Below are 47,794 nucleotides of genomic sequence, written 5' to 3'. Positions count from 1 at the left end.
CCCGACCTCGGCCTCGGCCTCGGCCAGCTCCTGGAGAACGGCCGCAACAACATCGACCTGCCCGGCGTGTTCCTCGCGATCATCCTCATCCTCGTGGTCGGCATCGCCATCGACCTGCTGATCTTCAGCCCCGTCGAGCGCTACGTCCTGCGCAGCCGCGGCCTGCTGGTGAAGAGCTGACCGGCATGTCCCCTGTCCTGCTGGTCATAGCCCACGGCAGCCGCGACCCGCGGCACGCGGCGACCGTGCACGCCCTCACCCGGCGGGTGCGGGCGCTGCGGCCCGGGCTGCGGGTGGAGACGGCGTTCCTGGACTTCGACACCCCGACGGTGGCGCAGGTGACCTCCGCCCTGTACCGGTCCGGCGTACGGGAGGTCGTGGCCCTCCCGCTGCTCCTGACCCGGGCGTTCCACGCGAAGTCCGACATACCCGCGGTGCTGGCCGAGGCCACGTCCCGCCTGCCGGACCTCTCGGTCCGGATCGCGGACGTCCTCGGCCCGTCCCCGCTGCTGGTCGGCGCCCTGGAGCGCCGCCTCGCGGAAGCGGGCCTCACCCCGGCGGACCGCGCCACCACCGGTGTGGTGCTCGCGTCCGCCGGTTCCTCCGACCCGGAGGCGATCGCAGTGATCGCTGAAATCGCGCGGGAGTGGCGGCACACCGGTTGGTGCGCCGTGCGGCCTGCGTTCGCCTCCGCTGCTCTGCCCCGTACGGAGGATGCCGTACGGGCCCTGCGCGCCGAGGGCGTCCGCCGGGTGGCGGTGGCCCCGTACGTCATCGCCCCCGGGCGCCTGCCGGACCGTATCGCGGCGGGCGCGGAAGCCGCCGGGGCGGATCTGGTGTCCGGCGTCCTCGGCGCGGCCCCCGAACTGGCCCGCCTGCTCCTGCGCCGCTACGACACGGCGCCGCGCAGCGTGCCGCTCCTGGCCGCGGCCTGATTCTCGTTCGAGTGAATCAAGGGCTCGGGCCAGTGGATCATGGGTAGTCCAGCCGCGAGGTTCCGTGCATCACACAACGGAATCGATCGTCCTGGCCGCCCCTGGAGGGCAGATGTCCATGTCACGCCGTACGCGCAAGCCCCTCACCACGTCCGCCGCCGCCCTGATCCTGTCCGTCGCGGGGGTCCGGAAACACCGTGGGGACCCTGCAGGAGGGCGCCGTCACCGGGAACGACATCTACTTCGTCGTCCAGTGGAACCACGGGCCCAGGGGCCGGTACACCGGCACCCGCGGCGCGGACGGCCGGCTCTCCGGCCTCACCGTCGACCTGAACAACCCGTCCAGCCAGTCCACCTGGCGCAGCGACCGCACGTTCTGACGCACGTGCCTAGCTAGCCCCTGGCCGCCGCCTCGTCGGCCAGGGCCGTCAGGTCCTCGATGGACATCGCGCCCGGCGGGAGGCCCTCGCGGGCGAAGATGTTCGCCGCGTGGCGCAGGGTGTCGTTCACCGGGGTCGGGATCCCGTGCAGGCGCCCCAGCAGCGTGATCTCGCCGTTCAGGTAGTCCGCCTCGATCGAGCCCGTGCCGCGTCGCAGCGACTGCCAGGAGGAGCCGCCCCGCATCCCCGGCGGCTGGTCGACCTTGCCGTCACGGGCCGCCGACTGCTCCGCGTCCGCGGCGTACGCGATCCCGGCCGCCTCGAGCGCCGCCCGGCCCTCCCGCTGCGCCCGCTGCAGCAGCGCCGCCTTCGACGGGTCGGGCTCCGGCCCGGTCGTCGCCTGGATCGCGTTGCCCAGGTTGCCCAGCAGCTTCGCGTACTTCCACCGCATCACGTCCTCGACGACCGGCGCCTCGAAGCCGCACTTCTCCAGGTCGGCCGCGATCCGCCGGGCCCGCGTATCCGCGCCCCCGGCGGCCAGTCCGATGTGCAGGATGCCCGTCAGCGGCGCACACAGCGCGGACACCACCCCCGGCTCCAGGAACGTGGCGGGCAGCCATACGCAGACCCCGTACACGCGCGCGAAGCGGCGCAGCGCCAGCCGCTCGCTCTCCACCCCGTTCTGCGCGCACAGCACCGGCAGCCGCTGCGCCGCCGTACCGCCGCCCGCCACCTCCGCATCGCCCCACGCATCGAGCGCGGCGATCGTGTCCTGGGTCTTCACGGTGAGCAGCAGTACGTCGTCCGGCCGCAGTTCACCCAGCTCCGCCGGACCCGTGACCACGGGGATCCGGTGCACCCGGGCCCCGTCCGCCGTCGTGAGCCGCAGCCCGTCCGCCGTGAGGGCCTCCGCGTGGGCGCCGCGCGCGACGAGCACGACCTCCGCGCCGGCTTCCGCCAGCCGTCCGCCGATGGTCGCGCCGATCGCGCCGGCGCCGATGATGATGTAACGCATGGCCAGGAGCCTGGCACATCCTGAGCCCTGAGTTACCGTCGGGGCATGGCGGACGACATGTTCCTTCTCGGCGGCGATCTCCCCGTACGGCGGCTCGGCCTCGGCACGGGCGGTCTGGTCGGGCCCGGCTACTGGGGCCCGCGCGGCAGCCGCGCAGAGGCCCGGGCCCTGCTGCACACCGCCGTCGACCGCGGTGTCACCTTCCTCGACACCGCCGACAACTACGGCCCCGACCTGGCCGAGGAGCTGATCGCCGAGGCCCTCCACCCGTACGGGGAGCAGCTCGTCATCGCCACGAAGGGCGGGGTGGTGCGCACCGGCCCCGACCGGTGGCATCTCGCCGGGCGTCCCGAGCAGCTGCGGGAGATGTGCGAGGCGAGCCTGCGGCGGCTGCGGGTGGAGTGCATCGACCTCTACCAGCTGCACCGCTTCGATCCGTCGGTCCCGATGGCCGAACAGCTGGGCGCGCTCGCCGGGTTGCGGGAGGAGGGCAAGATCCGGCACATCGGGCTGGACACGGTCACCGCCGAACAGCTGCGCCAGGCGCTGGAGCTGGTCCCGGTCGCCGCCGTCCAGAACCCGTACAACCTGCTGGACCGGTCCTCGGCAGAGGTGCTCGCCCTGTGCGAGGCGCGGGGGATCGCCTTCCTCCCGTACTACCCCCTGGGCAGTGGCGCCCTGACCCGCGAGAGCGCGGCCGCGGTGACCGCCGTGGCCACCGGGCACCGCGCGGGCCCGGGGCAGATCGCGCTGGCCTGGCTGCTGCACCGGTCGCCGGTGCTGTGCCCCATGCCGGGCACAGGATCCCCCGTCCACCTGGCCGAAAACATTGACGCGGCAACCATCCACCTGACGCCCCAGGAGCTGGCCGTCCTCGACGCGCTCGGCCGGTAACCCGGCCGTAGGCTGGAAGTACACGCACGGAGCGGGGAGCCCCGGTCTGTCTGCGTCGGTTTCAACCATCTCGGGGGCCGGAATCTTCTCGGCGGGGCTTCTCTCGCCTGAACTCCTTGCCTGAAGGGAGCCCCTGATGGCTGTCAAGAAGCGCACGTCCGCCAAGCCCACGACCGCCGGCTCCGCCCGCTCTGCCGGAGCGGCCGGTTCGGCCCGTTCGGCTGGTTCGGCTCGTTCGGCTGGTTCGGCTCGTTCGACTCGTTCGGCGAACGGCCAGGACAAACTGATCACCTCGCTCAAGCAATTCATCCGTGCCCGCGGGTCGAGCTACCTCAGCGACCCGAACGTGTCCTCGATCGGCATCGGCTACAAGGAGAAGAACGGGAAGCGGAGCAAGGAACTGGCACTGCAGTTCACGGTGGACAAGAAGGTCCGGCCGGAGGGCGTACGCAACGTGGGCAGCGTCGAGATACCGGCGGTCATCGACATAGGCGGCGGCGTCGAGGTGCCGACCGATGTCGTGCAGCGCAGCTACAAACCGCATTTCCTGGTGGTGCCCGAGGCCCAGACGCCCGAGCGCCAGAAGCGCGTCGACCCGGTCCGTCCCGGGGTGAGCGTCGGCAACGTCAAGGTGAGCGCCGGCACCCTCGGCTGCATCGTCTTCGACAAGAACGACGGCTCGACCTGTGTCCTGAGCAACTGGCATGTGCTGAACGGCCGGAAGGGCGTACCCGGCGACGAGGTCGTCCAGCCGGGGGCCGCCGACGACAGCCGCATCGCCCTGAACCGGCTCGGCACGCTCAAGCGCTCCCACCTCGGCCAGGTCGGCGACTGCGCCGTCGCCGGCATCACGGAACGCGACTTCGACACGGCCATCCTCGACCTCGGGGTCACGCCGACGAAGCTGGGCGAGCCGCAGATCGACGACAAGGTCGTCAAGAGCGGGCGGACCACCGGTGTCACGCACGGGGTGGTGACGCGGCCGTTCGCCAAGGTGAGCATCGACTACGGACCGCCGGTCGGGGTGCGCGAGATCGAGTGCTTCGAGATAGGCCCCGACCCCGGCCATCCGGCGGACGGCGACGAGATCAGCCTGCCCGGCGACTCCGGTTCGGCCTGGCTGTTCAAGGCGCGCACCGGCAGGCCGACCGACGTCCTGGCCGGTCTCCACTTCGGCGGCGAGAGCGACGCGGACCCCGAGGACCGGGCGCTGGCCTGCTTCCCCCACGCGGTCTTCGAGGAACTGAAGATCACCCTCCAGCCGCCGGCCCGCGATTCGCTGGAGGCCGTGGCCGGGTACGACCCGGGCTTCCTCACGGTGCCGATACCCGCCCCGCAGCTGGCTGCGGCCGTCAAGGCGGATGCCGTGCAGCTCTCCGGGACCGAGGTCATCCCGTACACCCACTTCTCGCTGGCGCTGAACGGGAAGCGGCGATTCGCGTTCTGGGTGGCCTGGAACATCGACGGCGGCGCCATCAAGAAGATCGACCGCAGCGGGATCGAGTTCAAGAAGGATCCGCGGCTGCCGGCCGACGTCCAGGTCGGCAATGAGATCTACAAGGGCAACCGGCTCGACCGGGGCCACATAGCGCGCCGCGCCGACCTGATCTGGGGGCCCATGCCCGAGGCGGACCGCGCCAACACCGACTCGTTCTTCTACACCAACATCACCCCGCAGATGGACGACTTCAACCAGAGTGCGAAGGCCGGGATCTGGGGTGAGCTGGAGAACGCCCTCTACGAGGAGATCGAGGTCGAGGGCCTGAGGGTCAGCGTGTTCGGCGGGCCGGTGTTCCAGGACGACGACCGCGCCTTCCGGGGCGTGCAGCTTCCGCGCGAGTTCTGGAAGGTGCTCGTGTACTCCGAGAACGGCACCCTCAAGGCCAAGGCGTTCCTGCTGACCCAGAACCTGGTCCTGGCGGAGGTCCTGGAGCTGGACGAGTTCCGGGTCTTCCAGATCAAGCTGGGCGAGGTCCAGAAGCGGACCGGCCTCAAGTTCCCCGCCACGCTGGTCCAGGCGGACACGCTGGTGGTCCCGGAGGCCCTGGAGGACCGGAGTCCGCTGGAGAGCGTGGCCGACATCGACTGGGGCTAAGCGCGGGCTAAGCGGCCTTGGTGAAGTGGGGTGCGTTGCCGCGTCGTCCGGTGCGGTGCATCGCAAGGCGGAGCGGCACGCTTGTACTGAACGTACCAGGGTGCTGCGACAACGCGGCGAGGCGCCGAGCCGGGCGGCGCGGGGGCGTGCCCCACTTCCCCGAGACCGCTTAGGGGGTGCCTTCCGTCAGCTCGACGAGCTTGGCGACGGTGTTCCAGTTGCGGCTCGTCGCGTCGATGCCCTTGAACACGGCGGGCTTGGCGAGGGCCTCGCCCAGTTTGGAGCGGCCCAGCCCGTCCGGCGCGTAGAGGTAGACGACCCGGTCGCCGATCCGGTACTCCTCCGGGAGGTACGCGGGCCCGTCGATCGAGGCGAACCTCTCCTCGGCCGGCTGCTCGGAGAGGAAGGTGGCGTGCAGCTGCCTGCCCTCCAGCTCGGCGGCCGGGAAGGGGCAGGCCTCGGCGACGGCGCGCAGGTAGGGCCCGTCGACCACCAGGCAGCGCACCGCGAAGCCGAAGTGGGCCTCGATGGCCCGCTCGAGCTCGCGGGCCAGGGCGGCCGTGTCCTTCTCCGTGCTGGCGAAGACGGCGTTGCCGCTCTGCAGGTAGGTCTGCACGCCGGTGTGGCCGAGACCCGTCAGGAGCTCGCGCAGCTCGGCCATCGGGACCTTCTTGGCCCCGCCGACATTGATTCCGCGCAGCAGGGCCGCGTACTTCTTCGTGGTCTTCGTGGTCTTCGTGGTCATGACCGAACGATAGGACGGGGCACCGACAGCGCGGGCAGTTCGGCCTCGACGAGGTCGGCGGCCCGTCCCGTACCGCCCTCGGAGGCCATCTGCGCGCGGACGGCCTCGGCGCGGGCCGCGACCTCGGGATCCGCGAGGAGCGCGCGGACGGCCTCCCGCAGGGTCGGGGCGTCGGCCTCCTCCATCGGAATGTGCCGGGCGACGCCGAGTCCCTGGAGCATGTCGGCGTTGGCGAACTGGTCGACGGCCTGCGGAACGGCGACCATCGGGGTGCCGGTGGCGAGGCCTTCCTGGCTGCCGCCGGCGCCCGCGTGGGTGATGAAGGCGTCGGCCCGGCGCAGGATGTCCAGCTGGGGAACCCAGCGGTGGACCTCGACGTTGGCGGGGACGGCGCCCAGTTCGGCCTCGTCGGTGAACTTGCCGATCTGGAGGACGACATGCCAGTCGGGCAGGTCGCCGAAGGCCTCGATGCAGGCGCGGTAGAAGGCGGGCTGCTTGGTGAAGGTGGAGCCGAGGGAGACCAGCAGCACCTTCTTCCCCTCTGCTGCGGCCGGGCGCTCCCAGGTGCCCTGGTCGGCGCTGCGGTCGCCCTGGCAGGCGCCGACGAAGGTGTAGACGGACTCGTCGACGCGGTCGGCCTGCGGCTGGAGGGCGCGCGGGATGAGCACGATGCTGCGGCGCGGCCGGCCGACGAAGCGGTCGCTGTCCTCGTCGATGCCGTTCTCGTCGAGCCAGGAGCGGAAGCGGGCGTAGTACGCCTGCCCGCGCTGGGAGGCGCGCAGCTCAGCGGTCATCGGCGCGGCGACCTCCTCCTCGTAGCCGGTCCAGGCGACCAGGTTCGGGGAGAGCGAGACGGCCGGGACGCCCCAGCGGTGGGCGAGGACGGGCGCCGGGTAGGAGGTGATGTCGTGGATGACCAGGTCGGGCTCGTCGCCTTCGAAGGCGGCCGCGAGCTGCGGAAGGGCCTGGACGGCGTCGTTCAGGAACGGCTCGATGTTGTCGATGAGCTCGGTGCCCCAGGCCTCGGGCTCGTCGTCCGTGGGGAGGGTGGAGTTCCAGATCACCGGTGTGGCGCCGGCCTCCGCGATCTTCTCGGCGAAGGAGGCGGGGATGGCGTAGCTGACGCGGTGGCCACGGGCGACGAGTTCCCGGATCAATTCGATGCTCGGGTTCACGTGCCCGTGGGCGGCGATGGAGAACATGGCGATGTGTGCGGGCTGGGCTGAGGTCATGTCACGAGCCTAACGAGACGATACGTCTCGTGCAACGGAGATATCCGGCCGCCGGAGCGGGAGCCGGCGAGGGCGGATGCGGGGGGACGAAGCCGTGGAAATGCAAGACTTGGCGGGTTCGCGGTGATCCGGATGTGGAGCGGTGGCATGGACGAGGCGCAGGCCAGGGGTGTGCTGGTGGCGGCGGGGCTCACGGGCCCGGCCGAGCTGCTGGCGCTGGGCGAGAACGCGGTCTTCGCGGCCGGCGATCTGGTGGTGAAGGTCGGCCGGGAGGCGGCGCTGCTGGAGCGGGCCGAGCGGGAGCTCGCCGTGGCGGGCTGGCTCGAGGAGGCCGGGATCCCGGCGGTCCGCGCGGCCGAGCCGAAGCCGCGGCTGGTGGCGGGGCACCCGGTGACTCTGTGGCACCGCCTCGCGGATGCGGTCCGGCCCGCCGGTCCCGAGGACCTGGCGGTGCTGTTGCGGCAGATCCACGCCCTCCCGGCGGCGCCGTTCGCGCTTCCCGCGCGGGACCTGCTGGGCGGGGTCGAGCGCTGGCTGCGGCTGGCGGGCGAGGCCGTCGACCCGGCCGACGCGGCGTACCTGCGGGCCCGGCGCGATGCGTACGCCGGCGAGGTCGCCGCGCTCACCCCGCACCTGCCGCCCGGCCCGATCCACGGCGACGCCCTCCCCCGCAACGTCCACGTGGGCCCGGGCGGGCCGGTCCTGGTGGACCTGGAGACCGTCTCCGCCGACATGCGCGAGCACGACCTGGTGGTGATGGCCCTCTCCCGCGACCGGTACGGGCTGCCGCCGGAGTCGTACGAGGCCTTCGTGGCGGCGTACGGATGGGACGTGCGCGACTGGGCGGGCTGCGCGGTGCTGCGGGGCGCCCGCGAGACGGCCAGCTGCGCCTGGGTCGCCCAGCACGCCCCGACCAACCCGAAGGCGCTGGCCGAATTCCGCCGCCGGGTGGCCTCCCTGCGCGACGGCGACCCCGAAATGCGGTGGCACTCCTTTTAGCCGTGCCGTATCCAGGACCGCATATGAGACTGCACACCACGATCCACACCGCCCGCCTGGGCGCGACGGAGTTCAAGGTCATCCGCCCGGCCCGAACCCCGGCGCGCGCGGTGCTCTTCGACGACCCCTGGTACCTGAACGGATGGTTCGACCAGGAGGCCGCGCAGATCACCGCGGGGCTGTGGGCCCTCGCGGCCACCTCTCCACGGTCGCTGGTCCACCTGCCGCTCCGGGCCAACGCGGCGGGCGGAGCGGACACGGCCATCGGCACGCGGCGCCCGCTCGACCTCGTCCTGCTGCACCACTCCCTGCAGTTCGCCCCATCCCGGTGGAAGGAGCTCCGGGGTCGGCTGGGCCCCGGGCGCCCGCGCACCGTGGACCTGCCCGCCCCCGACCAGGATGCGGAGTCCGGCGCATCCGACCGGCACCACCGGGAGAACCGGGACCGGTTCCGCCAGGACATCCACAGCGAGACGCTGTTCATGACCGGCAGCGCCCGGACGTTCCGGGAGGCTGCCGGGCAGTTCGCCGACCTCGCCCGCATGGGCCCCGGCCAGGCGTTCAACCACGGGGGCAGGCACTGCTGCCGCAGCGTGGACTGCGATCCCGCCGACCGCGACCTGCACATCGAGTACTGCGAGGAGTGGCCGGCGTGACCGCGTGGCCGGCGTAGCCCTCAGGCCGGCGCCGGCAGCAGACTCCGCAGCGGCCACGCCGTGTCGATCACCGCGTCCGGGGTGCCCTGCCGGCGCAGGTACGACTGGAAGTCGCGGGCCCAGCGCTCGTGCCAGCCGCCCTGGCGGGTGTGCAGGTCGGCCGGGGTGAGCGCCGCCACCTCCGGGTGGCGGGCGGCTATCGCGCGGGCCACCTGCACCGCGGCCAGCGCGTCCGCGCCCGCGTCGTGCGCGGCGTCCAGGGTCACCCCGTACACCCCGCACACCGCCTCCAGGGTCCGCTTGCCGCGCCGGTAGCGGTCCACGGCCCGGTCGATGGTCAGCGGGTCCACCACCGGCCCGGTCTGCTGCTCCCCGCCCAGCCGGTCGGCCAGCGAGGGCAGCCCGTGCCGGGCCATTTCGGCCGTCAGCAGGGTCAGGTCGAAGGCCGCGTTGTACGCGACGACCACCGCGCCCCGCCGCCAGTGCTCGACCAGCACCTGCGCGACCTCGTCGGCGACCTCCCGCGCCGGGCGGCCCTCCGCCACCGCGCGCTCCGTGCTGATCCCGTGGATCGCCGAGGCGCCGTCGGGGATCGGTATCCCCGGGTCCGCGAGCCAGCCGCGCCGTTCGCGCACCTCGCCTGCCCGCACCTCGACCACCGCCGCCGTCACGATCCGCGACTCCCCCGGCTCCGTGCCGGTCGTCTCCAGGTCGAATCCGATCAGCACACCGCCGTGCCAGTCCCCCATGCCGCGCCAGTTCTCCACCCCGTGCCCCTCCCCCGTACTCCCCGTGCACCCCGTGCACCCCGTGCACCCCGTACACCTTCGGTCAACGACTTTCAGCCTGCCACGGGGCACTGACAGTCATGACACCGGGCGGGAGTCCTGCCAGATCGACTCGAATTCCTCCCGGTACGTCGGGAACAGCCCCTGCTCCGCGTCACGTGAGGAACCGCGGGCTCCGCCGCCCCGCAGCACCAGCACGGGCGCCTCCATGCCGCGCGCCCGGCGCAGGTACGACTGCACGACGGCGATGCCCGAGGACTCCCCCTCCACCAGGTAGGCGGTGAAGCGGGGCGTCTCGTCGAAGACGTGAATCTCGAACCGCGAGGGATCCCGCAGCCCCGCCCGCACCCGGCGCACGTGCAGGATGTTCATCTCCACCGAGCGGCTCAGCTCGCCCTTGCGCAGGCCGAGCTCCCGCTCGCGCCGCTTCACGGCGCTGCTGGCCGGGTTCAGGAACAGCAGCCGGACCCGGCAGCCGGCCTCGGTGAGGCGCACGAGTCTTCGGCCCGAGAAGTTCTGCACCAGCAGGTTGAGCCCTATGCCGATGGCGTCGAGCCGCCGCGCCCCGCCGAACAGGTCCTCCGCCGGGAGCTGGCGCTGCAGCCGTACCCGGTCCGGGTGGACCGAGATGACGTCCGCGTACCGGTCGCCCACCAGGTCCTCGACGGCGTCGATCGGCAGCCGGTCCGCCGCCGGGGAGCCCGCGCCGCCGCCCAGCACCTCCAGCAGCCGGGCCGAGGCGCGCTCCGCCTGCTCCAGCACCGCCCGCGACAGCGCCCGGTTGCGGGAGACCACGTTGCGGGTGACCTCCAGCTCGTCGAGCGCGAGCTCGATCTCCCGCCGGTCGTCGAAGTACGGCTCGAAGCACGGCCAGTGCTGGACCATGAGCTCCCGCAGCTGCGGGAGCGTCAGGAAGCTCAGTACGTTGTCGTCGGCCGGGTCCAGCAGGTAGCCCTTGCGCCGGCTGACCTCGCGGACCGCAACCGCCCGCTGTACCCACTCCTGGCCGGCGGGTCCGGCGGCCGCGACCACCCAGTCGTCCCCGCCGTGCACGGGCTCGTAGATCGGCCGCAGCACCGCGCCGACGACGGCGCGCAGCCGCTGCTCGATCAGGTTCAGCCAGATGTACGCACGCCCGGCGCGCTGCGCCCGGGTGCGGACCTCGCTCCACGCGTCCGCGCCCCAGTCCAGCTCGGCGCCGGCCCGCACACTCCCGGCCGCCGTAGGGGCCAGCGACACCGCCCCGGCCGGCACCCCCGCGGGAACGCCGCCCGACACGCCGCCCGACACCCCGCCGGGCGCACCACCGGGTGCACCTCCTGGGGCGTCCGCCGGGCCGCCCTCGTGACCGCTGTCACCAGGGGGCAGCTCCAGACCTCCCGAGCTCACCCGTGCACCGCCTTCTGCGTCTGGACGCCCGTCTCCAGTGATCACGGAAGGGTACTCCGAGCGCGGCGCCCGATGCAGCCCGATGGCCCCTACACCGGTGGTCCGTTGACCCATTATCCGATGCCCGCATAGTCCGCTGACCCGCATATCAGCTCTCCGGGTCACCCGGGAGGAGCATCCCAAGTCCCCGCGTGCGGGCCCACTTTCGGGGAAGATCTGCAGGGACGTGGTCCACGCCGGATCAGCCCGAACCATCAGCCCGACAGCCGGGGGAACGAGGGGAAGAGTCGTATCCATGCAGGTCTGGCCGGGACAGGCGTATCCGCTCGGCGCCACGTACGACGGCGCCGGCACCAATTTCGCGGTCTACTCCGAGGCCGCCCGACGCATCGAACTGTGCCTGCTCCACGAGGACGGCTCGGAGACCGCCGTCGAACTGCGCGAGACGGATGCCTTCGTGCGCCACGCCTACCTGCCCGGGGTGATGCCGGGGCAGCGCTACGGCTTCCGCGTGCACGGCCCGTACGAGCCCGAGCGCGGGCAGCGCTGCAACGCGGCCAAGCTGCTGCTGGACCCGTACGCACGGGCCGTCGCGGGCAGTGTCGACTGGGGTGAGGAGGTGTACGGCTACCACTTCGGCCGGCCGGATTCGCGCAACGACCTCGACTCGGCTCCGCACACGATGAGTTCGGTCGTCGTCAATCCGTACTTCGACTGGGCGAACGACCGCCCGCCGCGCCACGAGTACCACCACACCGTGCTGTACGAGGCGCACGTCAAGGGTCTGACCATGCGTCACCCTGATCTGCCCGAGGAGCTGCGCGGCACGTACGGGGCCCTCGCTCACCCGGCGGTCATCGGGCACCTCAGCAAGCTCGGGGTGACGGCGCTGGAGCTGATGCCGGTGCACCAGTACGTGAACGACCACCGGCTGGTCGACGACGGGCTGAGCAACTACTGGGGCTACAACACGATCGGCTTCTTCGCCCCGCACAACGGCTACGCCTCCGGTGACCGGGGGCAGCAGGTGCTGGAGTTCAAGTCGGCGGTGCGGGCCCTGCACGAGGCCGGGATCGAGGTGATCCTCGACGTGGTCTACAACCACACCGCCGAGGGCAACCACCTGGGCCCGACGCTGTCCTTCCGGGGGCTCGACAACGCTTCGTACTACCGCCTCGCGGACGATCCCCGGCACTACATGGACACGACCGGGACCGGGAACTCACTGCTCATGCGCTCGCCGCACGTGCTCCAGCTGATCATGGACTCGCTGCGGTACTGGGTCACCGAGATGCATGTGGACGGGTTCCGCTTCGACCTCGCCGCGACGCTCGCCCGGCAGTTCCACGAGGTGGACCGGCTGTCCTCGTTCTTCGACCTGGTCCAGCAGGATCCGGTGGTCAGCCAGGTGAAGCTGATCGCGGAGCCCTGGGACCTGGGCGAGGGCGGCTACCAGGTGGGGAACTTCCCGCCGCTGTGGACCGAGTGGAACGGCAAGTACCGGGACACCGTGCGGGACTTGTGGCGCGGGCAGCCGCGAACGCTCGCGGAGTTCGCGGGGCGGCTGACCGGCTCCTCGGACCTCTACCAGGACGACGGCCGCCGCCCGCTGGCGTCCATCAACTTCACCACCTGCCACGACGGTTTCACCCTGAACGACCTCGTCTCGTACGACGAGAAGCACAACGAGGGAAACCGCGAGGGCAATCGGGACGGGGAGACCCACAACCGGTCCTGGAACTGCGGGGTCGAGGGGCCGACGGAGGACCCGGAGGTCCAGGAGCTGCGCGAGCGCCAGATGCGCAACTTCACGGCCACCCTGATGCTCTCGCAGGGCGTGCCGATGCTCAGCCACGGCGACGAGTTCGCGCGCTCGCAGGGCGGCAACAACAACGCCTACTGCCAGGACAACGAGCTGTCGTGGGTCAACTGGCCCGAGCCGGGCAAGCCGGCGCCCTCCCTGCTGGAGTTCACCCGGCGGATGGTGTGGCTGCGGCGCGACCACCCGGTGTTCCGGCGGCGCCGGTTCTTCCACGGGCGGCCGGTGGAGGGGACCAACGACGAGCTCTCCGACATCGCCTGGTTCACCCCGCACGGGGAGCCGATGCGGGCCCGCGACTGGCAGGCGCAGCACGCGCGCTCGCTGACGGTGTTCCTCAACGGGGAGGCGATCTCCGAGCCGGGCGCGCGCGGGGAGCGGATCACGGACGACTCGTTCCTGCTGATGTTCAACGCGGGCGCCGATCCACAGGACTTCACCGTCCCGGCCGGGCACGGGGCGCAGTGGCGGCTGGTCGTGGACACGGCGCGGCCGGACGTACTGCCACCCGGCACCGGACCGCAATATGCGGCCGGGGACCGGGTGGCGCTGACAGGGCGGTGTCTGGTGGTGCTTCAGCGCCCGGCGTAGGAGGAACCGGACGGGCCCGACGGGCTCCCGGTCACGTTCGGGGAGGCGGTCTGCTGCGCCGGGATGAAGACCTTCGGCGCGGCGGGGTGCGTACGGGCGGCCGGCACCCGGGTGACCAGGGCGAGGAGCAGGGACAGTGCGGCCGCCCCGACGGCCACGGCGAAGGCCCCGGCGGGCCCGTACGACTCGGCGAGCCGTCCGGAGGCGGCGAGCGCGGCGGCCTGCCCGGCCACGAGCGAGCTGGCGGCGAAGGCCGTGGCCTCGGCGAGCCGGGCCGGCTCCACGACCCGCTCGGTCAGCGCGAACGCGGTGATCAGGTGGGGGGCGTAGGCGGCCCCGAGCACGGTGACGACCGCATACAGGGGCCACAGGGTGTCGGTGAAGAGCAGCGGTACGGAGAGCACCAGCGCGGCGGCGGTGGCCGCCCGCCAGCGCAGCCTCAGCCCGATTCGGGCGGGCAGCGCCCCGAGGGCGAGGCCCACGGCGGCGCTGACGACGCCCATGGCGGCGTAGACGATGCCTGCCTGGCCGGGGACGCCCAAACGAGCGGTGAGGGCGGCGATTCCGGCCTGGCAGGCGCCGAACATGGCGCCCTGGAGCAGTAGGGAGCCCCGTACGGCGTACACGACACGCGGCTGCCGACTGCGGCGCTCGACGCCGGCAGGGGCATCGGCGTCACCTCCTGGGGCGCCCCGCCCCCGCGGGGCGCGCCCCTTCGCTCCCGCCCCGGCCGTGACGGCGGCGGTCGGGTGCAGGGCGAAGGCGGTGCCGAAGACGGCGATGAGGGCGGCGGCCCCGCCGAGGGCGATCGCGGGGTGCGCGACGAGCGCGGCGAGTCCGACGAGGGCCGGTCCGAAGACGAAGGAGACCTCGTCGAGGGTGCCTTCGAGCGAATGGACGGCGCCCACCACGCCCTCGTCGGCCTCGGCACGGTGGGCGAGGGCCACGGAGCGGGTCCGGGCGAGTGGTCCGATCAGCGGTACGGAGGCTCCGGTGACGGCGCCGATCGCGGCGAGCGGGGCGGTGGCGAGGCCCCCGAGGGCCCCGGCGACCAGGGCGCCGGTGGCGACCGCGTTGACCGCGGCGGCGGTCAGGACCACGGCCCGCTGCCCGTACCGGTCGGCGAGCCGGCCCAGGACGGGCCCGAAGACCACCTGTCCGGCGGAGAGGGTGCCGCCGACGATGCCGGCGGTGGCGAGGGAGCCGCTGGTCTCGGCGACCAGCAGCACGCTCCCGAACTGGGACATCGCAACGGGGAGTCGCGCGAGGAAGGAGAGGAGCGGGAGTAGGGGCCCGGTGAGGGCGATGACTCTTCGATAGGTGTTGACGGTTCCGGCCACTTGATCGACCCTAACGCGGTGCAGTCACCCGGATGCATTGGGTCATGGCACGGAATCCTGGAAGGTGGGTACGTACGTTCTCATGAGCCAGCCGTACCCGCGCAGCCAAACGGAATCTGATGTTCTGGCAGCCGTCACTCCGGCGCCACCTGCGGCCCCATCAGCTGCGGTGCCGTCGTCGACGTACCGCCTTCAACTGCGACCGGAGTTCCCCTTCGCGGCGGCCGAGGCAGCCGTACCGTACCTCGCCTCGCTCGGCGTGTCGCACCTGCACCTCTCGCCGGTGCTGGAGGCGGTCCCCGGCTCGGCGCACGGGTACGACGTCACCGACCACTCCGTGGTGCGGGCCGAGCTCGGCGGCGAGCCGGGGCTGCGGGCGCTGGCCGCGGCCGCCCGGGGGCACGGGCTCGGTCTGGTGCTGGACATCGTGCCCAACCACATGGCGGTGCCGTCCCCGCTGCGGCTGAACCGGCCCCTGTGGGAGGTGCTGCGGGAGGGGCCGCAGTCGCCGTACGCGCGCTGGTTCGACATCGACTGGGAGGCGGGCGGCGGCCAGGTACTGCTGCCGGTGCTCCCGGGGCCGCCCGAGCCCGGCGCGTTCACGGTCGACCGGGACGGCGGGGTGCTGCGCCACGGGGAGCTGGAGTTTCCGCTGCGGGAGGGCACGGACGGGCTCGCCGCGCCGGAGCTGCTGGCCGCGCAGTGGTACCGGCCGGCTTGGTGGCGGGAGGCCCGGACGGGCCTCAACTACCGGCGGTTCTTCACCATCTCGGAGCTGATCGGGGTCCGGGTGGAGGACCCGGAGGTGTTCGCGGCGACGCACGCCAAGGTGCTGGAGCTGGTGCGGGACGGGGTGGCCGGGGGACTGCGGATCGACCACGTGGACGGGCTGGCGGATCCGGAGGGGTACCTGCGGCGGCTGCGGGCGGCCGTGGGCGGGGACTGCTGGGTGGTGGTGGAGAAGATCCTGGCCCGGCAGGAGCGGCTGCCGCCCGGCTGGCCGGTGGCGGGGACCACCGGGTACGACGCGCTGCGCCGGGTGGACGGGGTGTTCACCGACCCGGCGGGCGCCCCGGAACTGACCCGGCGGTACGTGGAGTTCACCGGGACACCGGACTGGGAGCAGACGGCTCGGGCGTGTGCGCGGGACGTGCTGACCGGCGACCTGGCCGCCGAGCTGGCAGCCCTGGAGCGGGCCGCCGGTCCGGAACTCGCGGCTGGTGTACGGGAGTTGCTGATCGCCTATCCGGTCTACCGGCCGTACCCCGGCGAGCCCGAGCTCGACCCGCAGGCCCTGGCGGAGGCCGCCGCGACGGCCGGTCCGGGCGCGGTGGCCGGCGTACGGGACCTCGTGCTGGGCGATCCCGCCTTCGCGGCGCGCTTCGCCCAGACCTCGGCGGCCCTGCGGGCCAAGTCCCTGGAGGACCGGGCCTTCTACCGCCACGCCCCGCTGCTGTCGGCCACCGAGGTCGGCGGGGACCCCGGGCAACCGGCGGTCTCGCCCGCCGAGTTCCACGCGTACTGCGCCGCCCTCGACCGGGACTGGCCGGGCTCCGGGACGGTGCTGTCCACGCACGACACCAAGCGGAGCGCGGACGTCCGGGCCCGCATCTCGACTCTCTCCCAGGCTCCCGAGCTGATGGGCCGGCCCGCCGGTCCCGATCCCCAACTCGCCTGGGTGGCCCGGCAGACGGCGCTCGGCCTCGGGGAGGTCCCGGAGCGCGCCGAGCGCCTCGTACAGGCGCTCCTCAAGGCCGTCCGCGAAGCGGCCCTGCACACGAGCTGGACCGACCAGGACCCGGCGTACGAGGCCTCCGTGGCGGGATACCTCCCGGATCCGGAGGAGCCCGCGGAGCCGGCGGAGCTGGCGGAGCTGGCGGAGCTGGCCGGGGCGGCCCGGGCGAACCTGCTCGGCATGGCGTTGCTGCACCTGGCGATGCCCGGGGTCCCGGAGGTCTACCAGGGGGCCGAGACGGAGTACCGGGCCCTGGTCGACCCCGACAACCGGCGCCCGGCCCGGTTCCCCCGCGAGGCCCTGGCCCGGCTGGACGCGGGAGCCGGACCGCAGGGGCAGGCGGAGGAGAAGCTCGCGCTGACGGCCGCCCTGCTGCGGCTGCGCCGGAACCGGCCCGAGCTGTTCACCGGCTACGCCCCCCTCGCCGCCCGGGGCCCGGCGGCGGAGCACTGCCTGGCCTTCGCCCGCCCGGCCGGGCTGGTCGCGGCCGCCACCCGGCTCTCGTACCGGCTGGCCGCGGCCGGCGGCTGGCGGGACACGGCCCTGGCCCTCCCGCCGGGTCGCTGGACGGTGCTCCTGGACCGGGGGGCCTCGTACGAGGGCGAGGTGCGGCTGGCGGACCTGCTCTCGGCCCGCCCGGTCGCCGTCCTGCTGCGCGACGGCGGCCTGGGAGACGAGTAGCCCGGCGAAGGTGGTCGCCGAGCGGGGCGGGCGGGTGCTGGGCGTCCACCTGGTGGGGCCGCACGTGTCGGAGGTGATCGCGGAGAGCCGGCTGATCGTGGGCCGGGAGGCGGAGCCGGGGGACGTGGCCCGCCACGTCCACGCCCATCCGACGTTGTCGGAGGCGGTGGGTGAGGCCTTCCTGTCCCTGGCCGGCCGCGGACTCCACCAGCAGTAGCCGACGGGCCGCCCCGGCAAGGCGTTGGCCAGGGGTTTCCGGGAAGTGTGGGGCGCGCGGAGCAGTAGGGGGCGTGCGCGGCGGGCATTGCATCAGACGTGACCATCCTCCGTGACATGTGCTACCCCACACCGTCCGAGCTCGCGCTGGCCGCCCGCGTGCTGGCGGACGAGCACCCCGGCCCGGCCCGGCTCCGCCAGGCCGGCACCTCCCGGGGCGGCCGGCCCCTGTGGCTGCTCTCCGTCGAGCCGAGCGGCCGCCCGCAGCGCGCGGGCGTGCTCGTCGTCGCCGGGGCCCACGCCAACGAGCCCGTCGGCGGTGCCACCGCGCTCGCGCTGGCCCGGCGCGTCCTCCACGAACCGGCGATCCGCGCCGGGCGGGGCTGGCACTTCCTGCTGTGCGCCGATCCCGACGGGGCGGCCCTGCACCGCACGCCCCGCCCGTACTCCCTGCTCGACTACCACCGGAACTTCTTCCGGCCCCCCGGTCCGGAACAGCCCGAGTGGGCGCCGTCTTTACTGCCTCCGGACCGGCTGCCGCCCGAGACCCTGGCCCTGACGGCCCTCATCGACGAGCTGCGGCCCGTCCTCCAGGTCTCGCTCCACGGCACCGACCTCGGCGGGTCCTGGGTTCAGCTGACCCGGGACATACCGGGCCTCGCGGAGCCGTTCGCCAAATCGGCAGCCGAGCTGCGGATCCCGGTGGAGACCGGGGCCTCGGACGCGGCCGGCTGGCCCTCCCCCGGGCCCGGGATCTTCGTGATGCCGCAGCCCGGGGCCGACCCCGCCGGGGCGTTCCACCCGGAGGACACCCGGCTCAGCACCTGGTACCACGCCCACCGGTACGCCGGGACCACCGCCATCGTCGAAGTCCCCATGTGGGCCTCGGACCTGGTGGACGACCCCGCCCCGCATCCGGACCCGCGCGGCGCCCTGCGGCTCCTGGCGGGGCGGCTCACCGCCGACGCCGCGCTCGTGGCCCGCGTACGGGACCGGGTACCCGGGGCCTCGGAGCCCGGAGCGGGCCCCGGCGCGGGCCCCGGCGGGGACCCCGATGCGGCCGCGCTGCTTCGCGCCGTCGACTGGACGCTCGCCCTGATCCCCCGGATCACCGTGGAGTGGACCGGCCCCGGGGCCCCCGCCGAGGCCACGGCGGCCTCCATCGGCAGCATCGACGCCTTCGGGCGGCGCCTGTCGCTGCGCGCCGCCGCGATGCTGCTGCGGGTGCTCCGGGCCCAGGGCCACCCGGCGGCGCCCGGGCTGGACCGGCTCGTCACCGGCTGGTGCGAGGAGTTCGCCGCCCGGTTCCAGGCGCGCCGGGTCCCGGTGGCCAACCAGGTCGAGCACCAGACCCGTACCGTCCTGGCGGCCTACGAACGGCTCGTGGCGGCCGGGACGGTCAATGCGTAGAGGCTGCCGCCGCGACGGGTACGGACAGGGTGTACCGGCGCTTGGGCGCGCCCGTGGCGCCGAGCCGGTCGTAGAAGCGGATCGCGCCCTCGTTCCAGTCCGGGGTCTGCCACTGGACCTGGTCGAGGCCGAGCTCGCGGGCGAGGCCTGCCACGCCGCCCATCAGGGCGGCGCCGAGGCCGTGCCCGCGGGCCTCCTCGGCAAGGTAGAGGCAGTCCATGTGGAGGTAGTGCCGGGCGTCCCAGAACGCGAACTCGGCGGAGCAGGCGGCATATCCGGCGACCGAGCCGTCCGGCGCCTCGGCCAGCAGCACCCACAGGCGGGCGCCCTCGGCGAAAAGCTGCGGCCCGAGCCGGTCGGCCAGGTCCGCGGGCCGGGGCGCGGACTTCTCGTACGCGACGTGCTCGTGGACGAGTTCGACGAGGCGGGGCAGGTCCTCGGGGCGCGCGGGGCGCACGACGGGCGGGTGTTCCTTCGGGTCCTTCGGGTCTCCGTGTTCCATGGACCCCATCATCGGCCCCGGCAAGATCCGCGAGCCGGGCAGGCCCGAGGCCGCTTAGCTGGAGGACAGCCGGAAGTTCATCCGGCCGAAGCCGATCTGGTCACCGGCCCGGACCGCAACCGAGCCGGTCACCCGGCGTCCGTTGACCGTGGTGCCGTTGGAGGAGCCGAGGTCGGTGAGCACCCACACCCCGTCGCGCAGCCCGAGCTCGGCATGCACGCGGGACACGGTCTCGTCGGTGAGCCGCAGCCCGTTGCCGGGGTCGCGGCCGATCCGCAGGGCCCGCGCGCTCGGGTGCGGCAGCAGCAGTTTGGGCAGCCGCTCGGCGGTCCACGCCCGCCGGACGCCGGCGGACACGGCCGAGGCGCGGCCCACCCAGGCGAAGACGCGACGCGTCCACGGGCCCTCGCCGCTCCCGCGGTTCTCGAGGTCTGCGGTGAGGACCACGAGGTCCTCGGAGCGGCGGGCGACCAGGGCGAGTTCCATACGGCGCAGGAACGTGTCGTGGGACAGCTTCCCGAGGGCCGCACCCTCGCGGAGCTGCTCCAGCGCCCGGTCGCGCTCCGCGTCGGACAGGCGCGGTACCGGGAAGGCGGGGAACTCGAAACTCGACGTCACAGGGTGATTGTCGGCCCGTCAGGGCCGGAGTGTCCAGAACTCCTCCGGCCGTCCCGCGATGATGGGGCAGGCACACGTTCCGGGTACCGCCGCAGACGAGGGGAACCGTCCGTGCAGTTCGAGGTGTGGGCACCGCTGACAGACCGGGTCGCGCTGCGGCTCGGCGACGCGACGTACGAGATGGCACGCGATCCCGACCGGGCGGGCTGGTGGCTCGCCGAGGCCCCGGCAGCCGACGGGGACCGGTACGGATTCCTGCTGGGCGTGGCCCCTGGGGAAGGGCTCGTACGACCCGACCCGCGGGGTCGGCGGCTGCCGGACGGGCCGGACGGCCTCTCGGCGGTGGTGGATTTCGAGCCACTCACCCCGCAGGCCCCGGCGCCCGGGACGCGGCTCCAGGACGCGGTCCTCTACGAGCTGCACATCGGCACGTTCACCCCCGAGGGCACCTTCGACGCGGCCGCCGCCCGCCTCGGGCACCTCACCGCGCTCGGGGTCACGCACGTGGAGCTGATGCCGGTCTGCCCGTTCCCCGGCCGGCACGGGTGGGGGTACGACGGGGTCGCGCCGTGGGCGGTGCACGAGCCGTACGGCGGCCCGGCCGGGCTCGCCCGGTTCGTGGACGCGGCCCACGCGGCCGGGCTGGGGGTGGTGCTGGACGTGGTCCACAACCACCTGGGCCCCTCCGGCAACCACCTCCCGGCCTTCGGCCCGTACTTCACGGACACCCACCACACCCCGTGGGGCGCGGCGGTCAACCTGGACGCGGCCGGCTCCGACGAGGTGCGCGCGTACCTGCTGGGCAGCGCCCTGGCCTGGCTGCGGGACTACCGGATCGACGGGCTCCGGCTGGACGCCGTGCACGCGCTCGCCGACGGCCGGGCGCTGACCTTCCTGGAGGAGCTGTCCGCAGCCGTGGACGAGCTCGCCGCCGAGAGCGGGCGCCCGCTGTTCCTGATCGCGGAGTCCGACCGGTGCGATCCGCGCACCACGACCCCGCGCGCCGCCGGGGGCCTGGGCCTGCACGCCCAGTGGAACGACGACTTCCACCACGCCCTGCACTGTGCGCTGACCGGTGAGTCCCAGGCGTACTACGCCGATTTCGCCGAGGCGCCGCTCGCCGCCCTGGCCAAGACCATGACCCGGGCCTTCTTCCACGACGGCACCTGGTCCTCCTTCCGGGGCCGCAGCCACGGCCGCCCGGTGGACCGGCGCCGCACGCCCGCGCACCGCTTCCTCGGCTACACGCAGACCCACGACCAGATCGGCAACCGGGCCCTCGGCGACCGGCTCGCGGGCTCGCTCTCCCCCGGGCTGCTGGCCTGCGGTGCGGCGCTGGCGCTGACCGGGCCGTTCGTGCCGATGCTGTTCATGGGCGAGGAGTGGGCCGCGGGCACGCCGTGGCAGTACTTCACCGACCACCCGGACCCGGAGCTCGCCGAGGCGGTACGCAGCGGCCGGCGCCGGGAGTTCGCGGCGCACGGCTGGAAGGCCGTGGGGGTCCCCCCAGCGGTAGCTGGGGGAGAGATCCCGGACCCGCAGGACCCGGCCACCCGGGACCGCTCGTGCCTGGACTGGGCGGAGCCGGAGCGCGCACCGCACGACCGGCTGCTGGCCTGGTACCGGACCCTGATCACCCTCCGGCGCACCCACCCGGACCTGCGGGATCCGGACCTGGCCGCGGTCCGCGTGGCGTACGACGAGGAGCGCCGCTGGGTGACGTTCCGGCGGGGCGACGTAAGGGTGGCGGTGAACCTCTCCCCCGACCCGGTGACCATCGCCCTCGGCCGCAACGGGGTCCGGGTCCTGGCCTCCTGGGAACCCGTCGAGCACCCGGGCCCGGACGGGCGCGTCCACGTACCGGGCGAGTCGGTGGTGCTGCTGGGGCCGTAACTCACCTCACTGGGGAAGTACTTGATCACATCGGGCCCGATTTGATGGAGTCGGCCCATGGAACAGGTACTGGATGAGGGCAACGGACCGACGGCCGCGTACGACCGCATCGGGATCGGCTACAAGCAGGTACGGCGGCCCGATCCCCGGCTGGGCGCGCTGATCCGGCAGGCGCTGGGCGGCGCGCGCACCGTCGTCAACGTCGGCGCCGGGGCCGGGGCCGGGTCGTACGAGCCGGAGGACGCCGAGGTCACGGCCGTCGACCCGTCGCAGGTGATGCTCGACCAGCATCCCGGCCGACGGAAGGTGAAGGCGGGCGCGGAGGAACTGCCGTTCGCCGACGGCGCCTTCGACGCCGCCATGGCGGTCCTGACCGTGCACCACTGGCCCGACCTGCACCGCGGGCTCGGCGAGCTGCGCCGGGTCTCGCGCCGACAGGCCGTCTTCACCTGGGATCCCGAGCACCGGCCCGAGCTGTGGATCGTGGACGAATACCTGCCGGAGATCCGGGAGTTGGACCAGGCGCGCTTCACACCGGTGGCGGAGGTCGTGGAGGCGCTGGACGCGCACACCGTGCTGCCGTTCCCCATCCCGCACGACTTCACGGACGGCCTCCAGACCGCCCACTGGCGCCGGCCGGAGGCCTATCTCGACCCGGCCGTACGGGCGGCCAGCTCGACCTTCGCGACGCTGCCGCCCTCCGTGGTGGAGCCGGCGATGGAACGGCTCCGCGCGGACCTGGCCTCCGGGGCCTGGCAGCGGCGCCACGCCCACCTGCTCGGGCAGGAGAGCGTGGACTACGGCTACCGCCTGGTCGTCGCCGGGGAGTTGTGACCGCGCGGACTCCTGCCTGCTCCTGCCCCTACTCGACGACGGCCAGCTCGCGCGGGGCGTTGTTGAAGCTGCGGCCGCCGTCCTCGGTGACCGTCACGATGTCCTCGATGCGCACCCCGAAGCGGCCGGGCAGGTAGATGCCCGGCTCCACGGAGAAGCACATCCCGGGGACCAGGGGCTGCTCCTCGCCCTCGACCATGTACGGGGGCTCGTGGGTGGTCACGCCGATGCCGTGGCCCGTGCGGTGGATGAACCGGTCGCCGTAGCCGAACTCGGTGATCACCGCGCGGGCCGCCCGGTCCACGTCCTGGCAGGCGATGCCCGGGCGGACCGCCGCGGAGGCGGCCTGCTGGGCCTCGCGGACGATGTCGTGGACGCGCTGCTCCTCGGCGCTCGGCTCGCCGACGTGCACGGTGCGCGAGATGTCGGAGCCGTAGCCGTGCTTGAGCCCGCCGAAGTCGAGGACCACCATGTCGCCGTGCCCGATGGTGCGCTCGCCGGCCTCGTGGTGCGGGTTGGCCCCGTTGGGGCCGGATCCGACGACCGTGAAGTCCACCTGGGAGTGGCCGTGCTCGCGCAGCAGCGCGGCCAGGTCGGCGGCGATGTCGGTCTCCCGGCGTCCCGCGAAGGGGACCTTGAGGATCTGCGCGTACGCGGCGTCGGCCGCCGCGCCGGCCGCCTCGAGCCGTTCCAGCTCCCGCTGGTCCTTGACCGCGCGGAGCATCGGCAGGACGTCGGTGAGCGGGGCGTACGAGGTGGCCGGCAACTCCCTCTGGAGGCCGAGCAGATGCATCGCCCAGGTGTTGTCGCTGACCCCGAAGCGGCCGCCGACGTCGAGGAGCGGCGCGGTGACGCCGTACGGGTTCTTCCCGTCGGCCCAGTCGCGCAGGGTCAGCGCGGGAGCCCCGGGGGCCTTGGCCGCGTCGGGGGCCTCCAGGGCGGGCACGACGAGGACGGGCTCCTGCCCGGCGGCGAGCACGAGCAGGGTCAGCCGCTCGGTGCCGATCGGCCGGTAGCCGGTGAGGTGGGCGAGGTCGGGCCCGGGGGCGATGAGCAGCCCGGCCAGCCCGGCGTCGGCGGCGCTCTGTGCGGCGGCTGCCATCCGGGCGGCGTAGTCGGCGTGCGTGAACGGATCGGGTTCGAGGTCCATGCTGCGATCCTGCCGCCGCGCCCGGCCGCGCGCGAGTGGTTGGGGGTGTCTTGCCGGTCAGGCCGGATCAGGGAGCGGCGCCTGGTGCCGTGGATCGCAAGGCCGAGGAGAGAGTCGACGCGGTGGGGGCACCTCCCAGCGGTAGCCGGGGGACGTCGGCGACCGACGAGAACGCGGCGAGCCGCGGTGCCGGACGCCGCGAGCCCGGCCTGGCCGGCGAGACACCCCCCTACCGCGCCGCGGTGAGGCGGGCGGCGAGGGCGGCGGCTGCGGGGGTGGGGGTGCCGGGGGCGAGGAGTTCCGTACGGTGCACCAGGCGCGGGTCGGACAGCGGTACGGCGACCCCGGCCCCGGCGGCCTGGGCCACCCGGCGGGGCAGCAGGACCAAGCCGTGCCCGGCGGCGGCGAGGGCGCACAGGGCGTGCAGGTCGGTGCCGTCGTAGCGCAGGGCCGGAGCGGTCCGTACGGCGGCGGGCAGAGGCGCCGCGCCGGGCGCGTCGATCCAGCGGGCGTCGGCGAGGTCGTCCAGCCGGAGCGCGGCCCGGCCCGCGAACGGGTGCCCGGCCGGGAGCAGTACGGCGAGCTCCTCCTCGCCGGCGCCGGTCACGGTGAGCGGGGCCACGTCGGGCAGCCGCAGCGGGTCGCTGGGCGCGGCGAGGCCGTCGACCAGGCCGAGGTCGCAGCCGCCGGTGGCGACGGCGGCCGGCACCTCGGCGGCCGGCAGCACCCGCAGGGCCACCCCGGTGGCCGGCAGTGCGGCCAGCAGCCGGGGCCCGACGCAGAGCGGGGACGCGGCGAGGGTGACCTGCCCGGGCGGCGCGGCGGCCAGCCGCAGCACATCGGCCCGGGCCGCTTCGAGCCGCAGCAGCAGCGGCCCGGCGTGTTCCAGCAGCCGCACCCCGGCCGGGGTCGGCTCCACGGGCCGCCGCGTGAGGAGCTCGGCACGCAGGTCTCCCTCGAGGGCGGCGATGTGCTGGGACACGGCGGACTGGGTGTAGCCGAGCTCGCGGGCGGCGGCGGAGAAGGAGGACAGCCGGGCGACGGCGACGAAGGTACGGAGCAGGTGCGGATCCATGGCGCCAGCGTGCCACCGGCCGGGCGGCCCGCGCCCGGGGGTCCGCCGCCCGGCGCGCCCGGCCGGCGGTGGGCCGCGGCGTCCCTATCGTGGACGGGGTGAGCATCCCCAGTGGCCCGTCCGCAGGCCGCAGCAGGCCACGGCGCGCATCCCGGACCGACTCCGCCGGCGCCGTGTACGGCTCCCTCCTCGCCACCTCCGTGGTGGCCACCGCAAGTACCGTCGGAGACCGTCCGCGGCTTCACCTCGTACTCCTCCTGCTCATCACGGGTCTGGTGTTCTGGGCCACCCACGTGTACGCCGAGCTCGCGGGGGAACGGCTGGTCGGCCAGCCGTGGAGCCGGCACGAGATTCGCCGGGTCGCCCTGCACGAGTGGCCCATCGTCGAGGCCGCCGCCCTGCCCGCGGCCGCCGTGGTCCTCAGCGGTCTCCTCGGACTGGACTACGTGGGGACGGCGTGGCTGGCCATGAGCGTGGCGGTGGCGCAGCAGGTCATCTGGGCGTGCCTCGGCGCCGCCCGCGCCGGTGCCACCCGCGGCCAGCTGGCCGCCGAGGGGGTCGTCAACCTTTTCCTCGGCCTGATCCTCGTCGCCACCAAGGCCGCACTGAAGCACTGAAGCACTGAAGTACTGAGACATCGATCAGATCTGCTGATCGAACATGCAGGAACAATCGTTGGCGCTGAACCGCGGCCGGGTCGCAGGATGACCGGTATGACCACTGCACGGACCACCCGGCCCGCACGGGTCGCCCTCGTCGGCGACCGCTCCCCGCACGTGAAGTCCCACACCCGCATCCCCGGGCTCCTCGACGCCCTCGCCTCCCGCGACGGGCTCGTCCTCGATGCGTACTGGATCCCCACGGGCGACGCCGCGGCCGAGGCCGCCTCCGGGGCCCTGGCCCGGTTCGACGCGATCTGGCTGCTGCCCGGCAGCCCGTACGCCAGCGAGGCGGGGGCGCTCGCCGCGATCCGGGTCGCGCGGGAGGAGGGCATCCCGTTCCTCGGGACCTGCGGCGGCTTCCAGCACGCACTGCTGGAGTACGCCCGCTCGGTCTGCGGGCTGGCCGGCGTCGCGCACGCCGAGAACGACCCCGGGGCCGAGGAGCTGCTGATCGCCCCGCTCGCCTGTTCGCTCGTCGGCCACGAGGGCCTCGTACGGGCCGAGCCCGGGTCGCTCGCCGAGTCCGTGCTCGGCGCGGAGCGGTCCATGGAGCGCTACCACTGCAGCTACGGTCCGGAGCCGCGGTACCTGCCGGTGCTCACCGCCCACGGGCTGCGGCTGTCGGGGCACGACGAGGACGGGCAGGCGCGCATCGCGGAGCTGCCGGGACATCCCTTCTTCCTGGCCACGCTGTTCCAGCCCGAGCTGTCCGGGGACGGAAGGCGCCCACACCCCGTCGTGAAGGCGTGCGCGGCGGCGGCCGTCGCGCACGCCGCGGCCGGATAACGCGTGGCGGGACCACCCTCCTGATCAGCTATGCTGTGCATGCACATCGAACGGGCGGTCCGCCGCCCTTCGTGGTGGGTGTAGCTCAGTTGGTAGAGCACCTGGTTGTGGTCCAGGTGGCCGCGGGTTCAAGTCCCGTCACTCACCCTGATCCCCTGGGGTACGAGGTCTCCTCGTACCCCAGGGGCTTTTTCGTGTCCTCCCGCTACCCCCGCAGGAACGCCTCCACCGCCGCGGCGAAGGCGACCGGGGTCTCGTGGGGCGGGTAGTGCCCGGCGCCGGGGACGGGGTGGACCCGGCAGTTGGGGTACGAGACCTGCCAGGTGGCCTGCATCACCTCGGGGGTGAGGGCCAGGTCGTACTCCCCGACGAGGACCAGCACCGGGACCGTACTGCCCTTCACGGCGGCGGACAGGTCCAGCGGCTGCCAGCTCGCGAGGTACGCGGCCACCGACCTCCCGGTCCTGGAACGGCGGCTGCTGCGCACACCGGACGACCGCGTCAGACGGTCTTGATCGCCGGGTCGGAGAGGCCCGGGGCGCCCGTTTCGACGTGGCCTGCGAAGCGGCGGAGGAAGGTGCTGTCCGCGTCGGAGACGACCTTCACGTCGTACCAGCGGCCCGTCGTGTTCAGGTCCGCCGTGTACGTGGCCGTGCCGCCCGCCGCGACGCGGAGGGTCTGGGCCGCGCCGCCATAGGTGTTGGTCACCGTCAGGTTGACCGCCGCCGAGCCGGAGTTGGTCAGCGTCAGCTTCAGGTTGCCGGTTGCTGCGTCGTGGCGGGCCGTGGCCTCCGGGCCCGCCTTCTTCGCCGGGCCCTTCCATGTGCGCAGGAACCCGTTCGGGCCCCAGACCGTCAGGTTGATCTGGTTGCCGGTGGAGCTGCTGGTGCTCCAGGTGTCGGCAAGGGTCTTGCCCGCCTCGACCGTGTAGGGCCAGGGGCCGTCCGTCCGGTTGCCCGAGGTGCTGTGGAAGTGGGCGCCGAGGGTGGGGCCGGAGGAGAAGGTCAGGGTGAACTTGCCCGTGGAGACCGTGGCCTTGCCGTCCACGTACGGGGCGTAGCCCAGCGCGCGCGTGGGCTTGCCGCCCGCCTCCTGCTTGGGCAGGGCACCCGTCGCCGGCGGGACCGGGTGGTAGGACGGGTGGGCGTTGTGGTCCGGCGGGATGTAGCCCGCCGTGGAGGGCAGGGCCGCGGGCGAGGCGTCCGCCCTCGAGAAGTCGAACGCCGAGGTCAGGTCACCGCAGACGGCGCGGCGCCACGGCGAGATGTTGGGCTCCTGCACGCCGAAGCGCTTCTCCATGAAACGGATCACCGAGGTGTGGTCGAAGGTCTCGGAGCAGACGTAGCCGCCCTTGCTCCACGGGGAGACCACGATCATCGGGACGCGCGGCCCGAGGCCGTACGGGCCGGCCGCGTAGCCGCCGCCCCCGGCGTACAGGTCCTTCGAGACGTCGGCCGTCGACAGGCCCCACGCCGCGGACGCCGGCGGGTACGGCGGGACGACGTGGTCGAAGAAGCCGTCGTTCTCGTCGTAGGTGATGAAGAAGGCCGTCTTCGCCCACACCGCCGGGTTCGCGGTCAGCGCGTCCAGGACCTGCGAGATGTACCAGGCGCCGAAGTTGACCGGCCAGTTCGGGTGCTCGCTGAAGGCCTCGGGGGCGGCTATCCAGGAGACCTGGGGCAGCGTGCCGTTCACCACGTCGGCGCGCAGCTTGTCGAAGTAGCCGTCGCCCGCCTTGGCGTTGGTGCCCGTACGGGCCTTCTCGTACAGGGGGCTGCCGGGCGCGGCGTTGCGGTAGTTGTTGAAGTACAGCAGCGAGTTGTCGCCGTAGTTGCCGCGGAAGGCGTCGCTGATCCAGCCCCACGAGCCGGCCGCGTTCAGGCCGTCGCCGATGTCCTGGTAGATCTTCCAGGAGATCCCGGCCGCCTCCAGGCGCTCCGGGTAGGTCTTCCAGCCGTAGCCGGCCTCCTGGTTGCCGAGGACCGGGCCGCCGCCGGTGCCGTCGTTGCCCGTGTGGCCCGTCCACATGTAGTAGCGGTTCGGGTCGGTCGCGCCGATGAAGGAGCAGTGGTAGGCGTCGCAGACCGTGAAGGCGTCGGCGAGCGCGTAGTGGAACGGGATGTCGTTCCGCGTCATGTACGACATGGTCGTGGCCGTCTTGGCCGGGACCCACTTGTCGTACTTGCCGTTGTTGTACGCGGCGTGGCCGCCGGCCCAGTCGTGGTTCAGGCCCTCGACGAACTGCATGCCGAGGTCGTTGACCTGTGGGTTGAAGGGGAGGATGTCCTTCGTGCCGTTGGACTGGTAGAAGACGGACTTCCCGTTGTCCTGGAGCACCGGACGCGGGTCGCCGAAGCCCCGCACGCCCTTCATCGAGCCGAAGTACTGGTCGAAGGACCGGTTCTCCTGCATGAGGACCACGATGTGCTCGATGTCCTGGATGGTGCCGGTGCTGCCCTGTGCCGGGATGGCGGCCGCGCGCGCGATGCTCTCGTTCAGCATCGCGGCTGCGGCGGTTCCGCCCGCGATCTGCAGGAACCTGCGGCGATTGAGCTCAGCCATGGGGGACGACCTCTGCGAGTGAGGGGGGGGTGTCGAGGGGCGACCCAAGGACAGCGGTCCCGGGGTACCGGACGGAGATCAGTTCGTGACACCGCGCGGTACAGCTGGAGAACGGAAAGACCTCCCGGACGGTCCGCGCATCTGCTGAAATGACCTCCCAAACACACTGCACGGGGGGTGCGGAGCAGATGGCGGGGACCGAGTTCGGGCATGCCCTGGGGCGGTCCCGCGCGCTTTCCGGCCTGCCGGCTGCTCCGCTGGTGGCACGGTACGGGGAACTCGTTGCACTGCAACAGGCCCTGGGCTTACGCCACTTGGGCGAGTTACTGGTTCCGGCCGGCGGGCGGTTCCGAGTCCTCGACGGGATCTTCACCGTCGAAGGGCCGGGGCGGCGGCGCCATGTGGGGGCCGGGGCCCTGCGGGGGCTGCGGGCTTCCCGGGGGGCTGCCGGGGGCGGGGCCGGAGCGGGAGCCGGTGCGGGTGCCGGTGCCGATGCCGGTGCGCTGCTGGACCGGCTGGCCGGGATCCAGGAGCGGGATCCGGCCGCGCTGCGGCGGATCCTGCTGTACCAGCTGGTGCAGCTGCTCCACGACCACCCCCGGGGGGAGTTGCCGGACACGGCCGCCGGGTTCGGGGTCGACCCCGACGAGGCGGCGGCCCTGGTGCACGCCGCCGCGGGGAGCTCCCGGCTGGATCCGGCGCAGCGGGCGGCCGCCGAGGGGCTGGAGGACGCGTGGCTGGCCGGGCGGGTGCGCGCCGCCGCCCGGAGCGCCGCCGTGCTGCCACCGTCGGTGGCCGGCGGGGATCCGCTGCTGGCGGGGCGGCTGGCCGAGCTGGCCGGGCGGGTACGGACCGCCGACGCGCTGCTGGACGAGGCCCGGGAGTACGAGGACCGCGAGGATCCGGAGCAGGCCGCCGCGGCGTACGCGCAGGCGGCCCGGCTGGCCTGGGACTGTCCGCGCGCCGTACGGGGCCTGGTCCGCACCCACCGCCCGGCCGACGGGGACCCCGGGCCGCTGGAGGCCTGGCCCGTACCCGGCGGGGCGGCCCTGCGCAGACCGCCCGGCGCCGACCCGGACGGGACCTGGCGGGTGGTCCGGCTGACCCGGCGCGAGCCGCTCACCACACCGCTCCCGGAGGTGCCGGGCCCGCTCGGCGCGGGACCGCTGACGGACTGCCGGGCCCCGCTCGGGCGCGAGGTCCGGTACGTGGCCCTCCCGGCCGAGGACGGCGCCCCCCTGGTCAGTGCCCCGCTGCTCGTGGCCCCCGAGGTTGCGGAGCTCCGCCTCACCGACGGCCGCTCCCGCATCGAAGCCGCCTGGCTCCGCCCGCCCGGCGCGACCGGCGTACGGGTGACCCTGACCGACCCCGAGGGCCGCACGACGAACCTCGGCCCCACGGCGCCGTCCGACGCGGCGGGTGGCCGGGAAGCCGTACGGGCCGAGGGGTTGGGGCCCGGGGCGTACGTGGTGCGGGTGCGGTGTCGGTATGCGGGCGTGGGGGGCGAGGTGGCGTCCGGAGGGGTCGAGGCCGCCGTCACCGTGCATCCCTGGCCCGAGCCGGTGGTCGGGCTCAGCGCGGTCGCCCGCGATGTCGGCGGGCTGGAGTTCCGGTGGGCCGGGGGCGCCGGGGCCGACGTACGGCTCGTGCAGTGGCCCGGGGCGGTCCCCGCCGAGGGGGCCGAGCTGGCGGTCGGCGCACTGCCGGCGGCGCTGCCCTGGGTGGATGCGGACGGCATCGCCGAGCCTCCGCCCGGCACGCTGGCCACCGTCAGTGCCGTGGCCGTCCTGGGGGACCGGGCGCTGGCCGGGCCGGGCGTGGCGGTCGAGGCCCCGGAGGCGGTCACCGGGCTCACGGTCCGGCGGACCACCGCCGGGCGGGCCCGGATCAGCTTCGACTGGCCCGACGGCGCCGGCCGGGTCACGGTCGCCGTCACCCCCGAGTCCGGCGGCGAGCGCACCGAACACCCCGTCGTACGGGCCGTGTTCCTGCGCGAGGGGCTGGAGCTGCCGGTCGGCCCCGGCGCCGTCCGCGTCACCGCGTACGCCGCCCCGCGCAGCGCGCTCGCGACCGCGGCCGCCTCCCGCGACGCCGAGCAGGCCGTCCTCCCGGCCGATGTGGCCATCGCGTACCAACTCCTGACCGGGCCCCGGCGGATGCTGCGCCGCGGTCCCGCCGTGCTCCGGGTGACCCTCCACGCGCCCGGCGGGGATCCCGGATCCGGGCTGCCCGACTTCGTCCTCGTCGCCGGAGCGGGCGGCGGTGCGGCCCGTCCTCACCGGCCGGTCGACGGCGCCGAGTTGTGCCGGGTGACCGGCGCCGAGCTCGCGGCCTCGGGGACCGTCGAGCGTGAGATCGTCCCCCGCGCGCCCGGCGGCCCGTACGCCGTGCGCGGTTTCCTCCTCGGCGGCCGTGCCGCCTCCGTCCGGCTCGACGAGCCCTCCCTCACCTCCCTGGTGGTCCGCTGACATGACCTCCGTCGTCTGCCCCTACTGCTTCGACCGCTCGGCCGCCGCCCGGCTGCCGTTCCGCTGCCAGATGTCCGCCACCGGGGTGCGCGGCGGCAAGCCGTGCACTGCAGAACTCGACGGCATATGGGCGGAGTTCATGGGACCGAGCGTGCCGCCCGCGCTGAAGATGCGCGGCCCGGTCTTCACCGCCCCTCGCGGCCTCGCCGGCCGCCTCGGCAGCGGCGGCGCCGCGCGGGCGGACTGCCCGCACTGCGGGGTGTCCACCCCCGTCCGGGTCTGCCTGCGCTGCCACAGCGACTTCCCGAGCGACTACACCGACCAGGACACCCGGATCATCGCCCTGCTGGGCCCCAAGGCCTCCGGCAAGAGCACGTACGTCTCCGTCCTGATCAACGAGCTGCGCAACCGGGTGGGCCGGGCGTACGGCGCCTCCATCACGGCGATGGGCGGCGAGACCCAGCGCCGGGACCGGGAGATGGCCGAGGACCTGTACGACCGACTGCGGCTCCCGGAGGCGACGAGACCGGCGGCGCTCGGCTTCAACGACCCGCTGCTGTACCGGCTCAGCCTGCCGCTGCGCCGCCGGCTGCGCGGGGACGGCAGCCGGCACACCGCGCTCGTGTTCTTCGACGCGGCGGGCGAGGACCTCGGCAGCGCCGAGGCCATGGACCGGTACACGCACTACCTGGCGGCCGCCGACGGGATCATCCTGCTGGTGGACCCGCTGCAGATGCGGGCCGTACGGGACCAGCTGCCGGTGGACGCGGGGCTGCCGCTGCCCACCGTGGAGACCCCGCCGCAGCAGATCGCGGCGGACCTCGCGGCGCAGCTGCGGGCCCACGGGCGGGGCACCTCGCGGGGCCGGGTCACCACGCCCGTGGCGGTCGCGGTGACCAAGACGGACTCCCTGTTCTCGCTGGTGGGGCCGCACTCCCCGCTGCGGCGCAATGCCGGGCACGCGGGCGGCACGGTGGACGACGAGGACCGGCTGGCGGTGCACGAGGAGATGCGGGGGCTGCTCGACGGCTGGGACTCGGGGGCGCTGTACCGCCAGCTGGACCGGGACTTCGCCCGGCTGTCGCTGTTCGGGCTCTCAGCGCTCGGCTCCCCGCCGCCCACGCACGCCCCGGCGGACGCCCCGAAGTCGGGGCCGCAGCCGCTGCGGGTCGAGGACCCGCTGCTGTGGCTGCTGGGGCTGGGCGGACTGCTGCCGCGCACCGGGACCGGCGGCGCGGGCCGGCGTACGGCGGCGGCCGCAGGCGCCGGCGCGACGGCGGACCGGCCGTACGCGTCGGGAGGAGAGGCATGAACCTCGCGCAGATGCACTACACCTCGGCGCCGCCGGGTCCCGACGGATCGGGATTCCGGTTCACCGCCGTCAGCCCCGGGGTGCCCGCCTCGCTGCTGCGCGAGGCCGAGCAGCTGATCGGGTACGAGCCGCCCCGGGACGCGCCGCCCCGCCCGAGCCCGGACCAACTGGGCGCCTTCCCACAGGCCTTGAGCCTGAACGTGCTCGCCGACGGCAGCCGGCTGCTGGCCCGCTCGGTGTACACGGGCGCCGACTACAGCGGCCGCTGGGGCAACTTCCACGCCCACGCGGTGCATCTGCCGCAGCCCGCCGACCCGGACCGGCCCGCCGAATGGCCGCTGCCGATCACCGCCTGGGGCTCCCGGCAGTGGGCGGCCGACTCCCCGCCGGCCGGGGTGCCCGTGCCTCCGCTGGCGTCGGTGCCGGCCCCGGGCCCGCTCGACGTCGGCGCGCTGGCGGCCTTCGTGACCGCCCGCGGGCGCTGGCTCGCCGGGTTCTTCGCCGATGTACGGCGGCTCGTCGAGGACCCGGCCGCTCCGCAGCTCGTCCTGGTGGAGCAGGACAGCGAGGCCGTGGCCTGGTGGATCCTGCTCGCGTGCAGTGTGCTGCCGCACCGGCGCGGCCAGTGGCTCACCTTCACCACCTACACCCGGCGGCCGCAGCTCGCCCGGCAGCAGATCATCGGCGTGGTGCCGGAGGACGGCCTGAGCCTCGCCGGGCAGGAGCACCGCTACCGGGTGTACGACGCCGCCCGCGCGGCGGCCCCCGCACCGGGCCCCGACCCGTGGGCGCAGACCGCCGCGCTGATCTGGCGGGCGCAGCGGCAGGACCTCTTCGCGGACGTCCGGCGGCTGCCCGGCCGGCGGTCCGGGCCGTACGAGGCGGGCCCGCTGGCCGCGCTCGCCCTCGCTGCGGGCATCGGGCTGGACTCGGCGGGCCGGACCGCTGCCGCCGACTGGGCCGCCGGACACCGGGAGGCGCTGGACGGCGTACGGCTGCACGCGCTGGCCCGGGCGCTGGGCGGCCCGGCCGGGGACCGGGGGCCCGAGGAGGCCGCCGCGAGCGGGCGGCTGCTGACGGCCCTGGCCGGCTGGGCACCCCCGGCGGTGAGCGAGCCGCTGGTGGAGCTGGCCCTGGCCGGGGCGGTCCGCTCGGGCGGCGCCGTCCCGCCCGCCGGGGCGCTGGGCGAGGACGCCCGGGCCCGGATCGCGGCCGAGCTGGGGCCGGAGCTGCGGGCGGCGCTCACCGACACGGAGCGCGAACCGGACGACCGGGTGGGGATGTTGCGGGTCGCCGCCGAACTCGGGGTAGGCACCGCGGATCTCCTGCCCGATGTGGCACGGCAGTTGGCGCTCGCCCTGATCGCCGATCCCGAGCGGGCGTACGGGGAGGCGGTACGGGCCGCGCTGGCGGAGCCGGCGCAGCTGCGGGAGCAGGCCGGTCTGCGGGGCCTCGTGCTCGACCGGCTCGACTCGCTCGCGGCGGGCGATCCGGCCGCGGGGGCCCGGCTGTTCGCCCTGACCCCGCTACGGCTGACCGGGGCCGAGGCGCTGCCGCATCTGCGGATGTGCGCACAGGCGCCCGCGGTGGCCGGGGCGGGCGGGGCTGCCGGGGCGGGCACGGACCGGGTGAAGGCGATGACCGGGCTCGTGGAGCACTCCGGGGCCTCGCTGGAGGAGGAGCCGCTGGTGCTGCGCACGGCGATGCGGCTGGTGTGGGGCGCGGAGCCGCCGGGAGCGGGCGAGGCCTGGCTGGCCCTGTCCGCCCTGGGCGACCGGGCCCACCGGGAGGCCGGCACCTGGGAGCTGCTCGCGCAGGCGGCGGTCTGCGCCCCGGCCGACGACCGGTACGCGGAGGAGCTGGCGCTGGAGCTGCTGCGGCGGTTCTCCGCGGAACTCCCCGCCCCGCTGCGGTCCTCGCTGCTGCTGCTGGAGCTGGCCCGGAACCTGCGGGCCGGGGAGACGGGGGCGGGCTGGGTCCGCCAGGCCCTGGACCTGCGCTCGCTGGACCCCACGCCGACGGCGCGGGAACACGCCTACGCGGCGGTGGCCGACCGGCTGCTCGCCGAGGACCGGCCCGGGAGCGAGCTGCGGGCCCTGGTCGAGAGCAACGACGCGGAGCTGCTGGCCGCGTACCGGCGCGCCGCCCGGCAGCCGCAGGTCTCGGACCGGCTGAGACGCGACCCCCGGTACGCGGCGGAGTGCTTCGCGACCTGGTCCTCCCAGCCCCAGGCCGGCCCGGTGTGGCAGGAGGCCCGCACCGACCTGCTCGACGGCGTGCTGCGCCCGGTCGTACGGGGCCTGGCGCCGGCGGAGCTCAAGGCGCTCGAGGAGGCGCTGGGCCGGCTCGGCGGCCGCTGGGCGGAGGACTTCCGCGGCTGGCAGCGGCCCGGCGCCTTCGGACGGCTCCGCGACCGCTTCGGCGGCTCCGGGCGCCGCGGCGCGAAGCCCGCGCCCGGCAGCCCGCCGCTGCGGGGCGGCTCCGGTGGGCCCATCGTCCCGGGCGACTCCGCCGAGGAGGGGCGGTGGCCGTGAACGCGGGGCTCGTCCTGCAGATCCTCGGGGTGGCCACCGGCGTGATCGGGGCGGCAGTCTGCCTCGGGTACGGGCTGTGGCGGTTCCTGGGGCTGGCGCTGGGGGCCGCCTGGACCGCCTTGCGGCCTCGCACACCGGGGACCCCCGACCCGCGGGTCGGCTCGTACGGTGGCACGGAGCCGGGGCAACCCGCCTACTGGGCACGGCAGATGTGGACCGACGCCGTGGCCGCGGCGCAGGCGGCCGCGCACACCGTCCGGTACCTGCTGGTCCACCACTGGCTCGACGAGATCGTCCGCCACCGGCTGCTGAGCGGCCGCAACGGATCGACCGGGGACCGCGCCGAGCACGTCCTCGGGCGGCTCCTGCTGCGGCTGCTCGCACCGGCGACGGCGCTGGCCGCGCTGCTGTCCGCCCTGCTGTCCTGCGCCCTGCTCCTCGGCGTCGCCCTGGCGTTCGCCGCCCAGCTGCTGCTGGTCTCGGCCGTGGCGCTGGCCGGGGTGCTGGCCGGGCGGAGCGCGGAGCGGCTGTGGCAGCTGGCCCGCGGCATTCGCATGAAGTGCCCGTACCCCGGCTGCTACCGGCCGTTCCCGCTGGCCGTGCACATCTGCCCGGGCTGCGGCGCCGCCCACCGCGAGCTGCGGCCCGGCCGGTACGGGGCGCTGCGGCACGTCTGCCGCTGCGGGCGGGCGCTGCCCACCACCGCGCTCGCCGGGAGACGCAAGCTCACGGCCCGCTGCCCGCACTGCGACCAGGGGCTGCCGCCGGCCGTGGGCACCACGCGGGTGGTGCACGTGCCGCTGATCGGGGGCACCTCCGCGGGGAAGACCATGCTGATGGCGGCGATGCTCGACGGGCTGCGGGCCTGGTCGCACGAGTCGGCGCTGACGGTCGAGTTCGCTTCCCCCGCCGACCGGCGCGAGGCCAACACGCTGGGCCGGCAGGTGGAGTCGACGGGGTGGGCGCTGAAGACGCAGGGCGGGCAGCCCCGGGCGCTGATGCTGCTCGTCGGGCGCGGGCGCGGCCGGCTGCGACTGCTGCGGCGGCAGCGGCTGCTGTACCTGTACGACCCGATGGGCGAGTCGCTGCGCGATGCGGACACCACCCGGCGCCAGGAGTACCTCGCCCACGCGGACGGGGTCCTGCTGGTCGCGGACGTGCTGGCATCGCCCGCCGTACGGCGCACCCTGCGCGGGGGCGACGGGCAGCTGGCGGTGGCCGCCCGGCCCGCCGACCTCGGTCCGGTGGAGACGTACGCGGGGTTCACCGGGGAGCTCCAGGGCCTCGGCGGCCGGCGGCGCCGGCTCGGCGTGGCGGCGGTGGTGACCAAGCGGGACGTGCTGGACCGGCTGGACTCGCTGCCGCGGCCGGAGGGGGGCGCGGTCGACGCCTGGCTGTCCGAGATCGGGCTGGGCGAGCTGGTCCGCGCCCTGGGCCACGACTTCGCGGCGGCCCGCTACTGGGCGGTCAGCGCCCATGCCGCCACCGGGGCGGGCGCCCTCGCGTCCGAGCAGCGGCGGGCGGCGGAGCCGGTGCTGTGGCTGCTGTCCCGTACGGGGCTGCGGATCGGCGGGGCGGCGGCCGCGGCCGAGGAGCCGCGCCTGCCCCGGCTGCCCCGGCCGCGGGGCCGCACCGGCCGGACGGCAGCAGATCGATCAAGCCTGTGACGTGGCCCGGGCCGAGGGCTAGGGTCCAAGAGTCCTTGAGAAGAGGAGCAACACCCCATGGTGACACCGCAGATCGCGCGGGGGCGGCTGCTGATGCTGGTCCTGTTCGTGGTGGCGGTCGTGATGACGGCGGCCGCCGGGCTGGCGGCGCTCGTGCGGTACGTACCGCAATGGCTCGGGAGTTGAAGGAGATTAGCGGTGAGTGACATCCCCGGCGGGCCGATGGCGAACCGGCCCGTCCACTTCATCTGGCTGCTCGACTGCTCGTACTCGATGCAGGGCGAGAAGATCGGCCAGCTCAACTACGCGATCAGAGAAGCCGTTCCGGAGATGCGTTCGGTGGCGCAGGACAATCCGGCGGCCCAACTGCTGCTGCGCACGATGACGTTCTCCACCACGGCCCGCTGGCACCACCAGGACCCGGTTCCGGTGGAGAACTTCACCTGGCAGGACGTCCAGGTGGACGGCATGACCAATCTGGGCGAGGCCCTCCAGCTGGCGGCCCGGGAGCTGGACACCCCGCCGATGCCGCAGCGGGCGCTGAAGCCGGTGCTGGCGCTGGTCTCCGACGGGGTGCCGACGGACGACTGGAAGGCGGGGCTGCGGGCGGTCGACGCGACCCCGTGGGGGCGCAAGGCCGTACGGGTGGCCATCGCGATCGGCGCGGACGCAGACCGCACCGTGCTCCAGGAGTTCCTCGGCAATCCGGAGCTCCAGCCGCTGGACGCGAACAGCCCCAAGCAGCTGGCGGCGGCGATCCGCTGGGCTTCGACGGCCGCGGTCAAGGCGGCCTCGCAGCCGGTGGCGGGCTCCGCGGACGCGATGGCGAAGCAGCCGCCGTACGCTCCGCCGGTGCTCGACGACGACGATGACGACGTGTGGTGAGCGGGCCCGTGTCACCGGAACCACCGCCCGTACCGCCGCACGTACCGGCGCCCGTACCGCCGCACGTACCGGCGCGCGTTCCGCCCTGGGCCACGCTCCGGGAGAGCGTCCAGGGCGTGAACAAGACCCGCAACCAGGACTACTGCGAGGTCGCGGGCCGCGGCACCGCCGAGGAGCCGCTGATCATGGCCGTGGCCGACGGCCACGGCTCCGCGGTGCACGCCCGCAGCCATCTGGGCTCCCGTTTCGCGGTGGACCTGTTCGTGGAGGAGGCCCGGCGGTTCGGGGCGCTCGCCCAGCCCCGCGGCGAGGAGCGGCCGCCGAGCCTGGCCTGGCTGATGCACTACGCCGAGCACGCCTTCCCCCGCCAGCTGGTCAGCGCCTGGCGGGAGAAGGTCCTCGGCAACTGGGAGCGGACCAGCTCCCACGAGGAGCCCGGCCTGTCCGAGGAGCGCAAGCTGCTGCTGTACGGGAGCACGCTCGTCGGCGCGGTGCTCACGCCCCGGGTGTTCGCGGCCTGGCAGCTCGGCGACGGCGAGCTGACGGTGGTGGACGACGACGGGCGGGTGACCGTGCCGCTCGCGCCCGCCGAGGCGGACCTGGGGGACGAGACCGAGTCACTGTGCAGCCCGGCGGCGTGGCAGCGCGTACGGACGCACTGGGCGCCGGTGACCGCCCCCTCGCGGGCGCCCCGGCTGGTCGCGGTCTCCACGGACGGGCTGTCCAAGAGCTTCGCCTCGGACCGGGGCTTCCTGCAGTTCATGGCCGGGCTGGACGAACGGCTGTCGGCGGAGGGCGCGGACACCGTCCGGGCCGTCCTGCCGGAATGGCTGGCCAAGGCCTCGCAGCACTCGGGGGACGACACGACTCTGGTGGCGGCCTGGCACCCGGCACCGGCGGCAGCCACCGGGGCGTACGGGGCCACCGGGAACTGCGGGGCTGCCGGGACCTACGGGGCCACCGGGGCGACGACCACTGACGCGGCACCACCGACCGACCCGTACGGGAGAGACGAATGAGCGGCATGCTCGACAGCGGAACCCTGCTGACGACCGACAGCGGCATGGGCGTGGAGGTCTTCGACCTGCTCGGAGCCGGCGGCCAGGGGGAGGTCTACCGGGTGCGGACCCCCGCCGGGTACCAGGCGCTCAAGTGGTACTACCCGACTTGCGCGACCCCCGGGCAGGAGGACATCGTCCGCCAGCTGGTGGGCCGCGGCTTCGACGACGACCGCTTCCTGTGGCCCCTGGACTTCGTGGCCGACGGGCGCGGCGGGTTCGGGTACCTGATGGACATCCGTCCGGACCGGTTCAAGGGCCTGCCCCTGCTGTTCCGGCGGCAGCTGCACACCACGCCGCGGGCCCTGCTGAGGGCCTGCCTGTACACGGTCGAGGCGTACCAGGCCCTGCACTCGCGCGGGATCGCGTACCGGGACATCTCCTGGGGCAACATCTTCTTCGACCCGGCGACCGGCGACGTGCTGGTCTGCGACAACGACAACGCGGTGGTGGAGGGCGACAGCACCGGCATCTCGGGGACGATGGAGTTCATGGCGCCCGAGCTGGTGCGGGGTGATCCGGGGTTCTCCCCCGGCACCCAGAGCGATCTGCACTCGCTGTCCGTGCTCCTGTTCATGCTGCTGATGAACCACCACCCGCTCAAGGGGAAGCGCGAGTTGGCGATCCACTGCCTCGACGAGGCCGCGGAGCGCAAGCTGTACGGGAAGCAGCCGCTGTTCGTCTTCGACCCGCAGGACCGGTCCAACGCGCCCGATCCCACCGAGCACGCGACGGTACTGGCCACCTGGGCGGTGGCCCCGGCATCCCTTCGGGACCTGTTCACCAAGAACTTCACGACGGGCCTGCACGATCCCACGACCCGGGTCCGGGAGTCGCAGTGGCGGGACACCCTGCGGGCCGTGCTCGACGCGGTGGTGGAATGCGCGCAGTGCGGGAAGCAGAACATGACCGAGCCGCGGGCCGCCGATCCGGGCACGTGCTGGAGCTGCGGGAGCACGCTGGTGCTGCCGCCGCGGCTGGTGCTGACCACTCCGCCGCCGCGCACCGAGCACCACATCCTGCTGCACCGGTCCTCGCGGGTGCAGGCGCACCATCTGGCCCCGGAGCCGGCCCGGCACGACTACGGCGATGCCACGCTGGTGGCGCAGCTGACCGAACACCCGCAGAAGCCGGGCCGGTTCGGGCTGGCGAACCGGTCGTCCTCGGCGTGGACGGGAACCCGCGCGGACGGCTCCACCCAGCGGATCGACCCGGGGCAGACGGTGCCGCTGCGCTCGGGCCTGGAGCTGGACTTCGGCGGCGCGCGGGCCGTCGTACGGTCGAAGTAGGCGGGGCCGCCGGGCCGGGCCCGGGCCCCGGCTCGGGTCCGGACCCGGGCCGGAAGGGGCCGGGGTCAGTTGGCCAGGAGGCGGCCGATCTCCTGGGCGAGGGCGAGTCCGCCGCTGCCGGCGCCGAGACCGAGGGTGATGGTCTCCAGCGAGCGGCGGATCACCCCCGGCTCGGCGGCGCGCCGCTCCTGCGCGGCCCGGTCCAGTTCGCCGCGCAGGGTCTCGGCCGCGGCGATCCGCTCCTGGGCCGCGCCCTGGTCGCGCAGCCACTGCGCGAGTTCGGCGGCCAGCCGCAGGGTCTCGGCGGCGGTGTCCTGCTGTCCGATGTTGATGGTGCCGTTGTCGCCGATGATGCCGGCGGTGACTTTCTCGTTGAAGTTGAAGGTGCCCATCTGTCCCTCCCGGTGGTGGTGACGGTCAGGGCGTCCCTCGGCCCTGTCCGGGGTGCCCGGCCTGTGCACCGGGCCCGTTGTGGTGGTTGACCGTGCCGTTGTCGCCGATGACGCCCGCCTGCACGCTGCCCTGGAAGGTGTAGGTGTGCGTGTTGATGACCTGCTGCGCCTGGTCGTAGGAGCTGGTGTCGATGTTGTGGTCCTTCAGGAACCGCTCCGTCGCTATCAGCACACCCTGCTGGAGCCGCTGCAGGAAGTCCTGGGAGTCCGTGCGTTCGCTGAACCCCAGCTGGTCCCAGTCCGCGACGCGTTCACGGATGCTGTCCACGGCGCCGTAGTCGTACAGCGCGTGCCGTTTGTCAATCTCGCGCCGTACCTTCTCCAGGGAGCGGGCGCGCCGGCGCCGGTCCCGGGAGCGGCGGGAGATCCGCGAGGCGGCGCCGAGCAGCGCGGGCCCGGCGGCGCGGGTGGCGTGGGCGACCAGGCTCCACCAGCGCTCGAACCCGTCCACCGGCAGCCGGTTCACCCGGTCGAAGCGGCCCTGGAGCGGGGGGATGCCGTACGCCGACACCTCCCAGGTGAGGCTGGGGTGGTGGAGGCGGGCGCGCAGGTGCATGGAGACGATGGCACGGCCGCCCTCACCGGCCCGGACCAGGCTGAGGTAGGTGCGCATGCCGGCGCCGGGCTGCATCAGACCCGCCTGGACGAGCTGCTTGGGGATCTGGGCGAGCGGCCGTTTCAGCGGGTCCGGCAGCAGTTCCGCGCCCACGTACGGGACGTTGGTCCCCATGACGTAGAGCCGGTTGCGGACCTGGAGGCCCTTGAGGCCGGCGATGTGCTCCATCTCGCGGGCCACGTAGGTGTGCAGGTCGACCGCGTCGAAGGGCTTGATGGCCAGTTTGGCGCCGTTGCCGGCCGGGTCGTCGGCCGGCCGGCTGACGTCGATGGGCTGCCAGACCATCTCCTTGAGCTTGGAGCCGCTGCCGACGAAGGGGTTGGTGCGCTCGGCACTCGCGGTGTACGGGACCACGTTGGCCCGCTTCTGCGCCAACAGCCGCTGCTCCACGTCGGGTTCGACGACCGGGGCCAGGCCGGCTGGGCGCTCCGTGCCGTGCTCCACGGTGAGCGCGGCCGTACGGGCCCGGCTCTCGGCCTGGTGGACCAGCCACCAGGCGCTCGTGTACGCGAGGACGACGAGCCCCACGGCCGCGTACGCGAGCCCCCAGAGCCCGCCGACCACCGCGTACAACAGCACGGGCACGGCAGCCCACACCCCGACCCCGCAGATCCAGGCCAGTCGCCGGTCCCGTACGTCGATCCGCCGCACGGCGGCGCGCCCGTGCCGGGCCAGCGCCACCAGGTCGATGCCGAGGGAGAGGCCGGTGGCACGCAGCCGGTCCTCGGTGAGCTCCACGTCCACGTCCCGGGCGAAGTCCTCGTCCAGATGCGCGCCCGCGCACAGGTGCCGCGTCACCGCATCCGTCCGGTACTGCGCGAGCGCCGGTAACTGCCGTCCCCCCACGTGCCCCTCCCCCATGTCCCCGCCACCCTACGGAAACGCGCCCCGCCTGTCCCCTGATTGCCCCCGATCAGAGCCGTCGGCAGTCGCGCGCGAGCAGGGCGTCGCGTGTCACCAGTTCCCGTAGTCCTCCACATAGGTGGCGATCAGCTGGAGCAGGGCGTCGGCCCGGTGCCGGTCCTCGCGCTGCGCGCGCAGGGCCTCGTCGGCGGCCCGCAGCCGGGCCAGGGCAGCCGGTTCGCCGTCCACCACGTCCTCGACCACCGGCGTGGTGACCAGGTCCAGGCACTCGGTGAGCAGGCGGCGGGTGGCGGGGGACGGCGGACCCGGATCAGGGTCGACGAAGCTGCTGGTCAGATACTGTGCGGGATCGGTGAGGCTCCAGCCGACGACGGCGCCGCGCTGGACCAGGAGAGCGACATCGGGTGCGATGCCGATACGGGCATCCAGCGGCTCGTCCAGCACGTCGAGGTCGCGCAGGCCGGTGAGCACAGCGTCCCCGGGGGCCCGGCACAGCACCGAGCACCTCTCGTGCCGGAAGTCGCGGGCCTCATCGGCGCGAAGCCCGCCCGGGCGTACTTCGGGCAGGAGGGGAAGGCGGGCGGCCTCCTCGGCGGAGGCGGACTCTTCCGGCCAGTGGAACTGCGCCGCGACCAGCTCGCGGCTGTCTGTGTCGAACCGGAGGATGTCGGGCGCGTCCCACAGCACCTCCTGGCTGCCGAAGGTGTCCGCGAGAAAGCGCTCACGCTCCGGCACATCCGCGTAGGGCGCGATGTCGACGGAGGCGTCACCAGTGAAGCGGGGCGTGATGAGCATCGGCTCGTCCGTCACCGTCGCGCGCCAGCCGCCGTCGAATGCCAGATTCATGCTCACCCGTAGTCCTCGACCAGTTCCGCGATGAGCGCGAGCAGGGCGTCGGCTCGGTGACGGTCCTCGCGCTGGTTGCGCAGGGCTTGGTCGAGTGCCCGGAGTTCGGTCAGGGCGACCGGGTTCCGGTCCCTCACCGCGTCGAGCCGCGACGAGGTGACCAGGTCCAGGCACCGGGTGAACAGGAGCCGGGTGGCCGGGGCGGGCGGAGCCGGGTCCGGGGCGGCGAAGCCGCTGGTCAGGTAGCGCACGGGATCCGTGAGGCTCCAGCCGACGACGGTGCCGTGCTGGACCAGGAGCGCCACGTCGGGTGCGATGCCGATGCGGGCCTCCAGCGGCTCGTCCAGGACGTCGAGGTCGCGCAGGCAGGTCACCACGGTGTCCCCCGGAGCACGGCACAGCTCCATGGTCACCTCCAGGCGGAAGTCCCGGGCCTCGTCCGCGCGGAGACCGCCCGGCCGGACGGCGGGCGTGGCGGAAACGCGGGCGCTGTCCTCGGGATCTGCGGCCTCACCGGGGACATGGAACTCGGCGCCGACCAGTTCCCGGCTCGCCGGATCGAAGCGGAACTCGTCGGGCGTGTCCCACAACCAGTCCTGACTGCCGAAGGTGTCGAGCTGGAACCGCTCGCGCTCCTTCACGTCCGTGTACGTCGCGATACGCACACGGAAGTCCCGGAAAACGAAGCCCGGTGCGATGGAAAGGGGTTCGTCCGTCACGGTCGCGGTCCAGTCGCCGTCGATGGTGAGTCTCATGCTGGTTGCCGCCTCATCGGATCTGTACGGCCGGAGCCATGTAGCCGTTCTTGGCGGGAATCCTGCCCTCCACGACATCGTCGTGGGTAATGGGCGCACCGCGGTCGGTGGGCAGGCCGCCCGTCGCCCTCGCCCCGGAATCGCCCAGGACGCCCGACGGACCGTACGCCGTGATCGCGTTGCCCGCCCCGGGAGGACCACCGGTAGTCACCACGATGTCCTCACCCTGCCGGAAGATCAGGTTTCCGCTGTTTGCCGTCGAGTGGTACACCGCGTCCGGGTTCTTGAGGATCTCCAGGACCCGTTCGTCGCTGAAACCGTGCCCGGTGTCCCCGTGGTAGTTGCCGGCCTTCTTGAACTTGCCGTCCTGCGCCCTCTCGATGACCTCGTCCATGGCCTTGTTGGCGTCTTCCCTGGCCTTGGCAGCCTTTTCCTCCTTCGTGTACTTGGGCATGAGGCCCAGCGGGTCGCACCCGCTGTGCGGGTTGGACACGTACGCAACGGGGTTCGGGGCGGGGGCCAGGCCGAGGGGGTCCGGGGAGGTGTAGCGGCCGGTTTCCGGGTCGTAGTGGCGGAACAGGTTGTAGTGGAGGCCGGTCTCGGGGTCGTAGTACTGGCCGGGGAAGCGGAGCGGGGTGTAGGTGCTGCTGTCGCGGCCCCAGGCGGTGGTGCCCCACAGGGTGGCCCGGGAGCGCCAGGCGATGTCGCCGGACTCGTCGATCAGTTCGGTGGGGGTGCCGATGAGGTCCGTGGCAATGGCGAAGAACCGGCGGTCGATCTCCTCCTGACGGTCGTCGGCCGTCAGGATGCGCTCGGTCTGGGCCAGGGGGACGCCTCCGCGGTGGTCCCAGGTGAGGGCGATCGTGTTCGGCTGGTCCGGCTGGTGGCTGGTCTGTTCGCACAGGGTCAGGCCGTCCCAGGTGAACCGGACCTCCTCGGCCACGCTCTCGCCGTCGGCCGCCAGGCGCTGCTTCGCGATGCGGCGGCCGAGCGGGTCGTAGCGGTACCGCCAGCGGGTCCCGTCGGGGGTGGTGACGGAGGTGAGGCGGTTCTCCGCGTCCCACCTGTAGCGCCAGGTGTCAGGCTTGCGGGACAGCCGGGTCTTCTGCCGCAGGATGACCCGGCCGAGGGCGTCGTACTCGAAGCGGACGTTTCCGGCGCGGGTGAGGCTGGTGCCCGTGTACGTGCGCGATCCGGTGGCGTCGCCGCCCGGGTGCTGGTCCGGCCAGGTCCCCGAGGTCTGGTTGCCCGCGTCGTCGTACGCGTACCGCTCCGTCCAGCCCTGGGCGTGGACGGCTGTGACCCGGCCCGCCCGGTCCAGGTCGAAGGTGCGTGTGCCCGCCAGCCGGTCCGCGACGGATGTCAGACGGCCGTCGGTGCGGTAGGCGTAGGCACGGCTGTTCACGGCGCGTCCGCCGGCGGATATGTGCTGCTCGGAGAGTCGCCCGGCCTCGTCCCAGGCGGAGGTCAGGGTGACCGCGTCACCGAAGACGCGAGCCAGCTCGCGGCCGGCGGCGTCGTGGGTGAAGTCGACGCGGTGGCCGCCCGTGGTGAGGCGGTGGGCCTGTCCGTCGGCGCCGTAGGCGTAGGAGGTGACGTGTCCGGTGGGTGTGGTGCGGCGCGTGCGCCGGCCCACGGCGTCGTAGGCGTAGCTGATGGGCCGGCCGTCGACCAGTTCGGTCTTGGTGTGTCCGCGGCGGTCGTACTGGTAGCGCAGCTCCCCGTCCGGTCCGGCCGCCTCCAGCAGGCGTCCGGCCCGGTCGTAGGCGTAGTGCGTCAGCCGGCCGTCGACGTCCTTGACGATCGCCTGGCCGAGCTGGTCGCGTTCGAACGCGATGGTCCCGCCGAGCGCGTCGACGCGGGCGGCCAGCCGGCCCGCGGCGTCGAGCCGGTAGGTGAGGGTGCGGCCGTCGAAGTCGGTTTCGGAGACGATGTTGTCGGCGGCGTCGTACGCATACGTCCAGGCCAGCCCCTGCGGGTTGGTGACGCGGGTCAGGCGCAGAGAGGTGTCGTGCTCGAACTCGTAGCGTGCGCCGTCGGGTCCGGTGCGGGCGACCGGCAGGTCGCAGTGGGTGTACTCGAAGCGCGTGACCCCGCCGGACGCGTCGGTACGGGCGAGCAGGTTGCCCTCGCCGTCGTACGTCCACGTCTCGGTGGCGCCGTCGGGGCCGGTGCGCCGGGCGAGCTGCCCGTCGGCGTCCCATTCCAGGCGGGTGACGCCGCCCACCGGATCGGTGATGCGGACCGGCCTGCCGAGGGCGTCGCGCTCCGTGCGGGTCACGGCGCCGGCCGGGTCGGTCACCTCCACGGGCAGTCCGGCCGCATCGCACACCACGTGGGTGGTGGCCCCTTCGGCGTCGGTGAGCGAGGTGAGGCGGGCGGCGTCGTCGTAGGTGTAGCGGGTGGTGGCGCCGGCCGGGTCGGTGACCGCCGTGCGGTTGCCGCGTTCGTCGTACTCGTGGAGCATGCGTGCGCCGTCCGGCGCGACGACTTCCACGGGCAGGCCGAACCGACCGCGCACGGTGTGCAGTTCGCTTCCGTCGGGGCGGACGGCGCGGACGACGTGGCCGTCGTCGTCGTACGAGAAGACGGTCGTGAGGCCGAGCGGGTCGGTGCGGGACAGCAGGTTGCCGCGCGGGTCGTAGGTGAAGCGGGTGGTGTGGCCGAGCGGGTCGGTGCTGGCCAGGAGCTTGCAGCCCGGGCCGAACAGGTGGCGCGTCGCGTGCCCGTCGGGGGTGGTCAGGGTGGTGGTGTGGTGACCTGTCGCGGGGTCCGGCTCCGTGTACGTGAAGGTGAGCTGGATGTGGCCGGCCTCGCCGCCCTCCGCCACGACGCGGTCGCGGTCGTCGTAGACGTAGTCGTAGCGGCTTGCGTTGGAGTCGATCCAGGCGATGACGCGGCGGCGCTCGTCGTACTCGAAGCGGGTGGTGGCGCCCGAGGGCTTGATGGCCGCGGTGAGGTTGCCGTCCTCGTAGCCGTAGCCCATCAGGGGCAGGTCCGCTCCGCCCTCGCCCGCGCCGGCCAGGGACAGGGCGGTGACCAGGCCGTCGGTGACGGACACGTTCACCTGGTGGCCCGCCGAGTGCACCAAGGCCAGCGGCAGGCCGTCCTCGGCACGGTCGATGGTGATGGTGTGGCCGTTGCGTTCGGTGATGGCCGAAAGCCAGGCTTCGCCGTCGCCTCCCGGTTCGCTGCCGGACGGGGCGGTGAAGTGGAAGACCAGGCCGCTGTCGGGCTCGGTGACCGTGTAGTCGCCTTCAGCGCCGCGGGCCAGCTCGGTACGGGCCCTGCCCTTGTCCGGCCGGGTGGGCACACCGGGGGCCGGGTGCGGGTACGCGATCAGGAGGCCCTCGGCGGTGACGTGGATGACGCCGGCCTCGTCGATCTCCAGCCGCTCGTCGACCGTGGACGTCCAGGCCGGTCCGAGGAGGCGCCCGACCGGGAGGCCGGATTCGGTGCGGCGGGTGAAGACCAGCGGCAGGATGCCGGGCAGTTCGACGTCGGTCTGGGGCAGGAACATCCGGCCCGTGGCGAGGTCCACCGGGTCGCCGCCCTTGTCGCGGTCGCCTTCCGGCGTGTTGTGCGTGCCGTCCGGGGCTTCCTCCACCCGGTCGCGCACCTTGGGGCCCTTGATGTCGTCGAGGTGCCGGGCGGCGGAGCCGAGCTTCTTCAGCGAGCCGAGGCCCTTGGAGCCGACGAGTTCGGGAAGGAGCTTGCCGATGCCTTCGGAGGGGTCCTTCATGAACTCGTCGAGCATCTGCTTGCCCGCGCCCCACGGGTCGTTGGCCATGGTGACCAGGCCCGCGGCCGTCGAGTTCAGGCTGGTGAGGTACTCGGCGGGGTGGGTGAGGTTGTAGGGGTCCAGCGGGTTGAGCGCACGGGCGAAGTTGGCGATGCCCGCCGTGCCCTTGACGACGCCGCCGACCAGGTGGGTGGTGGCGAGGTCCAGATAGTCGAGGCCGTCGCCGAGTTGCTCGGTGTACGAGGGCTTCGGCGGGGCGGCGTCCCGGGCGGCCTTGATGGCGGTACGGAGATTCTCGGCGACC

General features: G+C 73.9%; 38 protein-coding genes, 1 tRNA gene and 2 pseudogenes (1 of these 41 running past the window's edge). 24 read left to right on the top strand and 17 right to left on the bottom strand.

Annotated features, from left to right (window positions below):
• The 3 genes and pseudogenes from AB0M76_RS33610 to AB0M76_RS33600 form a co-directional block, all read left to right on the top strand.
• Positions 1-180, top strand: a pseudogene (locus tag AB0M76_RS33610) (ABC transporter permease); the annotation flags it as partial.
• Between the two features lie 5 nt (positions 181-185).
• Complete coding sequence (locus AB0M76_RS33605) at positions 186-935, top strand: sirohydrochlorin chelatase (RefSeq protein ID WP_365956539.1); 750 nt, start codon at positions 186-188, stop codon at positions 933-935.
• Between the two features lie 197 nt (positions 936-1,132).
• The gene (locus AB0M76_RS33600; protein WP_365956538.1) at positions 1,133-1,315 is read left to right on the top strand and encodes a hypothetical protein; all 183 of its coding nucleotides are present in this window, start codon (positions 1,133-1,135) and stop codon (positions 1,313-1,315) included.
• Positions 1,316-1,328: 13 nt separating this feature from the next.
• Here the strand turns inward: AB0M76_RS33600 and AB0M76_RS33595 are convergent, their stop codons facing one another.
• Complete coding sequence (locus AB0M76_RS33595; RefSeq protein ID WP_365956537.1) at positions 1,329-2,330, bottom strand: 2-dehydropantoate 2-reductase N-terminal domain-containing protein; 1,002 nt, start codon at positions 2,328-2,330, stop codon at positions 1,329-1,331.
• A gap of 45 nt (positions 2,331-2,375) precedes the next feature.
• On the opposite strand from AB0M76_RS33595, the gene AB0M76_RS33590 reads away from it, so the two are divergent.
• Together AB0M76_RS33590 and AB0M76_RS33585 are read left to right on the top strand one after the other, a co-directional pair.
• The gene (locus tag AB0M76_RS33590) at positions 2,376-3,224 is read left to right on the top strand and encodes an aldo/keto reductase (protein WP_365956536.1); all 849 of its coding nucleotides are present in this window, start codon (positions 2,376-2,378) and stop codon (positions 3,222-3,224) included.
• A gap of 136 nt (positions 3,225-3,360) precedes the next feature.
• Complete coding sequence (locus AB0M76_RS33585; RefSeq protein ID WP_365956535.1) at positions 3,361-5,319, top strand: DNA/RNA non-specific endonuclease; 1,959 nt, start codon at positions 3,361-3,363, stop codon at positions 5,317-5,319.
• A gap of 169 nt (positions 5,320-5,488) precedes the next feature.
• On the opposite strand, the gene AB0M76_RS33580 is transcribed toward AB0M76_RS33585, so the two are convergent.
• A complete protein-coding gene (locus tag AB0M76_RS33580) occupies positions 5,489-6,064 on the bottom strand; it encodes a DUF1697 domain-containing protein (RefSeq protein WP_365956534.1) in 576 nt (191 codons plus the stop codon).
• Positions 6,061-7,296 carry a macrolide-inactivating glycosyltransferase gene (gene mgt / locus AB0M76_RS33575; protein WP_365956533.1) on the bottom strand — a complete coding sequence of 412 codons (1,236 nt, stop codon included), beginning with the start codon at positions 7,294-7,296 and terminating at the stop codon, positions 6,061-6,063. The genes AB0M76_RS33580 and mgt overlap by 4 nt, the downstream gene beginning before the upstream one ends.
• 147 nt (positions 7,297-7,443) lie before the next feature.
• Here mgt and AB0M76_RS33570 point away from each other — a divergent pair, with 147 nt between their 5' ends.
• Both AB0M76_RS33570 and AB0M76_RS33565 read left to right on the top strand, forming a co-directional pair.
• A complete protein-coding gene (locus AB0M76_RS33570; RefSeq protein ID WP_365956531.1) occupies positions 7,444-8,295 on the top strand; it encodes an aminoglycoside phosphotransferase family protein in 852 nt (283 codons plus the stop codon).
• Between the two features lie 23 nt (positions 8,296-8,318).
• Positions 8,319-8,951, top strand: coding sequence for a hypothetical protein (locus AB0M76_RS33565; protein WP_365956530.1), 633 nt, complete (start codon positions 8,319-8,321; stop codon positions 8,949-8,951).
• 20 nt (positions 8,952-8,971) lie between these two features.
• On the opposite strand, the gene AB0M76_RS33560 is transcribed toward AB0M76_RS33565, so the two are convergent.
• Positions 8,972-9,700: a 3'-5' exonuclease gene (locus AB0M76_RS33560; RefSeq protein ID WP_365956543.1), complete on the bottom strand. Its 729-nt coding sequence runs from the start codon at positions 9,698-9,700 to the stop codon at positions 8,972-8,974.
• A 117-nt stretch (positions 9,701-9,817) separates the two neighbouring features.
• The gene (locus AB0M76_RS33555) at positions 9,818-11,128 is read right to left on the bottom strand and encodes an SAV2148 family HEPN domain-containing protein (RefSeq protein WP_266662494.1); all 1,311 of its coding nucleotides are present in this window, start codon (positions 11,126-11,128) and stop codon (positions 9,818-9,820) included.
• 295 nt (positions 11,129-11,423) lie between these two features.
• Here AB0M76_RS33555 and glgX point away from each other — a divergent pair, with 295 nt between their 5' ends.
• The gene (gene glgX / locus AB0M76_RS33550; RefSeq protein WP_365956528.1) at positions 11,424-13,538 is read left to right on the top strand and encodes a glycogen debranching protein GlgX; all 2,115 of its coding nucleotides are present in this window, start codon (positions 11,424-11,426) and stop codon (positions 13,536-13,538) included.
• On the opposite strand, the gene AB0M76_RS33545 is transcribed toward glgX, so the two are convergent.
• Positions 13,523-14,878: an MFS transporter gene (locus tag AB0M76_RS33545; RefSeq protein WP_365956527.1), complete on the bottom strand. Its 1,356-nt coding sequence runs from the start codon at positions 14,876-14,878 to the stop codon at positions 13,523-13,525. The genes glgX and AB0M76_RS33545 overlap by 16 nt on opposite strands.
• An 82-nt stretch (positions 14,879-14,960) precedes the next feature.
• Between AB0M76_RS33545 and treY the strand changes: the two genes are divergently transcribed.
• The 3 genes and pseudogenes from treY to AB0M76_RS33530 all read left to right on the top strand — a co-directional run bounded on the left by treY (position 14,961) and on the right by AB0M76_RS33530 (position 18,920).
• Positions 14,961-17,294, top strand: coding sequence for a malto-oligosyltrehalose synthase (treY, locus tag AB0M76_RS33540; protein WP_365956526.1), 2,334 nt, complete (start codon positions 14,961-14,963; stop codon positions 17,292-17,294).
• 7 nt (positions 17,295-17,301) lie between these two features.
• Positions 17,302-17,511, top strand: a pseudogene (locus AB0M76_RS33535) (dihydrolipoyl dehydrogenase); the annotation flags it as partial.
• Positions 17,512-17,609: 98 nt separating this feature from the next.
• Entirely contained in the window at positions 17,610-18,920 is a 1,311-nt protein-coding gene (locus tag AB0M76_RS33530) for a M14 family zinc carboxypeptidase (protein ID WP_365956525.1), read from the top strand.
• Here AB0M76_RS33530 and AB0M76_RS33525 read toward each other — a convergent pair.
• Together AB0M76_RS33525 and AB0M76_RS33520 are read right to left on the bottom strand one after the other, a co-directional pair.
• Complete coding sequence (locus AB0M76_RS33525) at positions 18,910-19,422, bottom strand: GNAT family N-acetyltransferase (RefSeq protein WP_365956524.1); 513 nt, start codon at positions 19,420-19,422, stop codon at positions 18,910-18,912. The two genes, AB0M76_RS33530 and AB0M76_RS33525, sit on opposite strands and share 11 nt — an antisense overlap.
• A gap of 54 nt (positions 19,423-19,476) precedes the next feature.
• Complete coding sequence (locus AB0M76_RS33520; RefSeq protein ID WP_266662506.1) at positions 19,477-20,040, bottom strand: DUF1707 and FHA domain-containing protein; 564 nt, start codon at positions 20,038-20,040, stop codon at positions 19,477-19,479.
• Between the two features lie 111 nt (positions 20,041-20,151).
• Between AB0M76_RS33520 and treZ the strand changes: the two genes are divergently transcribed.
• Together treZ and AB0M76_RS33510 are read left to right on the top strand one after the other, a co-directional pair.
• Positions 20,152-21,933 (top strand): malto-oligosyltrehalose trehalohydrolase, encoded by a 1,782-nt coding sequence (gene treZ, locus AB0M76_RS33515; protein WP_365956523.1) that lies wholly within the window; start codon positions 20,152-20,154, stop codon positions 21,931-21,933.
• A 57-nt stretch (positions 21,934-21,990) separates the two neighbouring features.
• Positions 21,991-22,767 (top strand): methyltransferase domain-containing protein, encoded by a 777-nt coding sequence (locus AB0M76_RS33510; protein WP_365956522.1) that lies wholly within the window; start codon positions 21,991-21,993, stop codon positions 22,765-22,767.
• Positions 22,768-22,795: 28 nt separating this feature from the next.
• On the opposite strand, the gene AB0M76_RS33505 is transcribed toward AB0M76_RS33510, so the two are convergent.
• Positions 22,796-23,917, bottom strand: coding sequence for an aminopeptidase P family protein (locus AB0M76_RS33505; protein ID WP_365956521.1), 1,122 nt, complete (start codon positions 23,915-23,917; stop codon positions 22,796-22,798).
• A gap of 229 nt (positions 23,918-24,146) precedes the next feature.
• Entirely contained in the window at positions 24,147-24,992 is an 846-nt protein-coding gene (locus tag AB0M76_RS33500; RefSeq protein WP_365956520.1) for a LysR family transcriptional regulator, read from the bottom strand.
• A gap of 98 nt (positions 24,993-25,090) precedes the next feature.
• Here AB0M76_RS33500 and AB0M76_RS33495 point away from each other — a divergent pair, with 98 nt between their 5' ends.
• The 3 genes from AB0M76_RS33495 (at position 25,091) to AB0M76_RS33485 (ending at position 26,587) form a co-directional block, all read left to right on the top strand.
• Positions 25,091-25,609 (top strand): hypothetical protein, encoded by a 519-nt coding sequence (locus AB0M76_RS33495; RefSeq protein WP_365956519.1) that lies wholly within the window; start codon positions 25,091-25,093, stop codon positions 25,607-25,609.
• An 87-nt stretch (positions 25,610-25,696) separates the two neighbouring features.
• Positions 25,697-26,440 (top strand): hypothetical protein, encoded by a 744-nt coding sequence (locus AB0M76_RS33490; RefSeq protein WP_365956518.1) that lies wholly within the window; start codon positions 25,697-25,699, stop codon positions 26,438-26,440.
• A gap of 74 nt (positions 26,441-26,514) precedes the next feature.
• A tRNA-His gene (locus AB0M76_RS33485) sits at positions 26,515-26,587 on the top strand.
• A gap of 58 nt (positions 26,588-26,645) precedes the next feature.
• Here the strand turns inward: AB0M76_RS33485 and AB0M76_RS33480 are convergent.
• Both AB0M76_RS33480 and AB0M76_RS33475 read right to left on the bottom strand, forming a co-directional pair.
• Complete coding sequence (locus AB0M76_RS33480) at positions 26,646-26,891, bottom strand: alpha/beta hydrolase (RefSeq protein ID WP_365956517.1); 246 nt, start codon at positions 26,889-26,891, stop codon at positions 26,646-26,648.
• Between the two features lie 50 nt (positions 26,892-26,941).
• Positions 26,942-29,002: a phosphocholine-specific phospholipase C gene (locus AB0M76_RS33475; RefSeq protein WP_365956516.1), complete on the bottom strand. Its 2,061-nt coding sequence runs from the start codon at positions 29,000-29,002 to the stop codon at positions 26,942-26,944.
• Between the two features lie 314 nt (positions 29,003-29,316).
• Here AB0M76_RS33475 and AB0M76_RS33470 point away from each other — a divergent pair, with 314 nt between their 5' ends.
• From AB0M76_RS33470 to AB0M76_RS33435, 8 genes are read left to right on the top strand one after another with little or no spacing between them, the layout of a single operon-like run.
• Positions 29,317-31,470 (top strand): hypothetical protein, encoded by a 2,154-nt coding sequence (locus AB0M76_RS33470; RefSeq protein WP_365956515.1) that lies wholly within the window; start codon positions 29,317-29,319, stop codon positions 31,468-31,470.
• Position 31,471: 1 nt separating this feature from the next.
• Positions 31,472-32,782 (top strand): hypothetical protein, encoded by a 1,311-nt coding sequence (locus AB0M76_RS33465; protein WP_365956514.1) that lies wholly within the window; start codon positions 31,472-31,474, stop codon positions 32,780-32,782.
• Positions 32,779-35,316, top strand: coding sequence for a GTPase-associated protein 1-related protein (locus tag AB0M76_RS33460; protein WP_365956513.1), 2,538 nt, complete (start codon positions 32,779-32,781; stop codon positions 35,314-35,316). The genes AB0M76_RS33465 and AB0M76_RS33460 overlap by 4 nt, the downstream gene beginning before the upstream one ends.
• Entirely contained in the window at positions 35,307-36,983 is a 1,677-nt protein-coding gene (locus tag AB0M76_RS33455) for a hypothetical protein (protein WP_365956512.1), read from the top strand. Before AB0M76_RS33460 ends, AB0M76_RS33455 begins: the two co-directional genes overlap by 10 nt.
• A 57-nt stretch (positions 36,984-37,040) precedes the next feature.
• Positions 37,041-37,169 carry a hypothetical protein gene (locus AB0M76_RS33450; RefSeq protein WP_266634302.1) on the top strand — a complete coding sequence of 43 codons (129 nt, stop codon included), beginning with the start codon at positions 37,041-37,043 and terminating at the stop codon, positions 37,167-37,169.
• A 36-nt stretch (positions 37,170-37,205) separates the two neighbouring features.
• Positions 37,206-37,868 carry a VWA domain-containing protein gene (locus AB0M76_RS33445; RefSeq protein ID WP_030294174.1) on the top strand — a complete coding sequence of 221 codons (663 nt, stop codon included), beginning with the start codon at positions 37,206-37,208 and terminating at the stop codon, positions 37,866-37,868.
• An 8-nt stretch (positions 37,869-37,876) separates the two neighbouring features.
• On the top strand, positions 37,877-38,887 hold the full coding sequence (locus AB0M76_RS33440; RefSeq protein WP_365956511.1) for a PP2C family serine/threonine-protein phosphatase: 1,011 nt from the start codon (positions 37,877-37,879) through the stop codon (positions 38,885-38,887).
• Positions 38,884-40,215 carry a protein kinase gene (locus AB0M76_RS33435; RefSeq protein ID WP_365956510.1) on the top strand — a complete coding sequence of 444 codons (1,332 nt, stop codon included), beginning with the start codon at positions 38,884-38,886 and terminating at the stop codon, positions 40,213-40,215. Before AB0M76_RS33440 ends, AB0M76_RS33435 begins: the two co-directional genes overlap by 4 nt.
• A 65-nt stretch (positions 40,216-40,280) precedes the next feature.
• Here AB0M76_RS33435 and AB0M76_RS33430 read toward each other — a convergent pair whose 3' ends face one another.
• The 5 genes from AB0M76_RS33430 to AB0M76_RS33410 form a co-directional block, all read right to left on the bottom strand.
• Positions 40,281-40,607: a hypothetical protein gene (locus AB0M76_RS33430; protein ID WP_365956509.1), complete on the bottom strand. Its 327-nt coding sequence runs from the start codon at positions 40,605-40,607 to the stop codon at positions 40,281-40,283.
• A gap of 25 nt (positions 40,608-40,632) precedes the next feature.
• On the bottom strand, positions 40,633-42,129 hold the full coding sequence (locus tag AB0M76_RS33425; RefSeq protein WP_365956508.1) for a hypothetical protein: 1,497 nt from the start codon (positions 42,127-42,129) through the stop codon (positions 40,633-40,635).
• A 108-nt stretch (positions 42,130-42,237) separates the two neighbouring features.
• Positions 42,238-42,993: a hypothetical protein gene (locus tag AB0M76_RS33420; RefSeq protein ID WP_365956507.1), complete on the bottom strand. Its 756-nt coding sequence runs from the start codon at positions 42,991-42,993 to the stop codon at positions 42,238-42,240.
• A gap of 2 nt (positions 42,994-42,995) precedes the next feature.
• A complete protein-coding gene (locus AB0M76_RS33415) occupies positions 42,996-43,748 on the bottom strand; it encodes a hypothetical protein (protein ID WP_365956506.1) in 753 nt (250 codons plus the stop codon).
• A gap of 13 nt (positions 43,749-43,761) precedes the next feature.
• Positions 43,762-47,794, bottom strand: the 3' portion of a protein-coding gene (locus AB0M76_RS33410; RefSeq protein ID WP_365956505.1) for a putative T7SS-secreted protein. 701 nt of this gene lie beyond the right edge of the window; the window shows 4,033 of its 4,734 coding nt (coding positions 702-4,734); its start codon lies off the right edge, out of view — the gene reads right to left on this strand; it ends in the stop codon at positions 43,762-43,764.

It is taken from the genome of Streptomyces sp. NPDC051364 (assembly GCF_040682115.1).
GTDB lineage: Bacteria > Actinomycetota > Actinomycetes > Streptomycetales > Streptomycetaceae > Streptomyces.
This window is presented reverse-complemented; position numbering and strand designations above follow the sequence as displayed.

Coding starts and splice junctions, on each gene's coding strand:
- AB0M76_RS33605 (WP_365956539.1), top strand. CDS start 186: ATGTCCCCTGTCCTGCTGGTCATAGCCCACGGCAGCCGCGACCCGCGG.
- AB0M76_RS33595 (WP_365956537.1), bottom strand. CDS start 2,330: ATGCGTTACATCATCATCGGCGCCGGCGCGATCGGCGCGACCATCGGC.
- AB0M76_RS33590 (WP_365956536.1), top strand. CDS start 2,376: ATGGCGGACGACATGTTCCTTCTCGGCGGCGATCTCCCCGTACGGCGG.
- AB0M76_RS33585 (WP_365956535.1), top strand. CDS start 3,361: ATGGCTGTCAAGAAGCGCACGTCCGCCAAGCCCACGACCGCCGGCTCC.
- AB0M76_RS33580 (WP_365956534.1), bottom strand. CDS start 6,064: ATGACCACGAAGACCACGAAGACCACGAAGAAGTACGCGGCCCTGCTG.
- mgt (WP_365956533.1), bottom strand. CDS start 7,296: ATGACCTCAGCCCAGCCCGCACACATCGCCATGTTCTCCATCGCCGCC.
- AB0M76_RS33570 (WP_365956531.1), top strand. CDS start 7,444: ATGGACGAGGCGCAGGCCAGGGGTGTGCTGGTGGCGGCGGGGCTCACG.
- AB0M76_RS33565 (WP_365956530.1), top strand. CDS start 8,319: ATGAGACTGCACACCACGATCCACACCGCCCGCCTGGGCGCGACGGAG.
- AB0M76_RS33560 (WP_365956543.1), bottom strand. CDS start 9,700: ATGGGGGACTGGCACGGCGGTGTGCTGATCGGATTCGACCTGGAGACG.
- glgX (WP_365956528.1), top strand. CDS start 11,424: ATGCAGGTCTGGCCGGGACAGGCGTATCCGCTCGGCGCCACGTACGAC.
- treY (WP_365956526.1), top strand. CDS start 14,961: ATGAGCCAGCCGTACCCGCGCAGCCAAACGGAATCTGATGTTCTGGCA.
- AB0M76_RS33525 (WP_365956524.1), bottom strand. CDS start 19,422: ATGGAACACGGAGACCCGAAGGACCCGAAGGAACACCCGCCCGTCGTG.
- AB0M76_RS33510 (WP_365956522.1), top strand. CDS start 21,991: ATGGAACAGGTACTGGATGAGGGCAACGGACCGACGGCCGCGTACGAC.
- AB0M76_RS33505 (WP_365956521.1), bottom strand. CDS start 23,917: ATGGACCTCGAACCCGATCCGTTCACGCACGCCGACTACGCCGCCCGG.
- AB0M76_RS33500 (WP_365956520.1), bottom strand. CDS start 24,992: ATGGATCCGCACCTGCTCCGTACCTTCGTCGCCGTCGCCCGGCTGTCC.
- AB0M76_RS33490 (WP_365956518.1), top strand. CDS start 25,697: ATGACCGGTATGACCACTGCACGGACCACCCGGCCCGCACGGGTCGCC.
- AB0M76_RS33475 (WP_365956516.1), bottom strand. CDS start 29,002: ATGGCTGAGCTCAATCGCCGCAGGTTCCTGCAGATCGCGGGCGGAACC.
- AB0M76_RS33465 (WP_365956514.1), top strand. CDS start 31,472: ATGACCTCCGTCGTCTGCCCCTACTGCTTCGACCGCTCGGCCGCCGCC.
- AB0M76_RS33460 (WP_365956513.1), top strand. CDS start 32,779: ATGAACCTCGCGCAGATGCACTACACCTCGGCGCCGCCGGGTCCCGAC.
- AB0M76_RS33450 (WP_266634302.1), top strand. CDS start 37,041: ATGGTGACACCGCAGATCGCGCGGGGGCGGCTGCTGATGCTGGTCCTG.
- AB0M76_RS33445 (WP_030294174.1), top strand. CDS start 37,206: ATGGCGAACCGGCCCGTCCACTTCATCTGGCTGCTCGACTGCTCGTAC.
- AB0M76_RS33435 (WP_365956510.1), top strand. CDS start 38,884: ATGAGCGGCATGCTCGACAGCGGAACCCTGCTGACGACCGACAGCGGC.
- AB0M76_RS33430 (WP_365956509.1), bottom strand. CDS start 40,607: ATGGGCACCTTCAACTTCAACGAGAAAGTCACCGCCGGCATCATCGGC.
- AB0M76_RS33420 (WP_365956507.1), bottom strand. CDS start 42,993: ATGAATCTGGCATTCGACGGCGGCTGGCGCGCGACGGTGACGGACGAG.
- AB0M76_RS33415 (WP_365956506.1), bottom strand. CDS start 43,748: ATGAGACTCACCATCGACGGCGACTGGACCGCGACCGTGACGGACGAA.